The sequence below is a fragment of the Phaeobacter sp. CECT 5382 genome, assembly GCF_001457775.1.
In the GTDB taxonomy this organism is placed as follows: domain Bacteria; phylum Pseudomonadota; class Alphaproteobacteria; order Rhodobacterales; family Rhodobacteraceae; genus Pseudophaeobacter.
Genome location: NZ_CYSG01000012.1, coordinates 57,672 through 115,342 on the forward strand (window position 1 = coordinate 57,672; position 57,671 = coordinate 115,342).

Sequence of the window (57,671 nt, forward strand, 5' to 3'; positions counted from 1 at the left end):
ATCAGCCAGATAACCGCTGGCGCCCTCGCGACCGCAGGTCAGGATCATGACCGATGGCCCCATGTCCTGAATGGTTTCGACCTTTTCACGCCGGGACAGCGGAGCGGGCAGGAGCCAGGCCAGATCTTCGTCGGAGAGTTTCACGATATCCGCCTGCTGCATCATGCGCGCCAATCGAGCCCGGTAGAGGGCGGCGTCACGGATGAAACCGGGGCGGATATTCGGATCGATCATGACGGCCCTGTCATGACCGTCCCGTTCCAAAAGGGCCACGTAGGTCTCGGCCCCCGGCTCGCAGACAAGGCTGATCCCCCCGAAAAAGAGCGCGGATACCTCTGGCGGCAGGGGGTGCAGGGCGTCTGGTGTCAGCATTCGCCCGGCTGAGTTTTCGTCAAAAAAGCTGTAGTTGGCCTGCCCGTCGACCAGTTGCACGAAGGCCAGTGTCGAGGGGCGGTCGGATGTGATGATGAGAGATGTGTCCACATGACTGGCCTTGAGAGCGGTACTGAGCTGTTGCCCGAACATGTCGCGCGACAGGCCGGTCAGCATCCCGGTGCGCGCACCAAGCCGCCCGAGTGCGATAGCCGTGTTGAAGACCGCACCACCTGTATGGGGCACGAACCCCGCCTGCCCGGACAGGGTCGGGCCGGGGATCATATCGATCAGCGCTTCGCCGCAACACAGGATCATAGAATTTTCCTTTCCCAGCACGGTCTACTTTCGCAGTCCGGTTTCACGGTCAAACTGAATGTATCAATGCTTTCTCGGGAGAAAAGTTCACTGAGCGCCCTTTCGGCGAGGGGTGTTATTTCTGCCTTTGTGATGACCTCGGCCATCCACGTAGGAAATCAGATGCCGCAGAGCTTGCTCGTCGAGATGTACCAGATGAGACAGCTTGGAAAGCTGCAACGCCTTTAGATTGTTCATAATTTCCTGGGTGCGCAGTTTTCTGGCTGAATGAAGTGTGCAATGCAACATCCTGATCTGAAAAGTTGCGCCAAGCAGAGCACCCGGTCAGGCGCATAAGCTGGTTATTCAGGCCAAGCGTGATTTTTTATCTGAGGAGAAGTAGTGGTGGCGGTACAGGGACTTGAACCCCGGACACGCGGATTATGATTCCGCTGCTCTAACCAACTGAGCTATACCGCCACGGTCTGTGAGGGGCGATTTACGGAATGGCGCCTCTGGGGTCAAGATGGAAATGCAGAAGAATTCGGTTTTCCGGAAATTTTTTTCACCGCACTAAGATTTACGGTGTCTTGTCAGGGGCTTGTTTTCATGTGGGCAGATTTTCCAATGTGTCGCGTATGAAGCTCTCACAGATATCGGGGGCGTTGATCGGCAACATGTGTCCCCGCCCAGGCACGATCTGGCAGGGCAGGCCAAAGGCCTCCATTACATGCCCCTGGGCCTTGGCGTCGAGAATCGCATCTGCGTCGCCAAAGAGCACGCGACCTGGTGTTTTCAGCTCTTGGGCGTAGCGGGCTGCCTGCTGATCAATGGCGGGATACAGGAACGAGGCATCGGCAGAGGCTGCAACAAAGCTTTGCGGTCTGAGCCCGAGCGCACCACCGGCCTTGATCAGGAAATCATCGGGACAGAGCTCGGGAGCGAAGATCTGGTTCAGCACTGAGGCCGCCGTGCGCTGCGCGGTGGGCACGGCCACTGTCTGCGCCATCAAGTGACGCATGAGGCTGGAATGCACGATCAGCCCCTTGAAAGCATCCGCTCCCTGCGGCGAGGGGTGGGTAAGTGGCGCAAGGAGGGCCAGCCCGCGAATTTTTTCCGGCGCTTGCAAGGCCATGGCAAGGGCAACAGCCCCGCCCAGCGAATGTCCGACCAGCAGCGGATTAGCGATGCCAAGCTGATCGAGGCAGTCCAGCAGCGCCTGTGCCTGCTCTGGCAGGCGGGCCATGCTGTCGCTGGGCCGGGTGGAATAGCCACAGCCGGGCCGGTCCAGGGCAATGATGCGATAGTCCTGCGCCAGTCGCCCCGTTAGGGCATAGGTGAAATGCTGCAGCTGACCGCTCAAGCCGTGGATCATCACCAAAGGCTGTGCGTCGCGCGGGCCAATGTCGATGTAGTGGATCCGGCCGCGTGCAGTGTCGCAGAACTGTCCCGTCGGCGGCACCAGTGCTGCGGCTTCGCGGGCGAGTTTGCGGGTTTTGATATGCGCAGCCCCAAGAAGCGCCGCCGGGGCGGCAAGAGCCATAAGGGCAAGACTGCTGAGGGCGGACATGACATACTCCGATAAGCTTTGATTTCCCTAGTTGCCGGTCGCAAGGTCCAGGGCAGGCGGGCTGGGCTGTGGCAGGGTGTCCAGCAGTTGGAAAACACGGGCGCGACAGGCCTCACCGAGCCAGTCGTCGGGGTGAAAACTCTCTGGCAGATCGGGGTGCCGCAGGGCAATGCGACGCCAGTGATGCACGATCAGGGTGCGCAGGGTCGCGATTTGCACCGGCGTGATTTCAGTCGCTGACCTCAGCGCGGGGGCAATTGTGGTCAGGGCCTGTTCAAGGTTGCGACAGGATTGCACGAGATCGCCGGGAAACAGCCGTGACTGGAGCCAGCGCGGGGCTTTCAGATCTGAAGCCGTGACCACCAACAGATCCTCAAAAGCCCGTGCAGCGCTGCTACCTCCACTGCCCTGACCCAGTGCTGTGGTGCGGTTTATCGAGGTGTACTGCGGCAAAAGAAGTGCATCTTCGAGCGCGCTTTGCCCACTGCCGTCTTCGGCAATCAACAGATGCCAGGCCTGTGTTGCAGGGGCACTGCGGGCATAGATTCGCGGGGTGACGGCGGCGGATTGGCTGCGGCCGAATTTGGTCAGATAATGCACTGAGACGCGGCCGGAGCGGGCGCTTTCAATCCAGCCATCCTTGCGCAGCCGGTGCAGCGCCACGCGGATGGCTTCGGGTTTGATCCCCATCGGTGTGATGATGCGGGTCAGCGCCCCACCGCTGATTTGGTCACCCGGCTTTTGCGCCAGATCGCCAAACAGCGATACGATGATCGACCAGACCCGCAGATTCTGCGGGTCGTTCAGTTGGGCGATACTGTCTTTGAACCAGTCTGGGGCGTCATGTGTCATAGCTCCAGAATAGGCCGGGCGGACTGGATAGACCAGCCCGCCCGGATAAAGATCTTTGCAATATATGCCTTTAGAAGGCGTTCATGGTCAGAAGTTCGTATTCCGCAACCTTTTCATCATCCTGATTGGTCAGGGTGACATGCCAGCGCACCTCGCCGTATTCTTCGTTGCGCGGCGTCTTTTTCTTTACGCTCAGGCGCACCTTGATGCTGTCGCCAGCCGAAACCGGCTTCATGAAGCGCAGGTTGTCCAGGCCGGTATTGGCCAGCACAGGACCCTCATTAGGTTCCACAAACAGACCAGCCGCAAAGGACAGCAGCAGATAGCCATGCGCTACCCGACCGGGGAAGAAGGGGTTCCGCTTGGCGGCGGCGTCATCCATGTGGGCATAGAAAGTATCGCCGGTGAACGTGGCAAAATGCTCGATATCTTCCAGCGTCACCTCGCGCGAGGGACTGTTGAGGGTCTCGCCAATCGCCAGCTCGCCGTATTTGCGGGTGAAGGGATGCGCCGGAGCCGGGATTTCAGTGCCGCCGGGGACCCATTGTTCGCCGATGGCGGCCAGAATGTCGGGGCTGCCCTGAATGGCGGTACGCTGCATATAGTGTTTTACACCGCGCACGCCGCCCAGCTCTTCGCCACCGCCGGCACGACCGGGGCCACCATGCACCATATGGGGCAGGGGTGAGCCATGCCCGGTGCTTTCCTTCATTGAGGCGCGGTTGTTGAAATAAATCCGCCCGTGATAGGCACCGGATCCCAGCGCAACCTCGCGGGCCACTGCTGGATCATTGGTGATGCAAGACGCCACCAGCGAGCCCTCGCCGCGATTGGCCAGTGCCACGGCATGGTCCAGATCGCGGTAGCCCATCACGGTGGAGACGGGGCCAAAGGCTTCGGTGTCATGTACGCGCTTGGCGGCGTCGGGGTTTTCACAGTGGAACAGCATCGGCGGCACAAAGGCGCCTTTTTCGGCATCGGCACCCTCAACCGCAAAATCATCAGGGTTGCCGTAGACGCGGGTGGCCTCAGTCGCGAGGATCGCGGCCTTTTCCAACACGTCGCGTTTTTGACTGCTCGAGACCAGCGCGCCCATGCGGGTGCTTTCCAGGCGTGGATCGCCGATTGTGGTCTTGGCCAGGCGTGCCGACAGGGCTTCGATTACGGCTTCGGTCTGGGCTTCTGGCGTGATGATGCGACGTACCGCGGTACATTTCTGACCCGCTTTGGTGGTCATCTCGCGGCTGACTTCTTTGATGAACAGGTCAAATTCCGGCGTGCCGGGAATGGCGTCGGGGCCCAGGATCGACGCGTTCAGGCTGTCCTGTTCCGCCACAAAGCGGATGGAGTTTTCCAGAATCACCGGGTTCTGGCGCAGTTTCAGCGCGGTCTGCGCCGAGCCGGTAAAGCTGACAATATCCTGCATGGTGAGGTGATCCAGCATATCGCCCAGACCACCTGAAACCAGCTGCAATGCACCTGCGGGCAGAATGCCGCTGTCGAGCATCAGCCGCACAGCCAGCTCGGTCACATAGCAGGTGGCGGTGGCGGGTTTGACGATAGCAGGCACACCGGCCAACAGGGTTGGGGCGAGCTTTTCCAACATACCCCAAACCGGAAAGTTGAAGGCATTGATATGCACCGCAACACCCTGCAAAGGCGTGCAGATATGCTGACCCAGGAAGGTTCCGTTGCGCGACAGCTGTTCGACCTCGCCATCAAGGTAGACCTTGGCATCAGGCATTTCACGACGGCCTTTGGAGGCAAAGACAAACATGGTGCCGATGCCGCCGTCGATATCGATCATATGGTCCGCTTGGGTGGCGCCGGTCTCAAAGCTGAGATCATAGAGCGCCTGTTTGTGTTCATTCAGATGCGCCGACAACGCCTTGAGCATACGGGCGCGGTCATGAAACGTCAGTGCACGCAGGGCGGGGCCGCCTACGTCGCGGGCATAAGACAGCATGGCCTGCACATCCAGCGCGTCATTGCCGGCCTGCGCCAGTGGAGCACCGGTGACGGCGCTGGCGATATTGCGGGCGCCGGCACCCGGGGCGATCCATTGACCGGCGGCAAAACTCGATACGTCTAGAAGGCTCATGCTCTGTCCTTTTCATCCTGTGGCTGAGGCCTGGTCCTCCGTGGTGAGACGACTCGCCGCGCTGGGGCCTCAAATTCGTATTCAATGATATATTGACCGACCAGTCGGTTTATGCAAGAAATTTGTCAACGGAGTTTTGCAGGGAAGTTTTGCAGGCCGCTTGTTTCTGACTGGTAGTTTCAGGCAGGCGGGCTGCCAGACGGGACTGCACGAGGGAGAGAAAGATGTCCGATTCAATTCTGGTCGCGGATCACAGCACTTGGGTAGAGATCACCCTGAACCGGCCGGATCGGCTCAACAGCTTTAATGATGAAATGCACTATGCCCTGCGCAGCGCTATCGAAGCTGCCCGCGATGGTGGTGCTCGGGCGATCCTGTTGACAGGTGCGGGCCGGGGCTTTTGTGCGGGGCAGGATCTGGGCGACCGCGACCCCAGCAAAATGGACGGTCCACCCGATCTCGGCAATACCGTGCGGACCTTCTATGCACCCCTGGTCAATCTGATCCGCTCGTTGGAGTTTCCAGTGATCTGCGCCGTCAATGGCGTGGCCGCCGGGGCAGGCGCCAATATCGCGCTGGCCTGTGATATGGTTTTTGCCGCCGAGAGCGCCAAATTTATCCAGTCTTTCTCAAAGGTTGGCCTGATCCCCGACACCGGTGGCAGCTGGCATTTGCCGCGCCTCTTGGGCGAAGCCCGCGCCAAAGGCCTGGCCTTTACCGCACAGCCGCTGCTTGCCAAACAGGCCGAAGACTGGGGTTTGATCTGGAAAGCCGTGCCGGATGCCGACCTGATGGAGACCGCCCGCGCAATGGCAGAGCAGCTGGGCAATGGTCCAACGCTGGGTCTGGGGCTGAGCAAACACTGCATTCAGGACGCAGCTGTCGCCACGTTGCATGATCATCTGGAACAAGAGGCCGACGCGATGAAGACCTGCGGCGAAAGCGCTGATTATGCCGAAGGGGTTGCCTCCTTCCTGGAGAAACGCGCGCCAAAGTTCCAAGGTAAATGAGACTGGGCAAATGAGCATGACACCAAAACAACGCGCAGAGAAATCCGCCGCAGCCATGTGGGCCAGCGATAATGCCTCGAAATGGGCCGGGATGGAGATCACCGCGATTGACGAAGGCAGCGCCACGCTGGAGCTGACGGTCGAGCCGCATCACTGCAACGGCCATGGCATCTGCCATGGCGGCGTGACTTTTATGCTGGCCGACAGCGCCTTTGCCTTTGCCTGCAACAGCCGCAACCAATCCACGGTGGCGCAGAGCAACAGCATCACCTTTACCGCCCCCGGCAAGCTGGGCGAGCGGCTGATTGCCCGCGCTACAGAGGTCTCATTGACCGGGCGCAGCGGTATCTACGATGTGACAGTCCAAAACCAAGACGGCCAGATGATCGCAGCCTTTCGTGGGCTTTCCCGCGCGATCAGGGGCCAGTTGTTTGAAGAATAAGTGAGGAGAACGCCATGAAAGATCTGACCCCGAATAAGGCCGACCTCGATGCGATCGAGATTGCCTCGATTGATGAAATCCGCGCGGTTCAGCTCGAGCGGCTGAAATGGTCGCTGCGTCATGCCTATGACAATGTACCTATGTATAAAGAACGCTTTGATGCGGCTGGTGTGCACCCGGATGATTTGCAGCAGCTGTCAGATCTGAGCAAATTCCCGTTCACCTATAAGAACGATCTGCGCGACAACTACCCCTTTGGGCTTTTTGCGGTGCCACGCGAAGAAATCATCCGGCTGCACGCCTCCTCTGGTACCACAGGCAAGCCGACCGTGGTGGGCTATACCGCCAATGACATCTCCAACTGGGCTGATCTGGTGGCGCGGAGCTTGCGGGCTGCGGGTCTGCGCAAAGGCAATATGGTGCATAACGCCTATGGCTATGGGCTGTTCACAGGCGGCCTGGGCGCGCATTACGGCATTGAACGCCTTGGTGCGACTGTGGTGCCGATGTCCGGCGGCCAGACCGAAAAGCAGGTTGGCCTGATCACTGATTTCCAGCCAGATGGCATCATGGTGACGCCCTCCTATATGCTCAATATCCTTGAGCAGTTTCACAAGGTCGGCATGGATCCGCGTGAATGCTCGCTGCAGGTTGGTGTCTTTGGCGCTGAGCCCTGGACCGATGCCATGCGCCGCGAGGTGGAAGCCGCCTTTGATATGCATGCCGTTGATATTTATGGCCTGTCGGAAATCATGGGTCCGGGTGTGGCCAGCGAATGTGTTGAAACCAAGGATGGCCCCGTCATTTGGGAAGATCACTTCCTGCCGGAAATCATTGATCCTGTGACCGGTGAAGTGCTGCCAGATGGCGAAATGGGCGAGCTGGTCTTTACCACCCTCACCAAAGAGGGCCTGCCGATGGTGCGCTATCGCACCCGCGATTTGACGCGCCTGCTGCCCGGCACCGCACGCACGATGCGACGGATGGAAAAGATCACGGGTCGCTCGGATGACATGATCATTCTGCGCGGGGTCAATGTCTTCCCTAGCCAGATCGAAGAGCAGCTGATGGCCACCGGTGGTCTGGCGCCGCACTATCAGATCGAGCTGTACAAATCGGGCCGCATGGATGCGATGCGGGTCTATGTAGAGGCTAACCCGGATGCCACTGATGAGATGTCCAAGACCGCATCCGCGCGGATGTTGACCAAGCGGATCAAGGATATGGTTGGCGTGTCGACGGAGATCATCGTAGGCGACCCCGGCGAGGTCGAGCGCAGCCAGGGCAAGGCCAAGCGCGTCGTCGACAACCGCGATAAAGACTGACCCGGAAGAGAGTTGAGCCTATGGCCCGCACCATTGCAAAAGATCACGACGCCAAGCGCAGCCAGATTTTGAAATCTGCGGCCAAGGTCTTTGCCGAGGCCGGCTATGACCGCGCGTCGATGACCCAGCTGGCGCGCGAATGCGGGATCTCCAAGGCCAATATCTATCACTACTATGACAGCAAGGAGGCCGTGCTTTTCGGCCTCCTTGATACCTATCTATGCGATCTGCGCGATCGGGTTTGCAGTGTCGATCTGAACGGGGTCTCCCCCGATGATCGCCTGCGCCGCGTCGTGGCAGAGGTGCTGCTGGCCTATCAGGGGGCTGACTATGAGCACAAAGTCCAGTCCGGCGCCATGGGGGCTTTGCCGGAAGAGCAGCAAAAGCTGCTGCGCGCCTACCAGCGCGAGATGGTACAGTTTCTGAGCGACACCCTACAGGCGGTGGCCCCCGAGGTGTTTGAAGATGACGCCGAGAAACTGCGTTCCGCCACCATGTCGGTCTTTGGCATGTTGAACTGGTACTACATGTGGAATTCCGGCGCAGGCCCCAAGGCGCGCGAGGACTACGCCGAGCTGGTCGCAAACCTGACCCTGAACGGGGTGCGGGGGCTGTAGAACAATGTCTGCTTTGAGCCCTTTGTTGCCAATCATGTTGCCGATGAAAAACCTTGCCAAACCCAATCGTTCATTACTTTGGCGTTCAGACCGGGCCAATACGCCCGCTTGAAACTGCAGTCCCACTCTTCCCAAAAAACGATTTGAAGTTGCTCTTTCTCTCCATTCGATATGGCACGAATAGCGGCGTAGAAACCTTCAAACATGAAAGAGCGTGTATAATGCTCAACCTCTTGCAAGGGCAGTGAAAAGTCGTGGTTCTCCTCAGGTTCATTTGGATAAACCCAATAAACTCGGCAGGATGGGTTACAATCTGACAAGTACGAAAGAATGGGAGCAAGAAACTTTTTCACGGCATTTTCAAATTCAGGATTGGACAAGCTTTACTCCTTCGTAGAGAGAGCAAGATGCAGGTCACTATCAATGAAAGTCAACGACTGCTTCGTCCGCATAGCTACCCATTAAAGTCTGCAGTAATCGGTCCATGCGCCAATTGCCAAAGCCTAAGCTTTGGCAGCGCCCGAACCGCCCCCACGGGGCGGGCGCTTTGCTTCCCACCCCTCGGTTCGGACGCGGTGATTTTCTGAAAAATGTTTAAAAGCAGCACAGTTCGCATAGTGGCTTTGGCAAAGGCCTGATTTGTCGTCATTCTGGTTGTGTGCCTTTAGGAGCGCTTAGACGCGCTATCTCGTCAAAGATGTGCGTAGCGCTTCCCATTGCCGTCGCGAGATGCGCTCTTTGGAGGCCAATAGCCAGTAACTTTCGTGATGGGGCATCACGGCCTCGCCGACCCGCGCCAACACGCCGCTGTCCAGATCCGTCTGACACAGAGGCAGCGAGCCGAGCAAGACACCCAACCCGGCGCGGGCCGCTGCCAGGGCCGAGGCAAAGGTGTCATAGCGCAGGGCGGTTGGCGAAGTGGTTGGCTGGCCAGTGAATTCGCGCCAGTTGCGCCAGCTGGGGCGGGGCCCCGAGACCGAGAGCCGCGGCAGATCGCGCCAATCCTTGGTGGTGTGCAACAGAGCGGGTGCCACCATCGGCGCGATGCGTTCCTCAAACAGGGGCGCCTTGTAGAGGCCCGGCCAGTCACCAGCGCCATAGCGGATCTTGACGGTGCCATCCTCCTCGGCGGCATCGCCTGACAGCACCATGGTGTTGATGGTGATCTCGGCACCGCTGGCCGCCAGCAAGTCGGCTAGGCGTGGCGTGATCCAGTGCTGCACGATGGAGGAGGAGGCAGAAATCACGATCTTGTTGCGCCCGGCGCCAAACAAGGCTTCGGAACTGTCGCGCAGAGAATTCAGCGCCGCCTGCACATGCGGCAGCCAGGCCTCGCCTTCGGTGGTCAGATGGATGGCGCGGGTCTTGCGCACAAAGAGCTTGGTGCCCAGCTGGTGCTCCAGATTGCCGATGCGCTGGCTGATGGCGGGCTGGGTCAGGCCCGTTTCGCGCGCCGCTGCGGTAAAACTGCCCAGCCGCGCGGTGGTTTCAAAGGCGCGGACCCATTCTAGTGGTATCGAATCAAATTTGGAATCACTCATAACGAAAACCGAGGCTCATGTGGGATTTTGCTAATTTGATTTTATAGGGGGGAGGGGGGAGACTGTCACCCGTGAATAGATCAGCTAGGACCTTTCAAGCGATGACTTCCGTATCCCTCTCCCCTAATGGCGACTTCCTGACCCTTGACCTGAAGGGCCAGCCACGCCGTTTTCATGCCATCTGGCTGCGCGACAATGCCCAGGATCCAGAGACCCGCGCGCCGGGCAATGGCCAGCGCCTGCTGGCCCTGCGCGACATTCCCGCCGACACCCACTTGGTGGCAGCAGAGATTGCAGGCGACACCCTGCGCGTGAGTTTTGCCCCCGAAGACAAGACCGTGGAGTTTGATCTCAGCTGGCTGGTGGCCAATGGTTATGACAAAGCGGCCCCGGCGCAGATCGGCTGGGTTCAGGATGAAATCACCCCCTGGAACAGCGATTTGATGTCGGATGTACCGGTGGGTGATTTTCAACAGCTCTCCAAGGGGGGCGCCGCCCTGCGCGACTGGCTGGGCAAGGTCAACCGCTACGGCTTCGGTAAGATTGAGAACGGCCCGACCGAGGATGGCGCGCTCTTTACGGTTGTCGATCTGTTTGGCTATGTACGCGAGACCAACTATGGCCGCCATTTTGAGGTCCGCACCGAGGTGAACCCGACCAATCTGGCCTTCACCGGCCTTGGCCTGCAGGCCCATACCGATAACCCTTATCGTGATCCGGTACCCTCGATCCAGGTGCTTTACTGCCTCGAAAGCTCTGCCGCCGGGGGGGAAAACATGGTGGTGGATGGTTTTGCCGCCGCCCTGCGCCTGCGCGAAGAAAACCCTGCGTATTTCGACGTGCTGGCGAAATACTGCGCCCGTTTCGAATATGCCGGCGACGCCGATACCTGCCTGCGCGCGCGTCGCCCGATGATCGAGCTGGCCCCCGATGGAGAACTGATCGGCGTGCGCTTCAACAACCGCTCCTTGGCGGCCGTCAATGACGTGCCCTTTGCGGAGATGGCCACCTACTATGCCGCCTATCGCCGCCTTGGCGAAATCATCGATGATGAGGCGATGGAGGTCACATTCCGGCTGGAGCCGGGTGAAAGTTTTGTCGTCGACAACACCCGCGTTCTGCATGCTCGCAAGGCCTATTCCGGTGCCGGCACCCGCTGGCTGCAGGGCTGCTACGCTGACAAAGACGGGCTGCGGTCCAAATTCGCAGCACTGTCTGCACAGTCAGGGGTGAAACCATGAGCAAGCCAGACATCGCCAGCCTCGACAGCAGCAATATCGTTGATTTCCTCGGCTCGATCTTTGAACGTCGCGGCGGTGAAGAATACCTGGGCGAGCCGGTCACCATGGGCGAGCACATGCTGCAAGGCGCTACCATCGCAGAACAAAACGGTCAGCCCGAAGAGATCATCGTGGGGGCACTGCTGCATGATATCGGGCATTTCACGTCCGAGTTCGGCACCTACCATCCGGATGATACCGAGGATCGACATCACGAGGACGCCGGCGCCGAAGTGCTGGAGCAGTTTTTTCCCAGCGTGATCACCGATTGCTGCCGCTATCACGTGGCCGCCAAGCGCTATCTTTGTGCCACCAAGCCGGAATATTTCAAACGGCTCAGCCCGGCTTCGGTTCATACGCTTGAATTACAGGGCGGACCAATGAATGCCGGTGAAGTTGCAGAATTTGAGCAAAACCCCAACCTGAAAGAGATCATTGCGGTGCGCTACCTCGATGAGGCAGGGAAACGCGAGGGCATGGAGACGCCGGATTACTGGCATTTTGCCCCAATGGTGCAGCGCATGGTGGATCGCCACATCGCCGCCGCCTCGTAGCAGACGCCTACAAGACCAAAACAAGCCCACTCATTCGAAACTAAGCCCACTCACAAAAACAATAAAGGCCGCCCAAGTTATCTTGGGCGGCCTTTGTTATTTCGGATAGACAGGTTCTGTCTGGAATCAGACCTCAACCGGCGGCACCATGCCGACGATCTCGTAGGTCTGGCGCAGGATCGGTGCGGTGATGGCGCGGGCGCGCTCGGAGCCGCGGGTGAGGATTTTGTCGATCTCATCCTGGTGCTGCATCAGGCGGGCCATTTCGGTAGAGATAGGCGCCAGTTTTGCCACCGCCAGATCCACCAGCATTGGCTTGAACTCAGAGAATTGCTTGCCGCCAACGTCGGCCAGAACCTGATCGACCGTCTGCTCATTGAGGGCGGCAAAGATATTAACCAGGTTGCGCGCCTCTGGGCGCTCGTCCAGACCTTTGGCCTCGGATGGCAGGGCGTCAGGGTCCGTCTTGGCCTTGCGGATCTTTTTGGCGATGGCCTCGGCATCATCGGTCATGTTGATGCGGCTGGCATCTGATGCGTCGGATTTCGACATCTTCTTGGCGCCATCGCGCAGCGACATAACACGAGTGGCAGCCCCTTCAATCACCGGTTCGGTGATCGGGAAAAAATCAACGCCGTAGTCGTGGTTGAATTTGGCAGCGATATCGCGGGTCAGTTCCAGATGCTGCTTCTGGTCTTCGCCCACAGGGACATGAGTTGCGTGGTAGACTAAGATGTCAGCCGCCATCAGCGCCGGGTAAGCAAACAGGCCGAGCGATGCATTCTGCGCGTTTTTGCCGGCCTTGTCTTTGAACTGGGTCATGCGCTGCATCCAGCCCATGCGGGCGACGCAGTTGAAGATCCAGGCCAGCTGCGCGTGTTCCGGCACCTGGCTTTGGTTGATCAGGATGGATTGTTCCGGATCGAGCCCGGCGGCGATGAAGCCGGCGCAAAGCTCGCGGGTGGACTGCATCAGGTCCTTTGGGTTCTGCCAGACGGTGATGGCATGCAGATCGACCATGCAATAGATGCTCTCGACATCGCGGGCTTGCCAGTCGACAAACCGCTTCAATGCACCAAGGTAGTTGCCCAGGTGCAGGTTGCCGGAGGGCTGAATGCCGGAAAAGACGCGCGGCGTAAATGTCGTATCGCTCATGAGGGCGAAACTCCCGTCTGGAATTATGATCCCTAGTCGCTTACCCATGGGCCAGCGCAGGGTCAACAGGGCAGCCAAAATAGGGCCACACCAGTGGGCGGGTTGTAGAAACGGGCGAAAGCCGGTGCCTGACCGATACGAGGCCGTTAAAAGACCCGCGAGCAGGTCAAGGAGCAAAATGAAATGAGTGATGATCCGAACCTTTCTCCGGTCAACCCCCTGCCGCCGGCAGTGGTGGCACTGGTGCTGGTGATCATGGGTGTCGAGGCGGCGTTCTCGTTGGGGATGCGCGGCATCATTGGTGGCCCCGAGGCGATTGGCTGGCGGCTGGAGGCTTTTCAGTCCTACGCGTTTTCTTCGGAGATCTTCTGGTGGATGGTCGAGACCGGGCAATGGCCCGTGGAGCATCTGATCCGGTTTCTGTCTTATGCCTTTGTGCATGGGGCCTTTACCCATGCGCTGTTTGTCTGCGTCTTCGTGTTGGCCATGGGCAAGATGGTCGGAGAGGTCATGGGCGATCTGGCCATGGTCCTCATCTTTGTGTTGTCCGCTGTTGGTGGCGCGCTGGGGTATGCGGTCTTTCTGAATGCGCCGGTGCCGCTGATCGGTGGCTTTCCCGCCGTTTATGGCTTGATCGGTGCCTTTACCTATATCCTGTGGCGGCAATTGTCGCTGGTCGGCGCGCAACAAAGCCGGGCCTTTTCGCTGATTGCCTTTCTGATGGGCATACAGCTGATTTTCGGGCTGTTGTTTGGCGGGCAAAAGGACTGGGTTGCGGATCTGTGTGGTTTTGCCACCGGCTTTGGGTTGTCGTTTTTTCTGGCGCCGGGTGGCTGGGCGCACATTCGCAGCAACATCCGGCGCGACTAAACAGAGAAAGGGGGGGCTCCCGCCCGTCTTGCGGCATTGAAAATGCCACATCCCGTTGGGCATGGCGCCGCGCTGACGCGCGGCGCTTGGCGTTTGGGGCAACTGATTTGCCCTAGTTGGCTGGGGGCTTCCCCCGGCGCAGGCTTGATTTCAGCTCTGACAGGGAAAAGGCCCCAAGGATCTGGCCAGTGCCAAAAAAAATCACCCCGCCTGCAAGAACAAGCCCGAACAGGGCCAGATAGCGCCAGCTTGGCAGGGTGAAAACCCAGCTGAACTGTTGCACGCCGAGGTACAGAACACCCCCCATCACCAGAGCCGCGATGAGCGCGCGCAGGGAACGCTGATAGAAGCGGGTGTCAAAGCGGGCGGCCTCTCCCATGCGTCCAGCCCCAAGCCAGAGCAGCGCCACCATAGCCCAGCCTGCTGCCGACGCGGCAATGGCCGGGGCCACCCAGCCGACCAGAGGTTTCAGCCCAACTGCCAGTGCTGCATTCACCACCATGGCAAACAGCGCATAGTAAAATGGGCTGCGGGTGTCTTCGCGGGCAAAGTAAAGCGGTTGCAGAACTTTTTGCAGGATGAACGCAGGCAGGCCCGCACCATAGATGGCCACAGCGAGGGCGATGGCGGCGACGTCCTCGGGGCCGGTGGCGCCGCGCTCGTAGAGTACGGAAATCAACGGCAGGGGTACCGCCATGAAGGCAACCGCTGAGGGCAGGGTGAAGACCAGCGAGAACTCTCCGGCGCGGGACAGGGCCTCACGCGCGCCTGTGTCATCGCCACCGCGCAAGCGCCGGGTGAGATCCGGCAGCAGCACAATGCCCACCGCAACGCCGATAACACCGAGCGGCAGCTGATACAGCCGGTCGGCAATGAACAGCCAGCTGACCGCGTTTTCTATATCCGAGGCAACCAGTTGCCCGACCACCAGATTGACCTGCGTGACCCCCATGGCCAGAGCCGCCGGCAAGGCGACACGCATTAGCCGCCGCATTGCTGGGTTGATACGCGGAAGGCCAGGACGCAGGTGAATCCCGGCCCGACTGGTGGCGACCCAGACCAGCGCCAGCTGCGCCACACCGGCGACCGGAATGGTCCAGACCAGCCAGGTGATCACCTCGCCACCCAGAGCGGCCCCAAGAACCATGGCCCCGCAGGCCAGGATATTGAGCATCACCGGAGCAGCTGCGGCGGCTGCAAAGCGGCCGGTGGCGTTCAGCACACCGGAAAACAGGGCCGCCAGCGACATGAACAGAATATAGGGAAAGACCACATGGCCATATCCCACGGTGAGGTCAAAGCGCGCATCGCCCTGAAAGCCTTCGGCGGTCAACCAGACCAGCGCAGGCATAAAGACCATGCCAAGGCCAACCAGAGCCAGCACGGCGCAGGCCAGCAGGTTAAAGGCCTCCTGGGCAAACCGCTGCGGATCCTCGCCGCTTTCCAACCGTTTGGAAAACTGCGGCACGAAGGCCGCATTAAAGGCGCCTTCAGCAAAGAACCGGCGAAACATGTTGGGCAGCCGGAAGGCGGCAACAAAGGCATCAAGAACCGGGCCGGGGCCGATATAGGCCGCGATCAGGATTTCGCGGGCAAAGCCGAGAATGCGGCTGGTCAGAGTCCAAAAACCGACGGTCATGAAGCCCGAAAGCAATTTTACAGGTTTCATGAGCGCGCCCGTTTGGCACCTTCAGAGATGGCCTCGCGCAATTTGCGCTCCAGGGCGTTTTGCTTTGACAGCGTGTGGTATTTCAAACCGAACATGTCCTTGACGTAAAAGGTATCCACCACCTGTTCGCCATAGGTCGCAATCACCGCATTGGCGATATAGACATTGGCGTCGGCCAGAGTGCGGGCCAGATCATAGAGCAGCCCGGTGCGGTCGCGGGTGTCGACCTCGATGATGGTGTAGATCTCAGAGCCTTCGTTATCAAAGGTGATATGGGTCGGCACCTTGAAGGCCTTTTCGCGCTTCTTGATCTTGTCGCGGGACACCAGAGCCTCGCGGGTGATGACTTCGCCCTTGAGGGTTTTCAGGATCATCTGGGTCAGCCGCGGCAGGCGCGAAGCCTCAAACGGATGGCCCTCGGCGTCCTGGATCCAGAAGGCATCGGTCACATAGCCATCCTTGGTGGTATAGCTGCGGGCATCGACCACATTGGCGCCAACCAGGGCCAGTGCGCCCGAAACACGGGCAAAGATGCCGGGGTGGTCTGCCATTACGAAACAGGCGCGTGTGGCGTCGCGATCATCGTCCGGATAGAGACGGATCACCACTTCGCCGGGGTCATTCAGCGCCTCGAGGTCTCGCAGCATTTCGGCAAAATCAACATGTGCGGTGACATGTAGTCCCTGCCAGTAGGGATCATAGTGACGAGAAGTTTCGCGTTTCAGATCTGCTTTGGGCCAGTCGGGCAGGGCGGCGCGCAGCGCCTTTTTGGCAGCGGCACCGCGATGTTCGCGGTTCAGGGCCTCCATGCCGTTGTCCAGCGCCTCGCGGGTCTGGTTATAGAGCGCGCGCAGCAGCGCCGCTTTCCAGTTGTTCCAGGTGTCCGGGCCAACACCACGAATGTCACAGACCGTGAGCACCAGCAGCAGATCCAGCCGTTTCACCGATTGCACCGCTTTGGCAAAACCGCGCACGGTACGCGGGTCGGCGATGTCGCGTTTTTGCGCCATATCCGACATCAGCAGATGGTTGCGCACCAGCCATTCCACAGTTTCGCTGTCGGCCTTGTTCAGCCCCAGGCGCGGCGCCACCCTGCGTGCGATCTGTGCGCCAAGAATGGAATGATCCTGCTCGCGCCCCTTGCCGATATCATGCAGCAGCATCGCCACCAGCAGGACCTTGCGATTAAGCCCCTTGCGGATCACCTCCGACGATAGCGGCAGTTCGTCTTCCAGCTCGCCCTTCTCGATGGCGGTTAGGTTGGAAATCACCTGAATGGTGTGCTCGTCTACGGTGTAGGAATGATACATATTGAACTGCATCATCGCCACGATGGGTCCGAACTCCGGGATAAAGGCGGACAGCACACCGAGCTCATTCATCCGACGCAGGGCGCGTTCGGGATTGCCGTGCTTCAGCAGTAGGTCCAGAAAAATGCGACGGGCTTCCTTGTTGGCGCGCATCTCGTCGTCGATCAGATCAAGATTGGCAGTCACAAGACGCATGGCATCCGGGTGGATCAGCATGCCTGTGCGGAGGGCTTCCTCAAAAATCCGCAGCAGGTTCAGCTTATCCTGCAAGAAATCGTCAGGGTCCGCCACGTCCAAACGGTTGTGAATGACCTTGTACCCGGGTTTAACTTTGGGGCGGCGGCGAAAGATCCGTTCCAGCAGCGGCGCGCCCTTTTGCTGGCTGGCCTCCAGTTTTGTCAGCAAAATTCGCGTAAGATCGCCAACGGTCGTCGCATAGCGAAAATAGTCCTGCATGAACAGTTCCACCCCACGCCGCCCGGCGCGATCTTTGTAGCCCATGCGGCTGGCAACTTCGACCTGCAGATCAAAGTTGAGCTGCTCTGTTGGGCGTCCGGTGACCAGATGCAGATGCGACCGTACTGCCCAAAGGTAGTTCGCAGCCTTGGCAAAGGTGTCAAATTCTTCTGGGGTAAACAGACCCAGCGGCACCAGTTCGGCGACGTCTTGCACCTGATAAAGATATTTGGCGATCCAGTAGAGCGATTGCAGATCCCGTAGCCCGCCTTTGCCCTCTTTGACGTTGGGCTCCACCATGTAGCGTTCGCCCTGTTTCAGATGTCGGGCATCGCGTTCGGCCAGCTTCGCCTCGACAAATTCCTGCGCATCGCGCGAGAAAAGATCACTGCGCAGGCGCTCTTCGAGCTCCAGTGCCAAAGCGTGATCGCCAATCAGAAAACGCTGCTCCAGCATAGCAGTGCGAATAGTAAAATCTTCGGCGCCCAGACGGATGCAATCCTTGATGGTGCGGCTGGAGTGTCCGACCTTGAGCCGCAGATCCCACAGGATATAGAGCATCGATTCAATGACGCTCTCGGCCCAGGCGGTTATCTTGTAGGGAGTCAGGAACATCAGATCGACGTCTGAGAAAGGCGCCATCTCACCCCGACCATAGCCGCCGACCGCGATCAGGGCGATACGTTCGCCAGAGGTCGGCGTGGCCACCGGATGCAGATAGGTGGTGGCAATGTGGAATGCCGTCATCACCAGGCCATCGGTCAGATAGCTATAGGATTGGGTCAGGGCACGGGCCGCAAAAGGTGCCTTTGCAAAGTGCTCGGCAATGGCTGCACGACCCGCCTTGTTGGCGGCCTGCAGCAGGGTCACGCATTCACCGCGCAGCGTGCTGTTATCGACATCCTGTGCCAGGACAGCGATCTGCGCCTCGATGGCAGTGCGGTCGAATATGGTCTGTGCGTCGCAGATCAGCCCCTGCTGGAGCTTGGGCTGATCTGGAAGGGCGGTCAGGCTCGGATCAGAATCCGGCGCCTGAGAAGCTGCTGGGGGCTGAGTCAATGACGACCACCTTCTGTTCTTTGATCGTTGCAATGGCCAGACCGCGGTCATTGGTGCCATCGGGGCGGAGGCGGAAGATACCACCGGTGCCTTGGAAGCCCGCGCCCTGGGTCAGCGCGGCGGCGGTTAGAGCGTCTGATTTTCCGGCACCGACCAGGGCACCAATCGCGGCGATACCGTCATAGGCAAGACCACCAATCGAATGTGGTGCCCCGCCATAGGCGGCTTCATAGCGATCACGGAAAGTTTTTGCCTTGCCGGGGTCGGGCATAGCGAACCAACCGCCCTGAACACCGGGCAGGGACAGGGTCTGTGCAGGCACATCCCAGCGGGTCAGACCGATATACTGCACGTCCGTGGGTTTCACGCCGGCTTCGGGCAGCAGCTGCGTCAACAGGGGCAGGGCACCAGCGGTGGTCGCGGTCAGAAACAGCGCATCGGCGCCATCGGCACCGGTGGCGTTGCGGATCTGTGGAATGGCGTTGATCACGCCTTTTTGCGACAGCTCATAGCCGACGCTGCCAGTGATGGTCACGCCCGACTGTGCTGCTGCATTGCGGATCGCGGACTGGCCAGCAAGCCCGGCGGAATTGGTGCCGCCAGCGATCAGGATCTTGGTTTTGCCCTGTGATTTGGCATAGCTGGTCAAGCGACGGGCCGTGTTGTCAAAGGTTGGCCCGAGAATGAAAACATTGCCCCCGGCAATCGAGGTGGTGTTGGAAAAGGCCAGAACATTGACGCCCTTGCGTGCGGCTGCAATGCCAGCAGCATTGGCGGCTTCGGCATAGACCGGCCCGAGAATGATCCGGGCACCGGCTTCAACTGCTTCGGTGGCGGCAGCGGCGGCGCGGGTGGGATCCCCTGCGGTATCATAGATGCGCAGGTCAATCTGTACGCCCTGCAAATCGGCAATCGCCAGACGGGCCGCGTTTTCCAGGCTTTGCGCCAGTACGCTATCGCCAGACTGGGAGGATCCGCGCGGCACCAGCAGCGCCACCGGAACAGGTTTGGAGGTATTGATTGTGGGACCGCCGCCAATAGAGATCGGATCACAGGCGGCCAATGCAAATGTCGAAATCGCCGCAACGGCTGTCAATGTTGCCTTGCGGGCCCGTTTGAAAACAGCAAACATAATGAACTTGAAACTCCCCTTGTCCGGCATGGTGTCCGGCCTGTTGTCCGGCGTACAGCACCGTGTTGGTTCAGGGGCAGATAATAAACGACCAAAAAGGCGGGTCCAGCGTGAATCATCAGATCGTCAATTTGTTGCCGGGATTGTATTTTGTGGCAACACCTCTGGGCACGGCGCGCGACATCACGCTGCGGGCTCTGGATGTGTTGGCCTCGGCGGATCTGATCGCCGCCGAAGACACCCGGTCCCTGCGCCGCCTGATGGAGATCCACGGGATTCCCATGCGCGATCGTCATGTCATTGCCTATCATGACCATAGCGGGGCGGCTGCGCGGGGCAAATTGCTGGCTGCACTCGCATCCGGGCAAAGCGTTGCTTATGCTTCCGAGGCAGGTATGCCGCTGATTGCCGATCCGGGATACGGGCTGTCAAAGGCGGCTGCCGAGGCCGGGCATCTGGTGACCTCGGCACCGGGGGCGACAGCAGTGACCACGGCGCTGGCACTGGCTGGCCTGCCGACGGATGCGTTCTTTTTTGCGGGATTTTTGCCCAATGCCAGTGGCGCGCGCCGCAAACGGCTGGAAGAGGTCCGCGCCATCCCCGGCACCTTGGCGTTTTACGAATCGCCCAAACGAGTGGCGGCTTCGGTGGCCGACATGGCCGACATCCTGGGCAATCGCCCCGCAGCACTCTGCCGCGAGCTGACCAAGAAATTCGAAGAGGTACGCCGCGCTCCCCTGCAGGAACTGGCTGCCAGTTTGGTTGAAAAACCGGTCAAGGGAGAGATCGTGGTGTTGGTGGACCGGGCCTCTGCCCCGGAGGTGAGCGAAGGCGATATCGAAAGCGATCTGCGCGCCGCGCTGCAGGACAACTCAGTCAAGGACGCGGCGGCCATCGTGGCCGAAGCTCATGAGATGCCGCGCCGCAAAGTCTATCAGCTGGCCCTGAAATTGGCCAAGGAAGACTGAAGAAGGAAACACCAAGAAAGGACGCCTTACGCCATGCCCGAATCACGTAGCATCACTGGCCTGCGAGCACATCTGGCGGGCGGGGCGGCCGAAGAGCAGGCCGAACGCGCCTATCTTGCGCGTGGCGCCAAGGTTCTGGAGCGACGTTGGCGCGGCGAAGGCGGCGAGGTTGACCTGATCGTGCGAGAAGGCGACGTTGTGGTCTTTGTCGAGGTGAAATCCGGGCGCAGCCGGGACGCGGCGCTGGCGCGGATCACGCCTGCGCAGATGCGACGGGTACAGGCCTCGGCAGGCTTGTATCTTGATCGCGAACCGGCAGGTGCGCTGGCAGGTGCGCTAAGCGAGGCGCGCATTGATGTGGTGCTGGTCTTTGGCACCGGTGAGGTCGAGATCCTGGAGAACGCCTTTGGTCAGGGATGACGCCGGAGATCTGTTGCGCCACAGGTTATTGCACGCGACATATTGAACCCGCGCCGCCGCTGCGCCATCTATGGCGAAACCAAAAGGGATACTGCCATGAAAATCGCCTTCCAGATGGACCCGATCATGGGCGTGGACATCAACGCTGACAGCTCTTTCCGCCTCGCCGAAGAGGCGCAGGCCCGAGGTCATGAGCTGTTCTTTTATGGCCCCGACCAGCTGGCCTATCAGGAAGGCCGCATCACCGCGCGTGGTCAGGACATGACGGTGCAGCGGGTGGCAGGCACGCCTGCCGTTCTGGGCGAGATGCGCGAAGTGGATCTCGCCGATTTTGACGTGGTCTGGCTGCGTCAAGACCCGCCATTCGATATGCATTACATCACCTCAACGCATCTGCTGGACCGTCTGAAAGACGACTGCCTAGTGGTGAATGACCCTTTCTGGGTGCGCAACTACCCCGAAAAACTGCTGGTGCTGGACTTCCCGGACCTGACGCCACCCACTGCGATTGCCCGCGATCTGGACACGATCAAAGCCTTCAAGGCGCACCACGGCGATATCATTCTGAAGCCGCTCTATGGCAATGGCGGTGCGGGGGTGTTCCGGCTGGACGCGAATGACCGCAACCTGACCTCGTTGCACGAACTGTTCACCGGCTTCAGCCGCGAGCCTTTGATTGTGCAAAAATTCCTGCCTGATGTCAGCAATGGCGACAAACGGGTAATTCTGGTCGATGGCGAACCTGTCGGGGCCATCAACCGGGTACCTGCCGCAGGCGAGACCCGCTCGAACATGCATGTGGGGGGGCGGCCCGAAAAGATCGGCCTGACGGATCGGGATCTGGAGATCTGCGCCGCCATCGGTCCGTTGTTGAAAGAAAAAGGTCAGGTCTTTGTCGGCATCGATGTGATTGGCGACTACCTGACTGAAATCAACGTCACCTCCCCCACCGGTATCCAAGAGCTGGAGCGGTTTGACGGTGTGAATATCGCCGAAAAAATTTGGCTGGCCATCGAGACCCGCGCCGCTGCCCGAACAGCATAGGGTACTTGCTGTAAAAACAGATTCACAAACTCATGCGCTCAGACGAAAGCTGAGCGCCTCTGCCACATGCGGGCGTTGGACCTGATCTTCCTGCGCCAGATCGGCGATGGTGCGCGACACGCGTAAAACTCGGTGATAGCCGCGGGCGGTCAGGGAAAACCTGTCTGCGGCGCGGCGCAACAGATCGCGGCTGTCAGGGTCCAGCTGCGTGGCCTGCTGCAAGATCTCGCCTTCGGCATCGGCGTTTTGCCAGACCTCGGGGCTGTCGTGGTAGCGTGCAGCCTGCATGTCACGCGCCTGCGCCACACGGGCCGCGACCTCTTGCGATCCTTCTTGGCTGCCGGGCAGATCAAGATCCGAAACCGCTACGGGCGGCACTTCGATGCGCAGATCAAACCGGTCCAGCATCGGGCCCGAAATGCGGCCCAGATAGTCCTCGCCGCAGGCCGGTGCACGGGCGCAGGCGCGGGCGGCATCGGCCAGATAGCCGCATTTGCAGGGATTGGCCGCGGCCACCAGCATGAACCGGCTGGGGTAACGGATATGCGCATTGGCGCGCGCAATCATCACCTCGCCGCTTTCCAGTGGCTGGCGCAGAGTCTCCAGCGCCACGCGGTTGAATTCCGGCAACTCATCCAGAAACAGCACACCGTTGTGAGCCAGGCTGATCTCACCGGGCTGGGCCCGCCGCCCACCGCCGACGATGGCCGCAACTGAGGCGCTGTGATGGGGTTCACGAAAGGGACGGCTACGGTTGATGCCACCGTCTTCGATCAAGCCACACAGGGACTGGATCATTGAGGTTTCCAGTGCCTCGCGAGGCGACAGCTCTGGCAGGATCGAAGGAAGGCGTGCGGCCAACATGGATTTCCCCGATCCCGGTGGGCCAACCAACAGAATATGATGCCGTCCGGCGGCGGCGATCTCCAGCGCGCGTTTGGCCTGTTCCTGGCCCTTGATGTCGCGCAGATCCCGCAACCCCTGCGTCTGGCTGACTTCGCCGGGCTGGGCGCAGGCCAGTGGTGCTTCGCCGGTGAAATGGCGCACAACGTCGCTAAGGCTGGCCGCGCCAGTAACCAAGGCATCCCCCGCCCAAGCTGCCTCCGGGGCGGAGGCTTTGGGGCAGAGCAATTGCCGGTTCTGCGCTGCCGCCGACATGGCGGCGGGCAGGGCGCCGATCACCGGCATCAGCAGCCCGTCCAGCGACAGCTCGCCCAAGGCGATCGTGTCGGCGATGGCCTCGACAGGGATGATGTTGATCGCCGCCAGCAGCGCTAGCGCTATGGGTAGGTCGAAATGACTGCCTTCTTTGGGCAGATCCGCAGGCGAAAGATTGACCGTGATGCGTTTGGCAGGCAGCGCGATGGACATGGCGGCAAAGGCAGCGCGCACCCGCTCGCGCGCCTCGCTCACGGCCTTGTCCGGCAGGCCGACGATGGCAAAGGCCGGAAGGCCTGCGATCATCGAACATTGCACCTCAACCGGGCGCGCCTCTATGCCCTGAAAGGCAACCGTGTGGGCGCGGCTGATCATCGTAGGTTATTCTCCTGTTCAAATAGAAGAAAACCATAGGGATCGTGGTATCGGAGTCGTTAACGATCTTACTTGCTGGCCTGATTTTATGTGGATTTTTCGCAGGGCCTTCAGGCAGGCCATTTCTGCGGGCCGGGGGCCCACCCCCATCCCGCAGGCTGTCAGAGCGGAGCGATCGGCCAGGGCAGGCGCGGCAAATCAAGTGCATAGGGTTCCGGGTCATATGAGACCTCGCGCGCCTGCTTTTGCCAGCGCAACACGGCGGGATCCGACATTAGCAGCTCGCAATAGGCGCGGGTTTCGGGGCGCACTGGCAGGTCGTAGCCGATGATCCGGGCCGCCACCGGCGTGTAAAAGACATCCGCTAGGCAATAGTCACCAAAAAGATAGCCAGTCTCGCTGCCGGATAGGTTTCGGGCGTGGGCAAACAACTGCTCGATCCGGGCAAGATCCGTGAGTACGGCATCAGAAGGGGCAAAGCCCTGCCAGACATGCGACAGCTGCATGGGGCAGTCACCGCGCAGGGCGGAAAATCCCGCGACCATTTCGGTGCACAGCCAGCGGGCGGTGGCGCGCAGCGCTTCGGCGCGCGGCCACAGACCTGCAGTTGGGTGCTGCTCTGCCAGGGTCTCTGCCATGGCAAGGCTTTCGCCCACCACCAGCCCCTGATCCGTTTTCAGGGCTGGAACCAGTCGTGCCGGGGTCAGATGCGCCATGTCCTGCGCCATGGTGCCAGAATAGAGGCCGACGAAACGGGTCTGATGCGGGATTGCAAATTTTTCGAGCATGAGCCAGCCGCGCAACGACCAACTGGAATACATGCGATCACCAATATAAAGTTCATATGTCATGATCGCAGGCTAACAGTGGCGCGGAGGTGGAAAAATCTACAATTTGTGCGCCGGTGCATCACGGTAGGTGATTGATACCTGCGCTGCTCCAGCGCCCTTTGGCAAAGTGCAGCTCGCTGACCGACAGATTGTCGATGCGGTGGGAAAAGGCAGCCTCTGCGCTGAGACCCTCGGCGCGTTGGATCTGGGTCAGGATCTGGCCGAAATGGCCGACGATGACCAGATCCTGGCCTGCATGGGTCGCAAGCAGCTGATCCACGGCATCATTGACGCGGGCGCAGACCTGGTTCCAGCTTTCGCCACCGGGTGGTGTGGTTTCGCCGGGGGTTTCCCAATAGGCACGGATGCGGGTGGGGTCTTCGGCGTCGATCTCCTTCCAGCTGCGCAGCTCCCAGGCGCCGAAATGGATTTCGCGTAGGGCTGGCAGATGTGGCAGTCGGCGGCGCGCGCCCTGAATGGCGCTGGCGGTGTCAACGGCGCGGATCAGATCGGACGAGACCACCAAGGCTTCGGGCGGCAGATGTGCTTTGAGGCGGGCGATTGCGGCAGTATCAGAGAGATCGGCCGGCAGATCGGACCAGCCAACCATGGTTTTGGCATGGGTCGGGCCATGGCGCACCAGAAACAGACGCGAACTCATAGCGTGCCTTTCAGAACCAGTGGAAGGCCAGCCGTGACCTGGACCACGGTATCGGCGCGTTTGGCCAGCACGATGTTGAGCCGCCCCTGCGCCTCGCGGAACCGGCGCGCCAATGCATTTTCCGGCACGATGCCCAACCCGGTCTCGTTCGAGACGATCACCAGCTCGGCAGTGCAGGCGTCGATCGCCTGAACAAGGGCGGCCTGAGCAGCGTCGATATCAGTGCCGGCCAGCAGGTGATTGGTCAGCCACATGGTGGCGCAATCCATCAGGCAGATCTTATCCTGTGTCAGATGCGGCAGAACGCGGGATGCGTCCAGAGGTTCTTCATAGGTGGTCCAGCCCTGCCCCCGCTGCAGCAGATGGCGGTCGATCTTAACTTGCATCTCTTCATCAAGTATTTGTGAAGTCGCCCAGTAAGATTTTGATTTCCCTGCGTTAACGCAGATTTCTTCGGCGAATGCGGACTTGCCCGAGGCTGCGCCGCCCAGAATGAATGTGACAGGTGCCGACAAGTTCTTTAGCCTTAGTTATGAACGGTTTCGCCATTCTGCGTACCCGCTGGAACGCCCCAAAACAAGGGCGAAGGCGGCGCAGGACCTTCATTGCGACCGCGACCTGTTCAAACCGGCGGCTCTGCAATCCTGGGCGGCCAGAACAAGGCAGCTCCCGTAGGTGCGGGTGGCCTTTCGTTTGATCACAGGTCTTACAACGCCGCGATAGTGATCGGTGTTGATACTGCGGTGGCTGACATAGCAAGAGGCGAGACTGTGCCGTGGCACAGCGCTGCGGAATTGCGGGACGACCGGCAAGACCACATGGGCCTTTGCGTGTGACGCTATTGATGGCTTTGTAACAAACCTAAAACTGCCTGCCGACTTTTTCCGCGTTTTCAAGACGACAGATTCCGGGGGAAACAATGGCGCTTGACCACATCACTGCAAACCCACTGCCGAAACAGGCGATGAAGGCTGAACTGCTGGATGCCGAGACCGAGCGAGCACTGGCCTATGCCTGGCGCGACGAACGGGACGTGCAGGCGCTTCACCGCCTGATCAATGCCTATATGCGGTTGGCGATCTCGATGGCGTCAAAATACAAACGTTATGGCGCGCCGATGAATGACCTGATCCAGGAGGCGGGACTGGGATTGATGAAAGCGGCGGACAAGTTCGACCCGGATCGCGGGGTGCGGTTTTCCACCTATGCGGTCTGGTGGATCAAGGCCTCGATCCAAGACTATGTTATGCGCAACTGGTCCATGGTGCGCACCGGGTCGACCTCGTCGCAGAAATCGCTGTTTTTCAATATGCGCCGGGTGCAGGCGCAACTGGAACGTCAGGCCGATGTTGAAGGGGACAAGCTGGACAAACACCAGCTGCATCAACAGATCGCCAGCGAGATTGGTGTGCCGCTTCGGGATGTGGAAATGATGGATGGCCGCCTTTCGGGCGCAGATTTTTCACTAAATGCCGTCCAGTCTAGCGAGGCCGAGGGGCGTGAATGGATTGACGCCCTGGAAGACGACAGTATCCAGGCGGCCGAGCAGGTCGAGGGCGATCACGACCGGCAGCAACTACGCAAATGGCTGGTGGAGGCGATGCAGGGGCTTAGCCCGCGCGAACGCTTCATTGTTGTGGCACGCAAACTAAAAGATCCGCCGCGCACCCTCGAGGATCTGGGGCGTGAGTTGCAGCTGTCAAAAGAACGTGTGCGCCAGCTGGAGGCGGGTTCTTTTCAGAAAATGCGAAAAACGCTTGAAAGACGGTCCCGTGAGGTGCAAAACCTGCTTTCATGAGAAAACTTAGTTTTTTAGTCGGAATTGAATCCGCACTGTCGTTCGCAAAGTCCCCGGTCGCCTCCCTGTTAGCGCCCCCGGCAGTGTCCGTGTCAGCCCTGCTCTGGGTGGCGGGCTTTGCCCTGTCAGTCCCTTTTACCCTGTCAGTCCCGACTGTCGCGCAGGCTGTGGAAGCCGCGACTAAGCCCCATGATGGGGTGGCTCTGGGTCAAGCGGAAGTCGCGGGGTTGGCTGAACAGCTGGCCCAAAAGCTGTCTGGTGCGGATGTCATTGTCTTGGGCGAGGTCCACGACAATGCTCAACACCATGCGCTTCAGTCGCAGCTGGTCCAGGTCCTGCAGCCATCTGCCGTTGTCTGGGAGATGATCACGCAGGCGCAGGCGGAGACCCTCACACCGGAACTTTTGCTCAGTTCTGAGCGGACTGCGCAGGCGCTGGACTGGGATACATCGGGCTGGCCGGATTTTGCGCTCTATGCGCCGGTGTTTCAGGCGGCAGCCAATGTTCCGCACTATGGTGCGCTGGTGCCGCGCGCTGCATCACAGGCCGCGCTGCAGGCGGGGGTTGCCAGTCATTTCGGTGCTGATGCCGCGCGTTTCGGTCTGGACCGGCCCCTGGCAGAGGCCGAGCAGGCCGAGCGTGAAGCGGACCAGCTGGCCAATCACTGTAATGCCATGCCTGCTGAGATGTTGCCGATGCTGGTTGATTTTCAACGCCTGCGCGACACCAGCCTTGCTGCGGTCGCCGAGCGGGCATTTATCCAAAAAGGTGGCCCGGTGGTGGTGATCACCGGCAATGGCCATGCCCGCACGGATCGCGGCCTTCCGGTCTACTTGTCCAGAGCTGCACCGGATCTGGTGATCCACAGCCTCGGTCAGATGGAGGCGGGGCAGATCAGCGGGGTCTTTGATCTTTTGGCCAATGCGCCTGCTGTTGACCGTCCGGATTCCTGCCTGGCATTTTCAAACAGCAAATAGCCAGCGCAGCTCCCCCGCTGTCTGACTGCCCCGGCGAGTTCTGCGATGCCTGTGGTGGGTGGATCCGCAAAAGCGTTTCACACTTTGCTGCGCAGGCGGTAGGGTCGCTTTTGACTTCGGGGCCTGGCTACAATTGGGCCCAAAGAAGATCGGGGTGGGCAAATTGGGGCAAATTGGGGTTGAGCATGGCGCTGGCTGGAAAACACATTCTTCTGATCATTGGCGGCGGCATCGCGGCCTATAAATCTCTGGAGCTGATCCGTCGCCTGCAGGATCAGGGTGCTTCGGTCAGCCCGGTCCTGACCCGGGCAGGCGAAGAATTTGTCACGCCGCTGTCGGTCTCTGCTCTGGCAGGACGCGCAGTACACCGGGATCTGTTTGATCTGACCTCTGAGGCCGAGATGGGCCATATCCAGCTGTCGCGCAGTGCGGATCTGGTGGTGGTGGCCCCGGCCACGGCAGATCTGATGGCAAAGATGGCGCAGGGGCTGGCCAATGATCTGGCCTCGACCCTGCTGTTGGCGACCGATACGCGGGTTCTGGTGGCCCCGGCGATGAATGTGCGCATGTGGGAGCATGCGGCGACCCAGCGCAACATAGAGAGGCTGCGCGGCGATGGTATCGAGTTCGTTGGTCCTAATGAAGGCAACATGGCCTGTGGTGAATTCGGCCCCGGCCGCATGGCCGAGCCGGATGAGATTGTCGTGGCGATTGCCGCGCATTTCAATCCAGAGCGCGTAGGGAAAGGTGCACTGACTGGGCGCCGTATTCTGGTGACCTCTGGCCCGACACATGAGCCGATCGATCCGGTGCGCTATATTGCCAACCGCTCCTCTGGGGCGCAGGGCAGCGCATTGGCCCGTGCTCTGCGCGACCAAGGGGCGGATGTGGTGTTTATCACGGGCCCGGCAGAGGTCCGGCCCCCCGAGGGGGTAGAGGTCGTGGCGGTCGAGAGCGCGCTTGAGATGGAGGCGGCAGTGCAGGCCGCGCTGCCTGTGGATGTCGGTGTCTTTGCAGCTGCGGTGGCCGATTGGCGCGTCGCCAGTGCCTCTGATCGCAAGCTAAAGAAATCAAAAGACGGCTTGCCCGTGCTGGAGTTTGCCGAAAACCCCGACATCCTGAAAGCTGTGTCGCAGATGGGCGCGGGGCGTCCGCCGCTGGTTGTCGGCTTTGCCGCCGAGACAAACGACGTGGTCGAAAATGCCACTGCCAAACGGCTGCGCAAGGGCTGTGACTGGATTGTCGCCAATGATGTGTCACCTGCAACCGGCATCATGGGAGGCCGCGAAAACGCGGTGGTGCTGATCTCGGAGCAAGGCGCTGAAGCCTGGCCGCGCATGGGCAAGGACGAAGTCGCTGTCAGATTGACGCAAAGAATTGCTGAGGCGCTCGAGGCCTGAGGTCGACCCGGTCTGGTAACGCGAGGGAAGGGCAGCTTTCAATAATCGGCTAGAATAGTCAGCACAACACGAGGATATGACATGGTTGAAATCCGTGTGATCTATGACGAAGGCGCGGATCAGAACCTGCCTTTGCCTGCCTATGAAACCCCCGGCGCTGCCGGTGCAGATCTGCGGGCCAACCTGCCGGATCGGCAGAAAATTACTCTGGCACCCGGTGGTCGTGCTCTGGTGCCGACGGGGCTGCGGATTGAGATCCCCGCAGGCTATGAGGTGCAGATCCGCCCGCGTTCGGGACTGGCGCTGAAACATGGCATCACCCTGCCCAACAGTCCCGGCACCATCGACAGTGACTATCGCGGGCCATTGGGTGTTATCGTGATGAACGCCGGTGAGGTCGCGTTTGAAATCAGCCACGGCGACAGAATTGCCCAGATGGTTGTGGCGCCAGTTGTGCAGGCGCAGTTTACGCAGGCAACGGCGCTCGAAGACAGCGCGCGTGGCAGTGGTGGTTTTGGCTCCACCGGGGTTGGCTGATGCTGCGAATTCTGGCACTGGCGGCATTTATCTGGTGGGGCGGCGGCTTTCTGGGCTGGTCGCGGGCGCTGCGTGCGTCTTTGCTTTTGGTGCTGTTTACAGCTGTGCTCGCGCTACAGCTTACCCTGCCGCAGGGGCACAGCCTACGCGAAGCTACTGGCGGATCTGTCCAGCCATGGCTGATCCTGGGCACAATTGCCCTCTTGGCGGCGGGCTACGGGTGGATTATCTCAAAGCTAAAGAAGCGCGCGCAACCCAAAGCAAGCTTAGGATCAGCCAGTCGCATGTCACATACTCCGCCTCTGTTTTCCGACATCGAACTTAACCGCTATGCTCGCCACATCGTCCTGCGGGAACTGGGTGGGCCGGGGCAGAAAAAACTCAAACAGGCGCGGGTTCTGGTGATCGGAGCAGGCGGGCTGGGCGCACCTGCGCTGCAATATCTGGCGGCTGCCGGGGTTGGCACCATCGGTGTGATTGACGATGACGAGGTGGAAAACGCCAATCTGCAACGTCAGGTCATTCACCGCGATGCAGATATTGGCATGCCCAAGGTCTTTTCGGCCGAAGCTGCAATGAAGGCGCAAAACCCCTATGTCGAGGTGCGGCCTTTTCACCGGCGCCTAACCGAAGACATCGCAGCGGACCTGTTTACAGAGTTTGATCTGATCCTAGATGGAACGGATAATTTCGAAACCCGCTATCTGGTCAATCGCATGGCGGTGCGACTGGGCAAGCCGCTGATTTCCGGGGCTTTGTCGCAATGGGAAGGCCAGCTGAGCCTGTTTCACCCGAAACAGGGTGGGCCCTGTTATCAATGCATCTTTCCCGAAGCTCCGGCCGCCGGGCTGGCACCGTCTTGTTCTGAGGCCGGCGTGATTGGGCCACTTCCGGGCGTGGTCGGCGCCATGATGGCGGTCGAGGCAATCAAGCAGATCACAGGGGCCGGCGCGGTTCTGCGCGGCGAGATGCTGATTTATGATGCGCTCTATGGCGAAAGCCGCAAGATCCGCCTTTCTAACCGGCAGGATTGCCCAATTTGTGGGGCTGCGTAACCATAGCTGCGCCTGACGGTTTGCTTGCATGACCGCAGGCTTGTCTATTCTGCACCCCCCGGTTTCTGTACGCATTCGACCGGCCAAAAAAACGCAACCGCCGCGCGCCTTGGCGCGCGGCCACGCCCAACAGTAAGGCGGCATCTTTGATGCCGTTGGCGCTGGTGGGAGCCCCCCTGTCCAGATCTTGCGGTCCAGGCCCGGCGCTGATTTCCGCTGAGCTTTATGCTTTGATGAACCACTCGCGCGCCAGCGGATTGCGGCCATCTTCCATTGGGGCTAGCCTCCTGCGCAAAGGAGAACGCTTCGATGACAAACCCCCTCTTGGCCCATTGGGACACCGCTTTTGAAATTGCCCCTTTCGACCAGATTTCGGATGCGGATTTTGCCCCCGCGCTGGATGTGGCCCTCAGCCAGCACAAGGCTGAGATCGCGCAGATCGCCACTAACCCGGAACCTGCGACCTTTGCCAATGTGATCGAAGCGCTGGAAACCCCAAGTCGAGGGTTGGAGCAGGTTCTTTCGGTGTTTTTTACGGTCGCCGGGGCCGACAGCAATCCACAACGCGAAGAACTGCAGCGAGAATTCTCGCCCAAACTGGCCGCGCATTTCTCCGAAATCACAGCAAACAAAGCGCTTTTCGCGCGGGTAAATGCGGTTTGGGAACAGCGCGATCAACTGGATCTCACACCGGAAAAAAGCCGGGTTCTGATGCTGACGCATCGCGGCTTTGTCCGGGGGGGGGCAGCCTTGGAAGGCGCGCAGGATCAGCGGATGCAGGCGATCAAGGGTCGCCTTGCCACCTTGGGGACCGAATTCACCCAAAACCTGCTCGCGGATGAACGCGACTGGTTCATGGAACTGTCAGAAGCGGATCTCGAGGGGCTGCCCGATTTCGTGATCTCGGCGGCGCGGGCCGCCGGGGCGGAAAAAGGTGCCGCAGGCCCGGTTGTGACGCTGTCGCGTTCGATCATCACGCCGTTTTTACAGTTTTCGCCACGCCGCGATTTGCGCCAAAAGGCATTTGTGGCTTGGGCCGCGCGTGGTGCCAATGGCGGCGCAACGGACAACCGCGCGATTGCCGCCGAAATCCTGGCCTTGCGGGCGGAACGGGCGACTCTTTTGGGCTATGACAGCTTTGCTGACTACAAGCTGGAAACCGAAATGGCCAAGACACCGGCAGCGGTGCGCGCCCTGCTGATGGATGTTTGGAAACCGGCCAAAGCCCAAGCCGAAGCCGATGCCGAAGTGCTGGCGCGGATGATGCATGAGGATGGTGTCAATGGCGATCTGGAACCTTGGGACTGGCGTTACTATGCCGCCAAGCGCCGCAAGGCCGAACACGATCTGGACGAGGCGGAGCTGAAGCCCTATTTGCAGCTGGACCGCATGATCGAGGCCAGTTTCGCCTGCGCCAACCGGTTGTTCGGGCTGGAATTCGCGCCTCTGGATGTCCCGCTTTATCACCCGGATTGCCGCGCCTGGGAGGTCACGCGCGATGGTAAACATCTGGCGGTGTTTATTGGCGACTATTTTGCGCGTGGATCGAAACGGTCGGGGGCCTGGTGTTCGGCGATGCGCAGTCAGGCGAAGTTCCCAAAAGAGCAGACACCGATTGTCATCAATGTCTGCAACTTTGCCAAGGGCGACCCAGCGCTTTTGTCCTGGGATGATGCGCGGACGCTGTTTCACGAATTTGGTCATGCGCTGCATCAGATGCTGTCAAATGTCAGCTATGAAAGCATCTCTGGCACATCCGTGGCGCGTGATTTTGTGGAACTGCCCAGCCAGCTTTATGAACACTGGCTGGAGGTGCCGGAGGTTCTGGGAGAGTTTGCAACCCATGCGCAAACCGGCGCGGCAATGCCGCCGGAACTGCTGAAAAAAGTGCTTGGCGCTGCGACCTTTGACATGGGTTTCCAGACGGTGGAATATGTGGCGTCAGCACTTGTAGATCTGGCCTTTCATGAGGGCGCGGCACCTCAGGATGTGATGGCGAAACAAGCAGAGGTGCTGCAGGATATCGGCATGCCCCATGCCATCGCCATGCGCCATGCAAGCCCGCAATTTGCGCATGTGTTTTCGGGCGATGGCTATTCGTCCGGCTACTACAGCTACATGTGGTCCGAAGTCATGGATGCCGATGCCTTTGCCGCCTTCGAAGAAGCGGGGGGGGCGTTTGATCCGGAACGGGCTGCAGCCCTGGAGAAATACATTCTCTCTACCGGTGGTTCGGTAGATCCAGCCGAGCTGTATACCGCCTTTCGCGGCCGTTTGCCGGGCGTAGAGGCGCTGCTCAAAGGGCGCGGATTGGCGGCGAAATAGGAGTTCTTGTGAGCCGGGGGAGGGGCTGTGCACCCCACCAAGGGGCGGTATGGGCTCTGCCCCCGGTCTGCGACTTCCCCCGGAATACTTTTAGAAGGTAAAAGTCCTCGGTGGGTACTGCTTCATGGCAATCAGTATCCCAGTTCTCGGTCGACCTGATTGAGAAAGGGGGCACCTGCCTCGCCGCGCTGGATGTTTTCGGCAATCATCTGTGCTGCAGTCACGGCGCGGGTTTCGGCGGCAATATGCGGCGTCACAGTGACCTTTGGATGTGCCCAATAGGGATCTGTGGCGGGCAGTGGTTCCACGCGAAACACGTCCAGCGTCGCATGGGCGATATGCCCGGTATCCAGTGCCGCCAGCAGTGCTGCATCATCAATCAGAGGCCCGCGCCCGGGATTGATGATCCGCGCGCCCTTTGGCAGCTGCGCCAGGGTTTCGGCATTCAGGATGTTTTCGGTGGCCGGTGTATCTGGCAGCAACAGTACCAGGATTTCCGCCTGCGAGAGGGCCTGGGTCAGACCATCTGGGCCGTGTTGGCAGATGATCCCAGAAATCTCCTTGGGGGAGCGCGACCAGCCGGTGACGGGAAAGCCAAACTTGGCCAGCCCCTGGGCGCAGGCAGCCCCCAGTGCGCCGAGCCCCAGAACGGCTACCGGACGTTCCTGCGCTAGAGGTGGCACCACCGGCTCCCATCGGTCCTGTGTTGCGATGCTGCGGTCGATATCGAGGTGATAGCGCAGCACATGGCCTGCGACCCATTCCACCATACCGGCCGTGAGGCCGGGATCGACCATCCGGCACAGCGGCATGGTCAAGGTTTGGTTGCCAGTGATCTTTTCCACCCCCGCCCAGAGGCTGAGCACCGCCTTGCAGCCTGTGTAGGGAGTAAAATCCTGTAAATCTGAATTGGGCGCATAGACGACATAGTCGACATCAGCCGGAGCGTGATCCTGACGCAGGTCCACGTCCAACCCTGCCTTTTCAAAGGCGGCTGTCAGGGGCGCTTGGTAGCCGGTCCAGCGTTCGGGGCGGGCTGCAAATTGAACCTTGATCATGCGGGGAAAGCTCCTGCTATGTGTGCGTTTTATTGTGTGTTTGGCGGGTGGGGATCAATCAGCTAGCGGGGGCGATGGATATTGGCGCTTTGCACCAGGCCAAAGGCCGCCAGAAGCACCAGCATTGCTGAGCCACCATAGGAGACCAAGGGCAGCGGCACACCCACCACCGGGGCCAGTCCCATGACCATCGACATGTTGACGGCAAAGAACAGGAAGAAGGTGATCGCCACGCCTAGCGTTACCAGCGATGAAAACCGGTCCTTGGCGGCCAGTGCGGTGGCGACGCAAAAGACGATGATCAGAATATAGAGGCTCAGCAGGGTGAAGCCGCCGATAAAGCCGAACTCTTCGGCCAGGGTGGTAAAGATGAAATCAGTATGTTTTTCCGGTAGGAAATTCAGCCGTGACTGGGTGCCCTGCATGTAGCCGCGCCCGGACCAGCCACCCGATCCCAGTGCGATTTTTGACTGGGTGATATGGTAGCCTGCCCCCAGCGGATCCTGCGAGGGGTCGAGGAAGGTGTCGATGCGGCGGTACTGGTAGTTCTTCAGCAGCTGCCAGTCAGTGCCCCGGCTTTGGAACACGGCCGTGACAAGGCCTACGCCTGCCGCGATGACGGCGGCAAAATAGCCCCAATGCACGCCCGCCAGAAACATCACGCCGCCGCCTGCGGCCAACAACAGGATCGAGGTCCCGAGGTCGGGCTGGCGCAGCACCAGAAAGGTGGGGAACAGGATCATCAGTACCGGCACCAGCACCCATATCGGGCGCGAACTGCGCTCGGCCGGGAGCCAGTCGTAATAGGCGGCCAGCAACATCACCAGGGTGATCTTCATCAGCTCTGAAGGCTGCAGACGCATAAATCCAAGGTCGATCCAGCGCTGAGCACCCATGCCTATGGTGCCAAAAAACTCTACCGCCAGGAGCAGAACGATGGACATCAGATAGGCCAGCACCGAGATATTGCGCCAGAACCAGATCGGCACCATGGCGACCACCAGCATCACACACATGCCCAGAAGGAAGCGTTTGAACTGGGGTTCTGCCCAGGGCGAAAATGAACCGCCGGCAACGGAATAGAGCATCAGAAATCCAACCCCCGCAACCGAAGCCAGCAGCAGCGTCAGTGGCCAGTTGAGATAGAGGATCTTGCGCAGGCCGGTGGGCGTGGATTTGGCGTGGTACTCAAGATAGCTCATGCCTGATCACTGTCCTGACTGCCGCCGCGCTGAAGGCGTTCGCGTTCCAGCCGTTCCTGTTGCGCCTTGATGCGGCTGCGGTCGCCCTTGGGATAAGCTGCCAGCGGCGGTGTGCCATCGTAAAGAGCCTGCAACATGACATCGCGTGCAATCGGTGCCGCCGCCTTGGAACCGCCGCCGCCATGTTCGACAATGACTGAGACGGCGAATTTGGGGTTGTCAAAGGGCGCAAAGCAGACATAGAGCGCGTGGTCGCGGCGATCCCAAGGAAGGTCTTCGTTGCGAATGACACCAGCGGCACGTTCGGCAGCGGTAATGTTGCGCACCTGGCTGGTGCCGCTTTTGCCGCCCATGCGCATGCCTTCGGCAATGATGCGCGAGCGATAGCCGGTGCCACGCCGGTCGTTGCTGACCGAATACATGCCACGCCGCACCATACGCAGATTGTTCTCATTCAATCCCAGGGACTCGCCTGCGCCCGAGGGCTGTTCGACGCCATCAATGGATTTGACCAGTCGCGGCGCGATGCTGCGCCCGGTGGCCAGACGCGCGGTCATCACCGCGAGTTGCAATGGAGACGCCAGAATGAAGCCCTGTCCAATCGAGGCGTTGACGGTATCGCCCACCAGCCAGTCCTGACCGCGCACCCGTGATTTCCACTCGCGGTTTGGTGCCAGCCCGCTGGCCACGGCCGACATCGGCAGGTCATGACGCATGCCCAGACCCAGCCGGTTTGCCATCGCCGAGATCTTGTCGATACCGACCTTGATGGCGAGGTCGTAGTAATAGACATCGCAGGATTGTTTCAGCGAGGTATTGAGGTCGACATGGCCGTGTCCGGCGCGTTTCCAGCAGTGAAACCGCCGCCCCGAAACCTCCAGATGTCCGGGGCAATAGACCGTGTCCTCGGGGCCAATCAGCCCGTCTTCGAGGGCGGCCATGACCGTGACCATTTTGAAGGTGGAGCCGGGAGGGTAAGTGCCCTGCACAGTCTTGTTGGCCAGCGGGCGGTAGGGGTCATCGGTGAGCATCCGATAGTCGGCCACCGAAATGCCGCGCACAAAAAGATTGGGATCAAAGCTTGGTGCCGAGGCCAGAGCGCGCAGATCACCGCTTTCGCAATCGACAATGACTACAGCCGCGCTTTCCTTGCCCAGACGCGCCTGAACATAGTTCTGCAGGTCGGCATCCACCGTCAGCTGCATATCGGCGCCGGCCTGGCCTTCCTTGCGGTCCAGCTCGCGCATGACGCGGCCTGTTGCATTGACCTCGACCCGTTTGGCCCCGGCGGTGCCGCGCAGAACGTCCTCGCGTTTGGCCTCAAACCCGACCTTGCCGATCTGAAAACGCGGGATGCGCAGGATCGGGTCGGGCCTGTCCAGTTTGCTGAGGTCATAGTCAGAGACCGGGCCGACATAGCCGACTACATGGGCAAAATCATCCAGCTGCGGATAGATCCGCGTCAGGCCGACCTCTGGCGTGATGCCGGGCAGGGCGGGGGCGTTCACCGCCACCTTAGAGATGTCTTCCCAGTTTAGCTGATCGGCAAGGGTGATCGGCAAAAACGGCGGTGAGCGGCGCATCTCGACCAAGGCGCGTTCGACGTCTTCGGGGTCCAGCGTGATCAGGCGCGATAATTTGGCGATCACCTCGCCAACGTCACCAGCATCCTCGGGGACAATGATGATCCGGTAGGAGGGCGAATTATGGGCCAGGGTCTGGCCGTTGCGGTCAAAGATCTCCCCGCGCGCGGGCGCCAGCAGGCGAATATTGATACGGTTCTCTTCGGCCAGTAGGCGGAACTGATCGGCCTGATCCACCTGCAGATAGCGCATCCGTGCCGCCAGACCGCCGGCAAAGCCCAGTTGCAACCCGCCGAGCAGCAAGGCGCGACGGCTCAGCTTGCGGTGGGCCCCTTCGAGTTCCTTGGCATTGCGTTTCACTAGCGGGCTCCCAGGGCTTCGGCCTCGGCGGGCGACAGTTTGCGCACGCCCAAAAGGCCCTGACTGAACAGAACCACCAAAGGATAGGTGGCGATTGTCGCCAGCATTTCAATCACCGAAAGGCTGAGCGGCGCCTGTTCCACCGCAAAGGCCGACAGAATGAAACGATTGAGCAGGGTGATAACAGTCATCACCATAGCCACCAAAAGCCATTCTGCGACAAAGGTCGTCTCCTGATGGGGCTGACTGCGGGATTTCAGAAACTCCACGCCCAGCACCACCAGCAGGGTCAGCAGGCCGGGGGGGCGGTGAAACAGCATATCTGCCATCAGCATCACCATGACCACCAGTGGGACCGGAACATAATCGGGGCGGCGCAGCGCCCAGGCCATGGTCAGCGCAATCAACAGATCCGGTGGCGCCCAGTTGCGGGGCAGGGTGTCGAGCGGCAACAGGCGAAAAAAGATCACCGCCAGCGCCAGCCCGGCAAAACCGCAGCGCATGAGTAGGATCCTAGCAGGCGTGTTTTCAACCATTGCCAGCTCCGTCAGAGCTGTCCTGACTGTCGCTGGCCTCTCCTGGCGCAGCATTCGGAGCAAGATCACCGGGGCGCGCGCGTGGCGTGGTGGCGCCGGGGGCGGGCACAATCAGCCCGCCGGGGTCGCGGATTACCTGCGTTCCGTGATGGCGCAGCACCCGCAGATATTCGAGCCGCTCATAGTCGGCCGACAGCCGTACCCGCATGCGTCCACTGCGGTCCTGGGTCACCTGACCCACGAGCAGCCCAGCCGGAAACACATCGCCATCGCCTGAGGTGATCACCCGATCACCGGGACGGACCAGATCGGCGTTTTCGAGAAAGGCCATCAGGGGGGCTGCGCTATTGTCGCCAGTGACCAATGCGGTCTGGCCCGACGGCTGAATGGTCACCGGCACGGCACTGGCCGCATCGGTCAACAATACCACCCGTGCAGTGTTGCGCCCGGTGCCGGAAATCCGCCCCACAAGGCCAATGCCATCCATGGTGGCCCAACCATCCTGAATACCATCGCGCGCACCAACGTTCAGGATCACCGATTGGCGAAACGGAGAGCCGCTATCGGCCATCACAACGCCGGTAATATAGGTGAGCTGTGGATCTAGCCGCACATTGTTCAGGTCCAACAGTCGGGCGTTTTCCTGTTCCAGCTGCAGTGCAGCTTCTTTCCACGCCCGCATCTGGCGCAGCTCAGAGCGCAGCTCGCGATTCTGTTCGGCCAGGCGCTGATAGCTTTGGAAATCGCGAAACAGATTGACTGTTCCGGTGACGGGCACCATGGCCCAGTCCATATTTGGCACGACGGCATCAATCAGCTGGGCGCGAAACCGTTCAACCCGGGGGCTGTCGATGCGCCAGACCAGAAACAGGGCGGCAAGCAGCAGACATAGCACGACGACCAGCAGGCGGCGCAGCGGGGTTGCATAGTCTTCGCGCTGGGAGCGGTCTTTGGCCAAGGGGCTCCTTTCGGGCGCCTGTCAATGCCCGCTCCCAATTACAGTGGCGGGCAGGCAGGGCTTAGCTGTCGTAATCGATAGCGTGACGCAGCTGCTTTTCGTATTCCAGGGCCTTGCCGGTACCCAGGGCCACGCAGTTCAGGCTTTCATCCGCGATAGAGATCGCCAGACCCGTGGCTTCGCGCAGGGCCAGATCGAGATCGCCAAGCAGGGCGCCACCACCGGTCAGCATGACGCCGCGATCCACGATATCGGCAGCCAGGTCCGGCGGCGTGGTTTCCAGCGCGGTCATCACCGCTTCGCAGATCTGCTGCACGGGTTCCGCCAGCGCTTCAGCCACTTGGGCCTGGCTGATTTCGATTTCTTTTGGCACCCCATTCAGCAGGTCACGACCACGGATTTGCATCGACTGGCCACGGCCATCGTCGGGCATCCGGGCGGTGCCAATAGAGGTCTTGATACGTTCGGCGGTGGCCTCACCAATCAGCAAGTTCTGCTGACGGCGCAGATATGAGATGATCGCCTCGTCCATGCGGTCACCGCCGACGCGCACCGAACGGGCGTAGACGATGTCACCCAGCGACAGAACCGCCACTTCGGTGGTGCCGCCGCCGATATCGACAACCATATTGCCAGTTGGGTCGGTGATTGGCATGCCAGCCCCGATGGCGGCCGCAATGGGTTCTGCAATCAGCCCGGCGCGCCGCGCCCCAGCCGAGAGAACCGACTGGCGGATCGCACGCTTTTCCACCGGGGTGGCGCCATGGGGCACACAGACGATGATTTTGGGTTTTGAGAAGGTCGAGCGTTTATGCACTTTGCGAATGAAGTGCTTGATCATTTCCTCGGCGGTGTCGAAATCGGCAATCACGCCTTCGCGCATCGGGCGGATAGCTTCGATGGAGCCAGGTGTACGGCCCAGCATCAGTTTGGCGTCTTCGCCAACGGCCAGGACCTTTTTGACCCCATCCTTGACGTGATAAGCCACCACTGAAGGTTCCGACAGGATCACACCGCGACCTTTGACATAGACCAGCGTATTTGCCGTGCCGAGGTCGATGGCCATATCCGAAGTGAACAAGCCGCCAAGATTTCCGAAAAACGACATATAAAACGTGATCCTATTGAACTGCAGCAGGGGCGACTCTGGAAGGGTCGCAGATCCCCTGCTTATACCAGTGCAGCCCCGTCGTGAAAGGGCGTTTTATGGTCGACTAGCGCCTTTTCGCCGGCGTGATGTGGCTGTGGCTGCCAGGGCTTGCACTTTGCGTCCAGACGTCGAACGCTACCAGAGGTGGTCTAAAGAATCCTGCTGTGAAATCAAAGGCACTGGGGTTTGTGGTTTCTTGTTGTCGAAATACACGCTAGAGGGCGCATATGCTGTCATATCAACATATCTATCACGCCGGAAATCTGGCTGATGTGCAAAAGCACGCGCTCTTGGCCTGGATGCTGTCCTACCTCACGCGCAAGGACAAACCGGTGAGCTATATCGAGACCCACGCGGGGCGAGGCCTTTATCATCTGGATGCGCCCGAGGCGGTGAAAACCGGTGAGGCGGCGGCAGGTATCGACCGGATCCTTGGTAAAGCCAGCCTCGACCCGGAGCATCCGCTGATGCGCGCACTGGCGGACTGCCGGGCAGAGCATGGCGAAACCGCCTATCCCGGCTCTCCCCTGATTGCGGCCAGCCTGCTGCGCGACAGCGACAGTCTGCATTTTGCCGAACTGCATCCCGGTGAACATGCCGCCCTGCGTACGGCGCTGCCATGGCGTCGCGCCAAGCTTTATCTGCAGGACGGCTTCGAGATGGCGCAATCGCTGGCGCCCCCAACCCCACGTCGTGGGCTGTTACTTATTGATCCAAGCTATGAGATCAAAAGCGACTATGACCGAATTCCCGGCATTATCGCAGCACTGCATCGCAAGTGGAACGTCGGGATCATCGCGCTGTGGTATCCGATCCTCAAGGATGGTGCACATGGTGCCATGCTCAAGGCGCTGGAACAGCAAAACCTGCCTGGGGCGATCCGCCACGAAGTGCGTTTTCCGCCCGCGCGCGAAGGGCACAGGATGATTGGGTCGGGCATGTTTCTGGTCAACGCCCCCTATGGCGCGGATGCGGAATGTGCGCGGCTGGACAGATTGTTTGCCGATCTGCAATAGATCAGGTGTTGGCGTCGATTGATGCTGCACAGGTATCGGGGATTATACCTGCCTGAACGTAGCGAATGGGCCTGACTAGGGGGTGGATAATGCGGCGTCTTGCGCCTCCCATGCCTTGATCCAGTCCCAGCCGCCCAGAGCCTCGATCAAGGGGGCCAGCTGGGCTTCAAAGGGTTTCCATTTGTCCAGCCCGGAGCGGTTTATGCCCTGTCTGACCTGCGTCAGCGAGGCGGTTTTGACTAGGCCCTTGGTGCTTTGCGGTGTCAGGCAGGCAGGATCCCAGTCGAGATCAAGGCGGGTCAGCAGGGCGCGCATCTGGGCTTCGGGGTGTTCGACCAGTTGGCGATAGGATTGCAGCTGCAGGCGTCCGCCCAGTTTTGGAATGTAGTCGATGAGGGAATCGTAGTTGGCGCGGATGAAATGGCCGATCCAGCGCAGATCCTTGCTGTAGGCGTGCCCCTCGTGAAAATTAGTGGTGAACAGCGACAGGCCGATATCCAGCGGATGGCGCATCATGAAGATAAACCGGGCTTCGGGCAGGATCATGCGGGCATAGCCCATCTCAAACAGATTCTGCGGCAGTTTGTCGATGGAAATTCGGGGCGCTGTGGCTTCCTGCGCAGACAGATGCGCCAGATAGGCATTGCGCCCGGCGCGGGCCAGAGCGGGATCGGTGTCGCTGCACCAGCTCCAGTCCTGCGCGACTGCGTTGTGCTGGCGCAGATAGGTCTGGATCGCCTTGCGGGATTCGATCAAGGCGGGGCTTTCGCCAATTGTGGTCACGTCCGGGTGGGCGTTCAGCATGGATTCCAACAACGTGGTGCCAGAGCGGGGCAGACCGACGATAAACAGAGGCTGGGCAGTGTCGCCGGTGATGGGAACCTCAGGGAGCCGTGCGGGGTCGAAGGCCTGCGCCTGCGCTGTGACCTTGGCGGCGGTTTTTGCCGGATCATACTGGCCGGAGGTCGCGTTTTTTGCCTCCTGAAAATACTGGAACGCGATGTCAGTATGTCCAGAAGAGAAGGCGACTTGTCCGAGGGTGTTGTTGACGCTCGCCAATTCAGTCTGGGTAAGATTGCCCGCAGCTATGAGCTGACGCAACCGTGCGCTGTAGGAGCTGTCCCAGGCATAGGGCGCGGCACGATAGAGTGCACTAAGGGTCAGGGCTGAGTTGGGTGTGTGCGACAGGATCGTGTCGAAGGCCTGTGCTGCGCGGGGCTTGTTGCCATTTTGCAGGCTGCGTACCGCGAGCTTACCCCAGGCGGCCAGATTGTCAGGCCAGGTTGAGACAATAGCCTCCAGAACCTCGATGCCGCGATCGGCGCGTTCAAGACCGAAATAGCAATCAGCAACCAGATCGAGCAAGCCGGGATCAGGCGGGCCACCGGCCACCAAAGGCTGCAGTGTTGCCAGAACATCCTGAAACTTCCGACTTTTCAGGAGCGGTTCATACAGATTTCTGTCAAAAGCCGCAGGTGGGATTTTGTGAGAGCTGGTCAGGGGCATGCCGAACGCCGATCACGAGAGGAGCATAAAGAACCAGCATAGCAGAGGGGTCTTTCGATGGCGTAAACGCCTGACGAGCTGAGGCTCAACAGCCCGCATCGCAAAGTACCACCAGCCCAAGAAAAAGCCGCCCATCTCCTGTGGATCAGGACCGGGCGGCTTGCTTGGGAACCATCTGACGGGGCCGCAGTCAGAGAAATTGCATCTCGTGGAGCGGCGTCAGGTCACGTCTTTGTAGGAGATCTCGCGGGTATCAGCACCTTCGCCGACCTTGCCGCGGCGCACGATGACCCGGTTTAGCGCGTTGATATAGGCCTTGGCCGAGGCCACGACCGTATCGGTATTGGCGCTTTCACCCGTAGCAATCAGGCCGTCTTCTTCCAGCCGGACAGAAACAGTCGCCTGGGCATCGGTGCCTTCTGTTACCGCGTTCACCTGATAAAGCTGCAGGCGGGCGGTGTTGGGGTAGATCTTGCGGATCGCCTTGAAGGTCGCATCAACCGGGCCGTCACCCTCGGCAATCTCGGTAACATCCACGCCATCAACTTCCATCTCGACGGTGGCCTCAGCAGGGCCGCCGGTGCCGCAGACAACCTTCATTGAGACCAGCTGCAGATGATCGTTTTCGGCATCCTCACCAGACCGCATCAGCGCGATGATATCGTCGTCAAAGACTTCCTTCTTGCGGTCGGCCAGTTCCTTGAAGCGCACAAACAGGTCTTTGAGCTGGTTGTCGCCAACCTCAAACCCCAGAGTGGAGAGTTTATCGCGCAGCGCCGCGCGGCCCGAGTGTTTGCCAAGCGGCAGCGAGGTGCCGGACAGGCCCACGTCTTCGGGACGCATGATTTCAAAGGTTTCTTTGTTCTTGAGCATGCCATCCTGGTGGATGCCGCTTTCATGGGCGAAGGCGTTTTTGCCGACGATGGCCTTGTTGAACTGCACCGAAAAGCCCGAAACCGTGGCAACGCGCCGCGAAATATGCATGATCTTTTTGGTGTCGATGCCGGTCTTCCAAGGCATGATATCATTGCGCACTTTCAGCGCCATCACCACCTCTTCGAGCGCGGTATTGCCGGCGCGTTCGCCCAGACCGTTGATGGTACATTCGATCTGACGTGCGCCACCTGCGACAGCCGCCAGCGAGTTGGCGGTCGCCATGCCAAGGTCATTGTGACAATGGGTGGCAAAGATCACTTCATCCGCGCCAGGAACCGTCTCGATCAGGCGTTTGATCAGATCAGCGCTTTCCGCAGGAGCAGTATAGCCGACAGTGTCAGGGATATTGATGGTGGTGGCACCGGCCTTGATGGCGATCTCGATCACCCGGCAAAGGTAGTCCCATTCGGTGCGGGTGGCATCCATCGGCGACCACTGCACATTGTCCACCAGATTGCGGGCATGGGTGACGGTCTCGTGGATCTTGTCGGCCATCTCATCCATCGAGAGATTGGGAATGGCGCGGTGCAGCGCTGAGGTCCCGATAAAGGTGTGGATGCGCGGCTGGGCCGATTTGCGCACCGCTTCGGCGCAGCGATCGATATCCTTGAAATTGGCGCGCGCCAGTCCACAGATCACCGCGTTCTTTGACCGCTCAGAAATCTCGCTCACAGCTTTGAAATCACCTTCAGAGGCGATCGGGAAGCCGGCTTCGATGATGTCGACACCCATATCATCCAGCAGCTCGGCAATTTCGAGCTTTTCGTCATGGGTCATGGTGGCGCCGGGGCTTTGTTCACCATCGCGCAGGGTGGTGTCGAAGATCAGCACGCGATCTTTATCAATGATATTGGTCATTTCAGTAACTTTCTTGCTCTGTCCGATATGCATGTGCCGCGATAGTTCTGGGGCTGCATGTCTTTGGGTACATTTCCTGGCGCGCAAACCTCCTCCTCTGAGCGGACGCGCCGAAAGGCACGCTCAGAGGCGGATTAGGAGCAGTAGGCCACGCAGAGACGCGCCGCGAGGAGCGGCGTCGGTCATTGGGATATCTGCGTAAACTGTCATGGGGCGATTTATACAGAGGCACCGGTGAATGAAAAGAGGGAATTGCGCCCAAACTGCAGACTTCTTTGAGGCGAGCCGCCACCTCTGCCAGCAATCTGGCAGCAAAAGGAAAGCAAAAGGAAGGGGCCACCTCAGATCAACAATGCCAGGTGGTGCGGCCAGGTGGTGAGGCAGGTATTGGGACGGCTGCCGGAATTAGTTGCCCGCTGCCGCCGCCGGAGTGTCGCCGGTGTCGGCTGTCTCGCCGTCAGCCGTGCCATCAGTCGCATTCCCTTCAGTTGCGTCCAGCGCGCCATTGTTCCAGGTGCCGCTGGTTTCCTGACCGGTGGAATAGGTCATGGTTCCAGGGCCCTGACGCTTGCCATTGACGAAATTGCCAACATAGACATCGCCATTGGCGTAGGTCGCTGTCCCCTTGCCGCTGATCTTGCCTTCGCGCCATTCGCCCTCATAGACAAAACCGCCGGGCATGGTGATCTTGCCCTGCCCGTGGCGCTGGTTGTCGGCAAAGTCGCCTACATAGATTGAGCCGTCTGGGTAGGTGACTGTTGCTTGGCCGTGGCGTTTGTCGTTCTGCCAGCCGCCCTCGTAACGGTAGCCGCTGGCGTCGGTCATCACGCCCTGGCCATGATTGCGGGCATTTTTGAACGCCCCCGTGTAGGTGATGCCATTGGCATAGGTCGCGGTGCCGGTACCTTCGATGACTCCGGCAATCCAATCGCCCTCATAGGTGGAGCCATCGGGGTAGGTGATCTTGCCTGTCCCATGCGACAGGTCGTCCTGAAACTGCCCGACATAGACCGATCCGTCGGGATAGGTGACGCGGCCTTCACCCTCGATCTGGCCTGCCAGCCAGTCGCCGGTGTAGGTATAGCCATCGGTCTTGGTGAAAGTGCCGGTGCCATGGCGCAGGTCGTCTTCGAACATGCCCTCGTAGGTGTCGCCGTTGGCGTGCGTCTGCAGGCCGATGCCCTGACGGCGTCCCTGATCCAGAGGCCCCGTATAGGTGTCGCCATTGGGTTGGGTCAGGGTGCCGGTCCCATGCATCTGGTTGTTGGCCCAGCCGCCCTCATAGCGCAGCCCGTCGGGCATCTCCAAAAGGCCTGTCCCGTGCAGCTCGCCGTCCACAATCGCACCGGTGTAGCTGGCCCCGTCGGGATAGGTGATCGTGGCTTCGCCTTCTTTGCGGCCCTCGATCCAGTCGCCATTGTATTCATAGCCGCCGGGGTTCTGCATCACGCCCTTGCCGTGGTGCTGCCCGTCAACAAAGTTTCCCTCGTAGCGCACGCCGTTTGCGTAGATGGCAACGCCTTGACCATTGATCACACCGTCGTGCCATTCACCCTCGTAGGTGCCGCCGTCCGACAGGGTGATTTTGCCGAGGCCTTCGGGTTTGCCCTTGGCGAATTCACCCTCGTAGACGGACCCGTTGGGAAAGCGCGCCACACCGGTGCCGCGAATTTCGCCATCGATCCACTGACCAGAGTATTCATAGCCATTGGGCAGCTTATAGGTTCCGGTGCCATGCTGCAGCCCGCCTTTGAAGGTGCCCTCATAGACGCCGCCGATTTCATCCTGTCTGGTGATGACCTTGTCATCCTGTGCCCGGGCAGGAGTCGCCAGGGCCAGAACGCAGAGTGTTGCAAGGGTGGTGCCGAAACGAGTCATGTAAATCGACATGTGAACCGCCATGAAAACCTCTATCTGCCCCGAACCACCTTTGGGGCGGGTGGGGGATTGCTTCTGCGAATGGGTTACTTGCTGGGAAACTATGCGAGCGCAAAGCTTGTCGCAATGTCTTTTGCGCTCGCCCCTTTTCCTTGGCTGATGATCTGATACACGACAGGGAAGAAGTTTTGCAAAGGGCATGTGCAATATGGCAGATCGTTTCCGCGTGACACTGGCGCAGTTGAATCCCACGGTTGGGGATATTGTCGGCAATGCCGCCAAGGCGCGCAGGGCCTGGCAGGCCGGGCTTGCAGCAAGCGCTGATCTGGTGGCGCTGCCCGAAATGTTCCTGACTGGCTATAATACCCAGGATCTGGTGATGAAGCCGGTGTTCCATCAGGCTGCCATGGCTGCAGCGGCGCAGCTGGCGATTGATTGCGCCTCAGGACCAGCCTTGGCAATCGGCTGCCCCTGGGCCGAAGATGGCAAGCTGTATAACTCCTATCTGATCCTCAAGGATGGCAAAATCGCCTCGCGCTGCCTGAAACATCACCTGCCCAATGAGACGGTTTTTGACGAGGTGCGGATCTTTGATGCCGGCCCTCTTGGTGGGCCCTATGCTGTCGGCGACACCCGGATCGGCAGCCCAATTTGCGAGGATGGCTGGCATCCTGATGTGGCGGAAACGCTGCAGGAGACCGGCGCCGAATTTCTGTTGATCCCCAATGGGTCGCCCTATTTTCGCAACAAGATGGAAGTGCGGCAGAATTTCATGGTGGCCCGTGCGGTCGAGACTGGCCTGCCGGTGATCTACCTCAATATGGTGGGCGGGCAGGATGATCAGGTCTTTGATGGCGGCACCTTCGTGGTGCAGCCTAATGGTGCCCTAGCGTTGCAGATGCCGGTCTTTGACGAGGCGATTACCCAGCTGGATCTGGAACGCACCTCCGAGGGCTGGCGCGCGGTTGAGGGAGAAAAAGCGCATCTGCCTGATGAATGGGAGCAAGACTACCGCGTCATGGTCGAGTCCCTGCGCGACTACATGGGCAAGACCGGTTTCAAAAAAGTGCTGTTGGGGCTTTCCGGTGGGGTGGATTCCGCCATTGTTGCCGCCATCGCCGTCGATGCCCTTGGCGCCGACAATGTGCGCTGTGTGATGCTGCCGTCGGAATATACCAGCCAGGAATCGCTCGACGATGCCGAAGCCGTGGCCAAGGCGCTGGGCGTGCACTACGACTATGTGCCGATCTCGGAGGGACGCAGTGCCATCACCAATACGCTGGCGCCGCTGTTTGCCGGGCGCGAAGCAGACGTCACCGAGGAAAACATCCAGTCCCGCCTGCGTGGGCTTTTGCTGATGGCGATGTCGAACAAATTTGGTGAGATGCTGCTGACCACCGGTAATAAATCCGAAGTCGCCGTGGGCTATGCCACCATCTATGGCGACATGAATGGCGGCTACAACCCGATCAAGGATCTGTATAAAACCCGCGTGTTTGAAACCTGCCGCTGGCGCAATGCCAATCACCTTCCCTGGATGATGGGTCCGGCTGCTGAGGTCATTCGTCCCAATGTGATCGACAAGCCGCCCACCGCCGAGCTGCGCGATGATCAGAAAGACAGCGACAGCCTGCCGGATTACCCCGAACTGGATGCGATTCTTGATATTCTGGTGGATCAGGAGGGCTCGATTGCGGATTGCGTCGCCAAAGGTTTCGCGCGCGAAACAGTCAAACGGGTCGAACATCTGATCTACATCAGTGAATACAAGCGCTTTCAATCCGCCCCGGGTGCCCGGCTGACGCCGCGGGCCTTCTGGCTTGATCGTCGCTACCCAATTGTCAATCGTTTTCGCGATGGCAGTTAAGAATTTCCTGTGACGAAACGGCATCCCCTTTCGGTGCGAATGAGGGTTTTTCATTTGATTTAAAAGGTTTTTTTCTGTGTTCTTGAGGCTGAAAAGCGTAATGATGCGTCTCAAAAATCACATTTTGTTCCCCAGGGTCCGGAGCGCGGTTTTGTCCCCTAGACCCAGGGCGCATGGCGCGGCATAGACCTGCGCATGCCTGGACCTAAGCTGCCTCATTTCCAAGCCGATCTTGCTCTGCCCAAACGCGTCGATGCGGTTGTTATCGGCGGTGGCATCATTGGTGCTTCCACCGCGCTCGAACTTGCCGAGCGGGGCCATTCCGTTCTGCTTTGTGAAAAGGGCCAGATTGCCGGTGAGCAAAGCTCGCGCAACTGGGGCTGGGTGCGCATTTCACAGCGTGACCCGCGTGAATTGCCGCTGATGGTTGAGGCGATGAAGATTTGGGAAGGTCTGGACGCCCGCACCGGTCAGCCAACCGGATACCAGCGCTCGGGTATCGTCTATACCGCAGAGCGCGCCCGCGACGAGGCCAAGCTGGAAGCCTGGGCACCGCATCTTGCGGAAATGGATCTTCCTGCTCAAATGCTGCGTGGCGAACAGTTGCAAAAGGTTATGCCGGGCCACCAGGGCAAGGTGATTTCCGGGTATCATACGCCACTGGATGGCCGCGCGGAGCCTCAGCTGGCAACCCATGCGATTGCCACGGCAGCACAGGCGGCGGGCGCGCGGATCATGACAGAATGCGCCGTGCGTTCGGTCGAGACCGAAGCCGGGCGCATCAGTGGTGTGATGACCGAACGGGGCCGGGTGGCTTGTTCGGCGGTGGTTGTTGCTAGTGGCGCCTGGTCACGTCTGTTCTTGGGCAATGCGGGGGTATCGCTGCCGCAGTTAAAAGTGCTGAATTCCGTTCTTCGCACCTCGGCGGTGCAGGGGGGGCCGGAGACGGCGATCTGGACCGACGGGTTTTCGCTGCGCAAGCGACTGGATGGGGGCTATACCATCGCCAATGGCACTGAAAACATTGTGGATCTGGTGCCTGACAGCCTGCGACTGGGGCTGAAATTCCTGCCCAGCTATCTGCAGGAATGGCGGTCGCTTCAGTTCCGTCTGTCGGGGCGCTGGCGCGAAGAGGCCAGCCAGGACCGACGCTGGTCGCCGCATCAGACCACTCCGTTTGAAAAAACACGGGTGCTGGATCCTGCACCCTCACAAAAGGCTATCAAGCAGGGCTTGGAAGCCGCGCAGAAAGCCTTTCCGGTCTTGCAGGGCGTCGACGTCGTGCAAAGCTGGGGCGGATTGATTGATGTGACACCAGATGCGGTGCCGGTGATTTCACAGGTGGATGATCTGCCAGGCCTGTTCATATCCACCGGTTACAGCGGCCATGGCTTTGGCATTGGCCCGGCTGCAGGACGTTTGACCGCGGATCTGGTCACTGGCGACGCGCCGGTGGTGGACCCGCATGCGTTCCGCCTGTCGCGTTTTGGCTGAAAAGCTGACCGGGCAGTGGTGCAATTGTACCCGGATCAGTTGATCTATGGGGCTCAGCCCATCATCTGATAGCTCACCGGCACAAAGCGAAAACCGGAGCCCCGTGTTTCCACAAAACCGGCAGCCGGGAAGGGCATGTGATAGCCGATCATCGGCGTACGCGTGCTGGCCAGCATGTCGAGTATCTTGCGACGTGATGTGGTTGCCGCCTCTTTGTCCATGTCGAATTTGACCTCCCATTCAGGATGGGCAAAGGACCAGACATAGTGGTTGGCCAGATCCGCTGTCAGCATCAGCTGCTGCCCGTCGCTTTCCAGCATATATCCCATATGGCCCGGGGTATGCCCAAAGCTGGCCATGGCATTGATGCCCGACGCGACTGTGCCGCTGTCCTCCAGAAACGAGAGCTTTTCAGCAAAAGGCGTCACTTTCTGAGCCATCAGATCGCCAATGCGATGGCCTTCGTCTTGTGCGTGCCAGAAATCATATTCCTGACGGCCGGTGACATAGCGGGCCTTGGAGAAGGTTTCCGCCCCATCCGTGGTCATGCCGCCAATATGATCTGGGTGCATATGGGTGATCACCACAACGTCGATATCCTGCGGTGTCAGACCAACCTCAGCGAGGGCCATCTGGATGCCGCCCTGACCCAGACCGGTATCAAACAGGATCTTTTCTTTGCCGGTATCCACCAGTGTCGGCGTAAAGAAGAACTGCGCCTGATCGGTCGGAATAAAATTCTGCGCCGAGGTTTCGGCGAATTCTGCATCACTTGCCCCGCCGCCAAAAATGGCCTTGGAGTCCCCCACAGGGCGGCTGCCGTCCAAAAGGGCGGTCACCGTAAAGCTACCAAGTTTGAAGCTGCGCGTATGAGATGCCGGGGCTTTTGAACCCGCAGAGCTGGCGGAACTGGCACTGCGGGCGGTTGCGGCCAGGGGGAGGGCAGCAGCGGCGGCAAGGGCGGTTCGGCGAGTAAATTTCAGTGTCATGAGAAGTCCTCTCTGCAGGGGCGCGATGGGTAGGCTTTCGTGTTTAGTGGCGTTTCCAAGTTTGCCAGGAATTTAGCTTGTGCAGTTGGTGGTGTCTTGCTTGCCGGTTGTGAGCTTAGCTCAGCATGGCATAAAACCAAGCTGTTTGATGCGGATTTCACGCAACTGTGTGCTTGAAAAAAGTGCTTGAAAAAACGAGCCCCTGATCCGCGCTACACCATCGGAAATTGGTAAAGGCATCATAGACAGAAGCGCAGACTTTGTTGACGGTTTGAGGGGGGCGGATACAAAGGGCCATGGCTTGCAAAACTGGACAAAGCCGCGCCCATGTGAGATGGGCAAGGCAACAGGAGACATGTGATGACCACCACCCGTTTTGCCCCATCGCCCACTGGCTATATCCATGTAGGCAACCTGCGCACCGCGCTGATGAACTATCTGATCGCCCGCAAGGCTGGCGGCGAGTTTATTTTGCGCATCGATGATACCGATCCTGAGCGGTCGAAAGAAGAATATGTCGATGCCATCAAACAGGACCTGGAATGGCTTGGCCTGACCTGGGACCGGATCGAGCGCCAGTCTGAGCGGCTGGAGCGTTATGTCGCCGCCGCAGATGAGCTGCGCCGCATCGGTCGCTTTTACGAGGCCTTCGAGACCCCGACCGAGCTGGATCTGAAGCGCAAGAAGCAGCTCAACATGGGCAAGCCTCCGGTCTATGACCGTGCCGCCCTGGCACTGTCGGAAGATGAAAAAACCGCCCTGCGCGCTGAGCGTGGCAATGGTGTCTGGCGCTTCAAGCTGGATCACGAGCGCATTGAGTGGTGCGATGGTGTGCTGGGCGATATCTCGATTGATGCGGCCTCGGTGTCGGATCCGGTGCTGATCCGCGGCGATGGTCAGTTTCTCTATACGCTGGCCTCTGTGGTGGATGACACCGAGATGGGCGTGACCAATGTTGTGCGTGGCTCGGACCATGTGACCAATACGGCGACCCAGATCCAGATCATCAAGGCGCTTGGTGGCACTGTGCCCGCATTTGCCCATCACTCGCTGCTGACCGGACCACAAGGCGAAGCGCTGTCCAAGCGGCTTGGCACCCTGGCGCTGCGTGATCTGCGCGAAGCAGGCGTGCAGCCGATGGCTCTGCTCAGCCTGATGGCGCGTCTTGGTTCGTCCGATCCGGTGGAAGTGCGCGGCGAGATGGCAGAGCTGATCGAGGGCTTTGACATCAACCGTTTTGGTGCGGCCCCGACCAAATTCGATGTCGAGGATCTCTATCCGCTGACCGCGCGCTATCTGCAGTCGCTGTCGCTGGAGGATGTGAAATCTCATGTGGAGGCCCTGGGCGTTCCGGCTGAAAAGCAGGCGGATTTCTGGGCCATGGCGAAAGAAAACATCACCACGCTGAAGGATCTGGCGGGCTGGTGGGAGCTGTGCCGTGATGGTGCCGAGCCTTTGGTCGACGAGGAAGACAAGGACTTCATCGCCGAAGCCATGGCGCTGCTGCCGGCAGGTCCCTACGACGGTGACAGCTGGAAAACCTGGACCACTGCAGTGAAAGAGGCAACCGGCCGCAAGGGCAAGGGTTTGTTCATGCCACTACGCAAGGCGGTCAGTGGTCGCGAACGTGGTCCCGACATGAGCGCGCTTCTAGCACTGATGGAAGTCGTCCGCGCTCGCGGATGATTTAGGAAATCGGTATCCATTGCCGACGCAGGAAATATGGAAGGCGGCCCCGCACGGGGTCGCCTTTTTTCGTAACTTGAAACGTACCGGTGGGGCTCCCGCCTGTTCTGCCCCATTCAAAGAATGGGACGACACAGTTGGGCCCAGCGCCGGGCGGAGCCCGGCGCGGTCGGCGGTGGCAAGCCGGGCTAAGCTTTCAACACTGAGCTTTCAACAGTGAACCTTAGAAACGGCGCCTTCAGTCGAGGATGCGGGCCTCGAGCAAGGCAAGGTGGTGATCTACCAGTTCTGTCTCGGTCGCGGACATGCGCTGATGCCGCGGGTAGCGGGGCTTGGCGCGGTCATTCAGGATCGGACTCTCCCAGCCCTGCGTTGTGGCAAAGAAATCCGCTACGCCGGTCTCACCAAAAACCTCCAGATAGCCCTGAACCACCACATCCAGATAGCTGAGCAGGATCGGGTGACGCAGACTGCCCTGATCCTGGTGGCTGGACCGCACTGCATAGACAGAGATTTCGGCTGTCTGGTCTAGGCCGTGTTGCACGGCAGCGCTGGCCGGGACCCGGTCGTAAGCGAATTCGCGGGCATCCAGTGCCTGCCAATCGGCACCCGGGACGGCGGCGATCAAGCCATCTATTTCCTGCTCGGGGGCCGGAACCGCTGTGAGAAAGGCAACATCGCGCAGGCCCGTATGGCACCAGCTGCGTTGCCAGCCGCGCAGGCGGGCGGGTTGCGGATCCAGGTAGTCATGGGTCGCAGTGTTCACCAGGCTGCCATAGCCAAAGAAGTAGGGGGTGCTCATCGTCTGTGCTGCCATTTGTGCTGCCATTCCGTTTTTTGAAGCTTGTCCAATTGATGTATGTCAAACCGCTTTTTGTTGACCCGTGCAATAAGAGACCACCTTAACTGTTGCGGGAGCTAAGCCATGCGCATTACCAAAAGGACCAATATCGCCGTCCGCCTGCTGATGTATTGCGCGGCGAACGCGGGCCGTCTGGTGACCAAATCCGAAATTGCCGAGTGCTGCAATATCTCGGAAAACCATCTGGCACAGGTGATCAACCAGCTTAGCCAGCTTGGGTATTTGCATACTCAAAGGGGGCGCAACGGCGGGATGAGCCTGGGGCGTGCGCCTGCGGAGATCCAGATCGGTGATGTGTTTCGTCATGTCGAAGGTGCCTTGCCGATGGTGGAGTGTTTCGCCGATGCCGATAATACATGCCCGCTGACGGATGCCTGTCGGTTGCGGCTGGCACTGGCGGATGCAGCGCAGGCTTTTTATGCTTCACTGGATGATATCACATTGGAATCGCTGGTCTGCGACAACCATGATCTGATGCGTATCTTGCAACCTGTGGCCTGCGGCACTCGGTAGTTCGACCCTTTCAGTAATGATTTCTTGCGGTCTTTTGATCGTCCAAACCCAGGCTTTGATGCGCCTGGGTTTGTTTTATCTGGGTTCGTGTCGCGCCATAAACCCCTAATCACGGGCGCGCAGAATGCGGGCCGGACGAGCCGCCAGTGGCCGCCAGGCAAAGACCAGCCCCGCCAGCAAGGTCGTCAAAATGCCGCCAGAGATCACAGCGATAGCATTTGGCCAAATCACCACATAGCTGGTTTCAAAGACATAGACGTTGATGGCCCAGGCTCCGGCGATGCCGGCGCTCAGCGCGACCAGACCGGCGCCTGCGCCCAGAATGATCGAGCGCAGCGCAAAGCTGGCAAGGATGCGCGCGCGGGGCGCCCCGAGAGTTTTCAGCAGGGCTGCTTCGTAGCGGCGGGCGGGCTCCCCTGCGGCGGCGGTGCCCAGCAGGACCAAAAAACCGGTGAGCAGGGTCGCCGCAGCGCCATAGCTGGTGGCGGCAGCCAGCTGGCGCAGGATATCCGACACCCGGTCGATGGCATCGCGCACCCGGATGGCAGTGATATTGGGCATCTCGCGGGCCAGATCCCGTAGGATCTGCGCCTCTGCCTGGGTTTCTGCATAGACCGTTGCGATATAGCTGTGCGGCGCTCCGGCCAGGGCAGCCTCGTTTAGAGTGAGGACAAAGCCCATACCGGCGGTGGAGAAATCCACATTGCGGAAACTGGTGATTTCGGCCTGAATGTCGCGCCCCAGCACGTTGAGCGTGATGGTGTCGCCCAGCGACAACCCCAGCTCTTCGGCCTCTTCAGCCGCAAAGCTGACTTGGGGCGGGCCGGTGTAGTCCTCGGCCCACCAGCTGCCAGCCACGACCTCGGTGCCCTTGGGCTGGGCGGCGGCATAGGTTACGCCACGATCGCCGCGTACCACCCAGTGATCGCCGGCGACCTCCTGTGCGGGGGTGCCGTTGATCTTGGTGATGACGGCGCGCAACATCGGAGCACTTTCGACCTTGCTGACGGCGGGGTCGTTTTCGACACGTTGCAAAAAGGCGGGCATCTGGTCGCGCTGGATATCAACAAAGAAGTATGAGGGTGCCACATCGGGCAGGTTCCCTGCGATGGCGCGGCGCATATTGCCGTCGATCTGGCCAATGGCGGCCAGCACCGAAAGCCCCAGGCCCAGGGCCAGAACGGCAGGTACGGCCCCATCGCGCGAGGTGCCGATGGCGGCCAGCGCCCAACGCAGGGCGGGGCGTCCGCGCGCGATGTGTGATCCACGCCGGGCCAGCCAGCCGAGGCCAAGGGCGGCAACTAGCAGCACCAGCAGCGCACCTATCAGGCCGCCAGCCGTCCAGAGCGTCAGCTGTGCCGATCCGGAAAACCAGGCAGCAGATCCCACCAGGGCAGCCAGTGCCAGTGCGGTTGCCAGCATGTAGCGCAGGGCGGGAAGGCGGCTCACCTCGCCCAAGGCGCCGCGAAACAAGGAAGCCGCGCGGATGCGTTCGGCGCGGGCCAAGGGCCAAAGCGCAAAGATGAAAGCGGTGAGGAAGCCATAGAGGGCTGCTTCAACCAGTGCAGAAGGATACAGCGAAAAGACGGCCGGAAAGGGCAGCTGCGCCGCAATCAGTGGACCAAGCAGAACCGGCCCCAGCCCGCCGAGGGCCAGACCAATGAAGACCCCCAGAAGCGTCAAAGCGCCGATCTGTAGGAAATACGTCACAAAGATCACCTGACGGTCCGCGCCCAGGGTGCGCAGTGTGGCGATGGTTTCGGTCTTGGTCGCGAGGTAAGCGCGCACGGCGGCAGAAACACCAACCCCGCCCACGGCCAGACCAGACAGCCCAACCAGTACCAGGAAACCACCCAGACGTTCGACAAAGGTGGCAATGCCGGGCGCACCGTTGCGGGCATCGCGCCAGCGCATACCGTTGTCTTCGAATTGGGCGCGGGCCTCGGCCTGCAGGCTATCCAGATCGACATTCGCAGGCAGCGTCAGCCGGTATTTGGTGGAAAACAGTGAGCCCGGTGCCAGCAGGCCAGAGCCTTCGAGTGCGGGTAGGGCAACCAATGTGCGCGGCCCCAGCGCAAAGCCGGAGGCAGCAGCGTCGGGCTCAGCCGTGATGGTGGCCATCAGAACAAAATCGCGGGTGCCAAAGCGCACAGTATCACCGGGGGCGAGGCCAAGGCGATCAGCCAGAACCGGCATCATGGCAACACCGGGCAGGGAGCCATTTCCGGCCAGCGCATCTGCCAGTGAGATATCCGGCTGCAGCTTGAGTGTGCCTGCCAGCGGATAGGCGGTATCCACAGCCTTCACCTGCGTCAGGGCGCGTTCCTCTCCCAGGGTTGCCATGGATCTAAACTCGACCACCTGCGATACGGCACCGGCCTTGGAGGCCATCCAGGCGCGCTCTTCTTCATTGGCAAAACGATAGGTGAAGGTCATTTCCGCATCGCCCCCCAAAAGGCTTGCGCCTTCCTGTGTCAGTCCCGCCTCGATCGAGGCGCGGATGGAGCCGATGGCGGCGATGACGGCCACACCAAGGGCGAGACAGGCGAGAAAGATACGAAACCCTTTGAGACCGCCGCGCAATTCGCGCAGGGCAAAACACCAGGCCAGACGCAGCGACGAGGGGGTCATTCGGCCGCCTCGGTTGTTGCGGCAGAAACGGTATCTGCGAGGCGGCCATCGCGCAGGCGCACCACACGGTCGCAGCGTTCGGCGAGCTCGGGTGCATGGGTGACCATAACTAGGGTCGCGCCGGACCGGTCACGCAGCCCAAACAGCAGATCCATTACAGCGGCACCATTTGCCTCATCCAAATTCCCTGTGGGCTCATCCGCGAGCAGAATTGCGGGGCGCGGCGCCAAGGCGCGGGCCAGGGCGACGCGCTGCTGTTCACCGCCAGAGAGTTGCGCCGGAAAGTGCCCGGCACGATGGCCAAGACCCACGGCCTCGAGCTCTGCCAGGGCGATGTCAAAGGCATCGCTGCGGCCTGCCAGTTCCAGCGGTGTTGCGACATTTTCCAACGCAGTCATGGTCGGGATCAGATGGAAGCTTTGGAAGACGACGCCCATGTGATCACGGCGAAACCGCGCCAGTGCGTCCTCGTTCATGGTGGTGAGATCCTGCCCCAGCGCCGAAATATGGCCGCCGGTTGCCAGCTCCAGCCCGCCCATCAGCATCAGCAGCGAGGATTTGCCCGACCCAGAGGGGCCGATCAGGCCCAGCGTCTCTCCCTTGGCGACATCCAGCGAGATATCCTGAAGAATTCGCACCGGTCCGGTATTGCCATTCAGCGTCAAAGACGCATCTTTGAGGTGAAGAACGGGTGGGGATGTCTTTGTCATTATGCCGCGCCTGTTGAATGCAATCTTTCCGATATGGAGTATTTGTGGCGATGCACAAGGTTTGGACCCTGTTGGGTTTTTTTATTTTTACCAGTGTGGCTGTCTTCATGGGCGGCAAAGCGCATGCCGAAACCCTTCGGATCACCGTTTTTGGCGATAGTCTGGTTCAGGGCTATGGCCTGCCACAGGGCGAAGGGCTGGTGCCCCAGCTGGAGGCCTGGCTGCAGGATCAGCAGCTTGATGTGGCGCTGGTAAATGCCGGGGTGTCTGGGGATACCACTGCAGGCGGCGCGGCGCGGATCGACTGGACGCTGGCGGATGACCCGCAGGGGTTGATCGTGTTGCTGGGGGGCAATGACCTTTTGCGCGGGTTAGGGCCGGATCAGGCAGCGGCCAATCTGCGCCAGATCATGATGGCGGCCCAGGCGCGGCATGTTGCTGTCTTGCTGGTGGGCATGCAGGCGCCGGGCAACTACGGGCCAGAATACAAGGCGCGCTTTGATGCGATCTATAGCGCATTGGCGGATGAATTCGGAAGTCTGCTGCACAGTGATGCCTTTGCCGGTATTCGTGCCGTTGCCGGCAGCGATCCGGCGCAGGCTCAAGCCTATATGCAACCCGACAATATTCACCCCAATGCCAAGGGTGTCGCCCTGAATGTTGCGGCTCTGGGCCCGATGGTTGCTGAGCTCGCCAGTCGGATCAAGACCGGCGGATA

Annotated in this window: 49 protein-coding genes and 1 tRNA gene (2 of these 50 cut by a window edge); 22 read left to right on the forward strand and 28 right to left on the reverse strand. The window is 60.1% G+C overall.

The features are described from left to right. The 5 genes from PH5382_RS13445 to paaZ form a co-directional block, all read right to left on the reverse strand. A protein-coding gene (locus PH5382_RS13445) for a carbohydrate kinase family protein (RefSeq protein ID WP_058334911.1) crosses the window boundary here: on the reverse strand, positions 1 to 690 show its 5' portion. Its footprint begins 237 nt before the window's first position; only the first 690 of its 927 coding nucleotides appear in the window; it begins with the start codon at positions 688 to 690; the stop codon falls past the left edge of the window. A gap of 382 nt (positions 691 to 1,072) precedes the next feature. Next, positions 1,073 to 1,149: transfer RNA gene (locus tag PH5382_RS13450), tRNA-Met, on the reverse strand. A 127-nt stretch (positions 1,150 to 1,276) separates the two neighbouring features. Beyond that, the gene (locus PH5382_RS13455) at positions 1,277 to 2,239 is read right to left on the reverse strand and encodes an alpha/beta fold hydrolase (protein ID WP_058334912.1); all 963 of its coding nucleotides are present in this window, start codon (positions 2,237 to 2,239) and stop codon (positions 1,277 to 1,279) included. A 27-nt stretch (positions 2,240 to 2,266) separates the two neighbouring features. Beyond that, complete coding sequence (locus PH5382_RS13460; RefSeq protein ID WP_058334913.1) at positions 2,267 to 3,091, reverse strand: PaaX family transcriptional regulator C-terminal domain-containing protein; 825 nt, start codon at positions 3,089 to 3,091, stop codon at positions 2,267 to 2,269. Between the two features lie 70 nt (positions 3,092 to 3,161). Beyond that, positions 3,162 to 5,192: a phenylacetic acid degradation bifunctional protein PaaZ gene (paaZ, locus tag PH5382_RS13465; protein ID WP_058334914.1), complete on the reverse strand. Its 2,031-nt coding sequence runs from the start codon at positions 5,190 to 5,192 to the stop codon at positions 3,162 to 3,164. Positions 5,193 to 5,416: 224 nt separating this feature from the next. On the opposite strand from paaZ, the gene paaG reads away from it, so the two are divergent. Genes paaG through PH5382_RS13485 form a run of 4 tightly spaced genes read left to right on the forward strand, consistent with a single transcriptional unit; the run spans position 5,417 to position 8,586 of the window. Then, the gene (paaG, locus tag PH5382_RS13470; protein WP_058334915.1) at positions 5,417 to 6,202 is read left to right on the forward strand and encodes a 2-(1,2-epoxy-1,2-dihydrophenyl)acetyl-CoA isomerase PaaG; all 786 of its coding nucleotides are present in this window, start codon (positions 5,417 to 5,419) and stop codon (positions 6,200 to 6,202) included. Between the two features lie 16 nt (positions 6,203 to 6,218). Next, a complete protein-coding gene (paaI, locus tag PH5382_RS13475; protein ID WP_058334974.1) occupies positions 6,219 to 6,644 on the forward strand; it encodes a hydroxyphenylacetyl-CoA thioesterase PaaI in 426 nt (141 codons plus the stop codon). Between the two features lie 14 nt (positions 6,645 to 6,658). Then, positions 6,659 to 7,969, forward strand: coding sequence for a phenylacetate--CoA ligase PaaK (gene paaK, locus PH5382_RS13480; RefSeq protein ID WP_058334916.1), 1,311 nt, complete (start codon positions 6,659 to 6,661; stop codon positions 7,967 to 7,969). 20 nt (positions 7,970 to 7,989) lie between these two features. Further along, a complete protein-coding gene (locus PH5382_RS13485) occupies positions 7,990 to 8,586 on the forward strand; it encodes a TetR/AcrR family transcriptional regulator (RefSeq protein ID WP_058334917.1) in 597 nt (198 codons plus the stop codon). Positions 8,587 to 8,618: 32 nt separating this feature from the next. Here the strand turns inward: PH5382_RS13485 and PH5382_RS19770 are convergent, their stop codons facing one another. After that, the gene (locus tag PH5382_RS19770) at positions 8,619 to 8,966 is read right to left on the reverse strand and encodes a hypothetical protein (protein ID WP_156414914.1); all 348 of its coding nucleotides are present in this window, start codon (positions 8,964 to 8,966) and stop codon (positions 8,619 to 8,621) included. Positions 8,967 to 9,269: 303 nt separating this feature from the next. Beyond that, a complete protein-coding gene (locus PH5382_RS13500; RefSeq protein ID WP_058334920.1) occupies positions 9,270 to 10,127 on the reverse strand; it encodes a LysR family transcriptional regulator in 858 nt (285 codons plus the stop codon). A 101-nt stretch (positions 10,128 to 10,228) separates the two neighbouring features. Here PH5382_RS13500 and PH5382_RS13505 point away from each other — a divergent pair, with 101 nt between their 5' ends. After that, positions 10,229 to 11,368, forward strand: coding sequence for a 2-trimethylaminoethylphosphonate dioxygenase (locus tag PH5382_RS13505; protein WP_058334921.1), 1,140 nt, complete (start codon positions 10,229 to 10,231; stop codon positions 11,366 to 11,368). Then, the gene (locus PH5382_RS13510; RefSeq protein ID WP_058334922.1) at positions 11,365 to 11,961 is read left to right on the forward strand and encodes a (R)-1-hydroxy-2-trimethylaminoethylphosphonate oxygenase; all 597 of its coding nucleotides are present in this window, start codon (positions 11,365 to 11,367) and stop codon (positions 11,959 to 11,961) included. Before PH5382_RS13505 ends, PH5382_RS13510 begins: the two co-directional genes overlap by 4 nt. Positions 11,962 to 12,087: 126 nt before the next feature. On the opposite strand, the gene trpS is transcribed toward PH5382_RS13510, so the two are convergent. Continuing rightward, complete coding sequence (trpS, locus tag PH5382_RS13515) at positions 12,088 to 13,116, reverse strand: tryptophan--tRNA ligase (protein WP_058334923.1); 1,029 nt, start codon at positions 13,114 to 13,116, stop codon at positions 12,088 to 12,090. Between the two features lie 183 nt (positions 13,117 to 13,299). Here trpS and PH5382_RS13520 point away from each other — a divergent pair, with 183 nt between their 5' ends. Next, the gene (locus PH5382_RS13520) at positions 13,300 to 13,986 is read left to right on the forward strand and encodes a rhomboid family intramembrane serine protease (protein WP_058334924.1); all 687 of its coding nucleotides are present in this window, start codon (positions 13,300 to 13,302) and stop codon (positions 13,984 to 13,986) included. A 112-nt stretch (positions 13,987 to 14,098) separates the two neighbouring features. Here the strand turns inward: PH5382_RS13520 and murJ are convergent, their stop codons facing one another. From murJ to PH5382_RS13535, 3 genes are read right to left on the reverse strand one after another with little or no spacing between them, the layout of a single operon-like run. Continuing rightward, complete coding sequence (murJ, locus tag PH5382_RS13525) at positions 14,099 to 15,655, reverse strand: murein biosynthesis integral membrane protein MurJ (protein WP_058334925.1); 1,557 nt, start codon at positions 15,653 to 15,655, stop codon at positions 14,099 to 14,101. Continuing rightward, on the reverse strand, positions 15,652 to 18,480 hold the full coding sequence (locus PH5382_RS13530; protein WP_058334926.1) for a [protein-PII] uridylyltransferase: 2,829 nt from the start codon (positions 18,478 to 18,480) through the stop codon (positions 15,652 to 15,654). Before PH5382_RS13530 ends, murJ begins: the two co-directional genes overlap by 4 nt. Continuing rightward, positions 18,440 to 19,612 (reverse strand): penicillin-binding protein activator, encoded by a 1,173-nt coding sequence (locus PH5382_RS13535; protein ID WP_058334927.1) that lies wholly within the window; start codon positions 19,610 to 19,612, stop codon positions 18,440 to 18,442. The genes PH5382_RS13530 and PH5382_RS13535 overlap by 41 nt, the downstream gene beginning before the upstream one ends. Positions 19,613 to 19,722: 110 nt before the next feature. Here PH5382_RS13535 and rsmI point away from each other — a divergent pair, with 110 nt between their 5' ends. The 3 genes from rsmI (at position 19,723) to gshB (ending at position 22,044) form a co-directional block, all read left to right on the forward strand. Next, positions 19,723 to 20,580, forward strand: a complete 858-nt coding sequence (rsmI, locus tag PH5382_RS13540; RefSeq protein WP_058334928.1) for a 16S rRNA (cytidine(1402)-2'-O)-methyltransferase — start codon at positions 19,723 to 19,725, stop codon at positions 20,578 to 20,580. Between the two features lie 33 nt (positions 20,581 to 20,613). Beyond that, positions 20,614 to 21,000 carry a YraN family protein gene (locus PH5382_RS13545; protein WP_058334929.1) on the forward strand — a complete coding sequence of 129 codons (387 nt, stop codon included), beginning with the start codon at positions 20,614 to 20,616 and terminating at the stop codon, positions 20,998 to 21,000. Between the two features lie 96 nt (positions 21,001 to 21,096). Then, the gene (gshB, locus tag PH5382_RS13550; RefSeq protein WP_058334975.1) at positions 21,097 to 22,044 is read left to right on the forward strand and encodes a glutathione synthase; all 948 of its coding nucleotides are present in this window, start codon (positions 21,097 to 21,099) and stop codon (positions 22,042 to 22,044) included. Positions 22,045 to 22,074: 30 nt separating this feature from the next. Here the strand turns inward: gshB and PH5382_RS13555 are convergent, their stop codons facing one another. From PH5382_RS13555 to cobU, 4 genes are all read right to left on the reverse strand, one after another. Then, positions 22,075 to 23,577: a YifB family Mg chelatase-like AAA ATPase gene (locus tag PH5382_RS13555; protein WP_058334930.1), complete on the reverse strand. Its 1,503-nt coding sequence runs from the start codon at positions 23,575 to 23,577 to the stop codon at positions 22,075 to 22,077. Positions 23,578 to 23,738: 161 nt separating this feature from the next. Next, complete coding sequence (locus tag PH5382_RS13560; RefSeq protein WP_058334931.1) at positions 23,739 to 24,428, reverse strand: glutathione S-transferase; 690 nt, start codon at positions 24,426 to 24,428, stop codon at positions 23,739 to 23,741. Positions 24,429 to 24,486: 58 nt separating this feature from the next. Continuing rightward, complete coding sequence (locus PH5382_RS13565; protein WP_058334932.1) at positions 24,487 to 25,068, reverse strand: histidine phosphatase family protein; 582 nt, start codon at positions 25,066 to 25,068, stop codon at positions 24,487 to 24,489. After that, the gene (gene cobU, locus PH5382_RS13570; protein ID WP_058334933.1) at positions 25,065 to 25,583 is read right to left on the reverse strand and encodes a bifunctional adenosylcobinamide kinase/adenosylcobinamide-phosphate guanylyltransferase; all 519 of its coding nucleotides are present in this window, start codon (positions 25,581 to 25,583) and stop codon (positions 25,065 to 25,067) included. The genes PH5382_RS13565 and cobU overlap by 4 nt, the downstream gene beginning before the upstream one ends. A 404-nt stretch (positions 25,584 to 25,987) precedes the next feature. Here cobU and PH5382_RS13575 point away from each other — a divergent pair, with 404 nt between their 5' ends. The 6 genes from PH5382_RS13575 to PH5382_RS13600 all read left to right on the forward strand — a co-directional run bounded on the left by PH5382_RS13575 (position 25,988) and on the right by PH5382_RS13600 (position 33,160). Then, entirely contained in the window at positions 25,988 to 26,866 is an 879-nt protein-coding gene (locus PH5382_RS13575) for an RNA polymerase factor sigma-32 (RefSeq protein WP_058334934.1), read from the forward strand. Positions 26,867 to 26,955: 89 nt separating this feature from the next. Next, complete coding sequence (locus tag PH5382_RS13580) at positions 26,956 to 27,843, forward strand: ChaN family lipoprotein (protein ID WP_231751877.1); 888 nt, start codon at positions 26,956 to 26,958, stop codon at positions 27,841 to 27,843. A 185-nt stretch (positions 27,844 to 28,028) separates the two neighbouring features. Further along, complete coding sequence (coaBC, locus tag PH5382_RS13585; protein ID WP_058334935.1) at positions 28,029 to 29,243, forward strand: bifunctional phosphopantothenoylcysteine decarboxylase/phosphopantothenate--cysteine ligase CoaBC; 1,215 nt, start codon at positions 28,029 to 28,031, stop codon at positions 29,241 to 29,243. A gap of 81 nt (positions 29,244 to 29,324) precedes the next feature. Next, entirely contained in the window at positions 29,325 to 29,780 is a 456-nt protein-coding gene (gene dut / locus PH5382_RS13590) for a dUTP diphosphatase (protein WP_058334936.1), read from the forward strand. Further along, on the forward strand, positions 29,780 to 30,835 hold the full coding sequence (locus PH5382_RS13595) for a HesA/MoeB/ThiF family protein (protein ID WP_058334937.1): 1,056 nt from the start codon (positions 29,780 to 29,782) through the stop codon (positions 30,833 to 30,835). The genes dut and PH5382_RS13595 overlap by 1 nt, the downstream gene beginning before the upstream one ends. Positions 30,836 to 31,144: 309 nt before the next feature. Next, on the forward strand, positions 31,145 to 33,160 hold the full coding sequence (locus PH5382_RS13600; RefSeq protein ID WP_058334938.1) for a M3 family metallopeptidase: 2,016 nt from the start codon (positions 31,145 to 31,147) through the stop codon (positions 33,158 to 33,160). 131 nt (positions 33,161 to 33,291) lie between these two features. Here PH5382_RS13600 and PH5382_RS13605 read toward each other — a convergent pair whose 3' ends face one another. From PH5382_RS13605 to PH5382_RS13630, 6 genes are all read right to left on the reverse strand, one after another. Then, positions 33,292 to 34,218 (reverse strand): 2-hydroxyacid dehydrogenase, encoded by a 927-nt coding sequence (locus PH5382_RS13605; protein WP_058334939.1) that lies wholly within the window; start codon positions 34,216 to 34,218, stop codon positions 33,292 to 33,294. Positions 34,219 to 34,280: 62 nt separating this feature from the next. After that, positions 34,281 to 35,420, reverse strand: coding sequence for a rod shape-determining protein RodA (rodA, locus tag PH5382_RS13610; RefSeq protein WP_058334940.1), 1,140 nt, complete (start codon positions 35,418 to 35,420; stop codon positions 34,281 to 34,283). Next, entirely contained in the window at positions 35,417 to 37,363 is a 1,947-nt protein-coding gene (gene mrdA / locus PH5382_RS13615) for a penicillin-binding protein 2 (protein WP_058334941.1), read from the reverse strand. The genes rodA and mrdA overlap by 4 nt, the downstream gene beginning before the upstream one ends. Then, positions 37,363 to 37,899, reverse strand: a complete 537-nt coding sequence (locus PH5382_RS13620; protein ID WP_058334942.1) for a hypothetical protein — start codon at positions 37,897 to 37,899, stop codon at positions 37,363 to 37,365. Before PH5382_RS13620 ends, mrdA begins: the two co-directional genes overlap by 1 nt. Continuing rightward, a complete protein-coding gene (mreC, locus tag PH5382_RS13625; RefSeq protein ID WP_058334943.1) occupies positions 37,892 to 38,857 on the reverse strand; it encodes a rod shape-determining protein MreC in 966 nt (321 codons plus the stop codon). The genes PH5382_RS13620 and mreC overlap by 8 nt, the downstream gene beginning before the upstream one ends. Positions 38,858 to 38,918: 61 nt before the next feature. Continuing rightward, entirely contained in the window at positions 38,919 to 39,965 is a 1,047-nt protein-coding gene (locus PH5382_RS13630; protein ID WP_058334944.1) for a rod shape-determining protein, read from the reverse strand. 269 nt (positions 39,966 to 40,234) lie between these two features. On the opposite strand from PH5382_RS13630, the gene PH5382_RS13635 reads away from it, so the two are divergent. After that, positions 40,235 to 41,023 (forward strand): 23S rRNA (adenine(2030)-N(6))-methyltransferase RlmJ, encoded by a 789-nt coding sequence (locus tag PH5382_RS13635; protein WP_058334945.1) that lies wholly within the window; start codon positions 40,235 to 40,237, stop codon positions 41,021 to 41,023. Between the two features lie 75 nt (positions 41,024 to 41,098). Here PH5382_RS13635 and PH5382_RS13640 read toward each other — a convergent pair whose 3' ends face one another. The 3 genes from PH5382_RS13640 to PH5382_RS13650 all read right to left on the reverse strand — a co-directional run bounded on the left by PH5382_RS13640 (position 41,099) and on the right by PH5382_RS13650 (position 46,201). Beyond that, positions 41,099 to 42,529: a tetratricopeptide repeat-containing sulfotransferase family protein gene (locus PH5382_RS13640; RefSeq protein ID WP_058334946.1), complete on the reverse strand. Its 1,431-nt coding sequence runs from the start codon at positions 42,527 to 42,529 to the stop codon at positions 41,099 to 41,101. Between the two features lie 219 nt (positions 42,530 to 42,748). After that, the gene (locus PH5382_RS13645) at positions 42,749 to 44,323 is read right to left on the reverse strand and encodes a 2-isopropylmalate synthase (RefSeq protein ID WP_058334977.1); all 1,575 of its coding nucleotides are present in this window, start codon (positions 44,321 to 44,323) and stop codon (positions 42,749 to 42,751) included. A 405-nt stretch (positions 44,324 to 44,728) separates the two neighbouring features. Then, entirely contained in the window at positions 44,729 to 46,201 is a 1,473-nt protein-coding gene (locus tag PH5382_RS13650) for an MORN repeat-containing protein (protein WP_197410049.1), read from the reverse strand. Positions 46,202 to 46,409: 208 nt separating this feature from the next. On the opposite strand from PH5382_RS13650, the gene PH5382_RS13655 reads away from it, so the two are divergent. Both PH5382_RS13655 and PH5382_RS13660 read left to right on the forward strand, forming a co-directional pair. Next, the gene (locus tag PH5382_RS13655) at positions 46,410 to 48,068 is read left to right on the forward strand and encodes an NAD+ synthase (protein ID WP_058334978.1); all 1,659 of its coding nucleotides are present in this window, start codon (positions 46,410 to 46,412) and stop codon (positions 48,066 to 48,068) included. Positions 48,069 to 48,263: 195 nt separating this feature from the next. Continuing rightward, a complete protein-coding gene (locus PH5382_RS13660; protein ID WP_058334948.1) occupies positions 48,264 to 49,562 on the forward strand; it encodes an NAD(P)/FAD-dependent oxidoreductase in 1,299 nt (432 codons plus the stop codon). 53 nt (positions 49,563 to 49,615) lie between these two features. On the opposite strand, the gene PH5382_RS13665 is transcribed toward PH5382_RS13660, so the two are convergent. Continuing rightward, on the reverse strand, positions 49,616 to 50,551 hold the full coding sequence (locus PH5382_RS13665; RefSeq protein ID WP_058334949.1) for an MBL fold metallo-hydrolase: 936 nt from the start codon (positions 50,549 to 50,551) through the stop codon (positions 49,616 to 49,618). A 360-nt stretch (positions 50,552 to 50,911) separates the two neighbouring features. Between PH5382_RS13665 and gltX the strand changes: the two genes are divergently transcribed. Next, entirely contained in the window at positions 50,912 to 52,237 is a 1,326-nt protein-coding gene (gene gltX / locus PH5382_RS13670; protein ID WP_058334950.1) for a glutamate--tRNA ligase, read from the forward strand. Positions 52,238 to 52,475: 238 nt separating this feature from the next. On the opposite strand, the gene PH5382_RS13675 is transcribed toward gltX, so the two are convergent. Further along, the gene (locus tag PH5382_RS13675) at positions 52,476 to 53,066 is read right to left on the reverse strand and encodes a gamma-glutamylcyclotransferase family protein (protein WP_231751878.1); all 591 of its coding nucleotides are present in this window, start codon (positions 53,064 to 53,066) and stop codon (positions 52,476 to 52,478) included. A 96-nt stretch (positions 53,067 to 53,162) separates the two neighbouring features. Between PH5382_RS13675 and PH5382_RS13680 the strand changes: the two genes are divergently transcribed. Further along, entirely contained in the window at positions 53,163 to 53,612 is a 450-nt protein-coding gene (locus tag PH5382_RS13680) for an RrF2 family transcriptional regulator (RefSeq protein ID WP_058334951.1), read from the forward strand. Between the two features lie 105 nt (positions 53,613 to 53,717). Here the strand turns inward: PH5382_RS13680 and PH5382_RS13685 are convergent, their stop codons facing one another. Further along, complete coding sequence (locus PH5382_RS13685) at positions 53,718 to 56,243, reverse strand: ABC transporter permease (RefSeq protein ID WP_058334952.1); 2,526 nt, start codon at positions 56,241 to 56,243, stop codon at positions 53,718 to 53,720. Beyond that, entirely contained in the window at positions 56,240 to 56,953 is a 714-nt protein-coding gene (locus tag PH5382_RS13690; protein ID WP_058334953.1) for an ABC transporter ATP-binding protein, read from the reverse strand. Before PH5382_RS13690 ends, PH5382_RS13685 begins: the two co-directional genes overlap by 4 nt. A 107-nt stretch (positions 56,954 to 57,060) precedes the next feature. Between PH5382_RS13690 and PH5382_RS13695 the strand changes: the two genes are divergently transcribed. Next, positions 57,061 to 57,671, forward strand: the 5' portion of a protein-coding gene (locus tag PH5382_RS13695) for an arylesterase (RefSeq protein ID WP_231751879.1). 1 nt of this gene lie beyond the right edge of the window; 611 of the gene's 612 nt are visible here — the first part of the coding sequence; the start codon lies at positions 57,061 to 57,063; its stop codon straddles the right edge of the window (only 2 of its three bases are visible, at positions 57,670 to 57,671).

Coding starts and splice junctions, on each gene's coding strand:
- PH5382_RS13455 (WP_058334912.1), bottom strand. CDS start 2,239: ATGTCCGCCCTCAGCAGTCTTGCCCTTATGGCTCTTGCCGCCCCGGCG.
- PH5382_RS13460 (WP_058334913.1), bottom strand. CDS start 3,091: ATGACACATGACGCCCCAGACTGGTTCAAAGACAGTATCGCCCAACTG.
- paaZ (WP_058334914.1), bottom strand. CDS start 5,192: ATGAGCCTTCTAGACGTATCGAGTTTTGCCGCCGGTCAATGGATCGCC.
- paaG (WP_058334915.1), top strand. CDS start 5,417: ATGTCCGATTCAATTCTGGTCGCGGATCACAGCACTTGGGTAGAGATC.
- paaI (WP_058334974.1), top strand. CDS start 6,219: ATGACACCAAAACAACGCGCAGAGAAATCCGCCGCAGCCATGTGGGCC.
- paaK (WP_058334916.1), top strand. CDS start 6,659: ATGAAAGATCTGACCCCGAATAAGGCCGACCTCGATGCGATCGAGATT.
- PH5382_RS13485 (WP_058334917.1), top strand. CDS start 7,990: ATGGCCCGCACCATTGCAAAAGATCACGACGCCAAGCGCAGCCAGATT.
- PH5382_RS13500 (WP_058334920.1), bottom strand. CDS start 10,127: ATGAGTGATTCCAAATTTGATTCGATACCACTAGAATGGGTCCGCGCC.
- PH5382_RS13505 (WP_058334921.1), top strand. CDS start 10,229: ATGACTTCCGTATCCCTCTCCCCTAATGGCGACTTCCTGACCCTTGAC.
- PH5382_RS13510 (WP_058334922.1), top strand. CDS start 11,365: ATGAGCAAGCCAGACATCGCCAGCCTCGACAGCAGCAATATCGTTGAT.
- trpS (WP_058334923.1), bottom strand. CDS start 13,116: ATGAGCGATACGACATTTACGCCGCGCGTCTTTTCCGGCATTCAGCCC.
- PH5382_RS13520 (WP_058334924.1), top strand. CDS start 13,300: ATGAGTGATGATCCGAACCTTTCTCCGGTCAACCCCCTGCCGCCGGCA.
- murJ (WP_058334925.1), bottom strand. CDS start 15,655: ATGAAACCTGTAAAATTGCTTTCGGGCTTCATGACCGTCGGTTTTTGG.
- PH5382_RS13535 (WP_058334927.1), bottom strand. CDS start 19,612: ATGTTTGCTGTTTTCAAACGGGCCCGCAAGGCAACATTGACAGCCGTT.
- PH5382_RS13545 (WP_058334929.1), top strand. CDS start 20,614: ATGCCCGAATCACGTAGCATCACTGGCCTGCGAGCACATCTGGCGGGC.
- gshB (WP_058334975.1), top strand. CDS start 21,097: ATGAAAATCGCCTTCCAGATGGACCCGATCATGGGCGTGGACATCAAC.
- PH5382_RS13555 (WP_058334930.1), bottom strand. CDS start 23,577: ATGATCAGCCGCGCCCACACGGTTGCCTTTCAGGGCATAGAGGCGCGC.
- PH5382_RS13560 (WP_058334931.1), bottom strand. CDS start 24,428: ATGACATATGAACTTTATATTGGTGATCGCATGTATTCCAGTTGGTCG.
- PH5382_RS13565 (WP_058334932.1), bottom strand. CDS start 25,068: ATGAGTTCGCGTCTGTTTCTGGTGCGCCATGGCCCGACCCATGCCAAA.
- PH5382_RS13575 (WP_058334934.1), top strand. CDS start 25,988: ATGGCGCTTGACCACATCACTGCAAACCCACTGCCGAAACAGGCGATG.
- coaBC (WP_058334935.1), top strand. CDS start 28,029: ATGGCGCTGGCTGGAAAACACATTCTTCTGATCATTGGCGGCGGCATC.
- dut (WP_058334936.1), top strand. CDS start 29,325: ATGGTTGAAATCCGTGTGATCTATGACGAAGGCGCGGATCAGAACCTG.
- PH5382_RS13595 (WP_058334937.1), top strand. CDS start 29,780: ATGCTGCGAATTCTGGCACTGGCGGCATTTATCTGGTGGGGCGGCGGC.
- PH5382_RS13600 (WP_058334938.1), top strand. CDS start 31,145: ATGACAAACCCCCTCTTGGCCCATTGGGACACCGCTTTTGAAATTGCC.
- PH5382_RS13605 (WP_058334939.1), bottom strand. CDS start 34,218: ATGATCAAGGTTCAATTTGCAGCCCGCCCCGAACGCTGGACCGGCTAC.
- rodA (WP_058334940.1), bottom strand. CDS start 35,420: ATGAGCTATCTTGAGTACCACGCCAAATCCACGCCCACCGGCCTGCGC.
- PH5382_RS13620 (WP_058334942.1), bottom strand. CDS start 37,899: ATGGTTGAAAACACGCCTGCTAGGATCCTACTCATGCGCTGCGGTTTT.
- PH5382_RS13630 (WP_058334944.1), bottom strand. CDS start 39,965: ATGTCGTTTTTCGGAAATCTTGGCGGCTTGTTCACTTCGGATATGGCC.
- PH5382_RS13635 (WP_058334945.1), top strand. CDS start 40,235: ATGCTGTCATATCAACATATCTATCACGCCGGAAATCTGGCTGATGTG.
- PH5382_RS13640 (WP_058334946.1), bottom strand. CDS start 42,529: ATGCCCCTGACCAGCTCTCACAAAATCCCACCTGCGGCTTTTGACAGA.
- PH5382_RS13645 (WP_058334977.1), bottom strand. CDS start 44,323: ATGACCAATATCATTGATAAAGATCGCGTGCTGATCTTCGACACCACC.
- PH5382_RS13650 (WP_197410049.1), bottom strand. CDS start 46,201: ATGACTCGTTTCGGCACCACCCTTGCAACACTCTGCGTTCTGGCCCTG.
- PH5382_RS13655 (WP_058334978.1), top strand. CDS start 46,410: ATGGCAGATCGTTTCCGCGTGACACTGGCGCAGTTGAATCCCACGGTT.
- PH5382_RS13660 (WP_058334948.1), top strand. CDS start 48,264: ATGCCTGGACCTAAGCTGCCTCATTTCCAAGCCGATCTTGCTCTGCCC.
- PH5382_RS13665 (WP_058334949.1), bottom strand. CDS start 50,551: ATGACACTGAAATTTACTCGCCGAACCGCCCTTGCCGCCGCTGCTGCC.
- gltX (WP_058334950.1), top strand. CDS start 50,912: ATGACCACCACCCGTTTTGCCCCATCGCCCACTGGCTATATCCATGTA.
- PH5382_RS13675 (WP_231751878.1), bottom strand. CDS start 53,066: ATGGCAGCACAAATGGCAGCACAGACGATGAGCACCCCCTACTTCTTT.
- PH5382_RS13680 (WP_058334951.1), top strand. CDS start 53,163: ATGCGCATTACCAAAAGGACCAATATCGCCGTCCGCCTGCTGATGTAT.
- PH5382_RS13685 (WP_058334952.1), bottom strand. CDS start 56,243: ATGACCCCCTCGTCGCTGCGTCTGGCCTGGTGTTTTGCCCTGCGCGAA.
- PH5382_RS13690 (WP_058334953.1), bottom strand. CDS start 56,953: ATGACAAAGACATCCCCACCCGTTCTTCACCTCAAAGATGCGTCTTTG.